Genomic DNA, 44,050 nt, shown 5'->3' with positions numbered 1-44,050 from the left:
AAGGCAGCTCAGATACCCGATAATCGGGTATCTGAGGAGAATAAAGGGAATATTGGAATAGAAAACAGCCGAAATCCGGTGTTTGGGCATCAACTGTTAGGTAAAGAGTTATTTTGCAAAGGTCTCAAGCTTGTTATCTATGAAATTAAAATGGGGAGCGTCCAATTAAATATTAGGTAGAGCGAAATATATCCACAAATTCGCGACGGGAACGCTATTCCAGTAGGAAATGTTGCTTCTAAATTTGGACTTATCGCCGGAAAACCGTTGAAAGATCAAGGTTATCCAAGCGGTATTCCCATTATTTATTGTGAAAAATTTCCCAGGAGCTAAAAAATGAATAAGAGAGATGTTTCAACCGAGCTTAAAAATTAGGGTGGATTTATATCGAAAGATGAAAACAATGACAAATATTTTCTAAAAAATCATGGAAATTTACAGATAATCTTAACTCCAGTTTTAGAAAAAAGAGGGGAAATATTTTATTTTAATTTTGATCTTTCTGTTTCAACCGTGGAATTTTCACAAGTTTGCAGTTACATAATAAGATAAGAAAAAGATTTTTATTATCTTATCTGTAGACATGGATTCCTCGCTCCGTCTATAGAAAAAGGAGAACCTGAAAGTGAATTTGAATTTATTAATATTGATATTTTTAATTCACTATTAAACGAAGCAGTTACATGGGCCAAGTATCAAGATATCGATAAGTCTTTAAAATATTATGCAGAGGCTCAGACAACTTGGCCTGGAATTGCTCCGTTATATCACCTTGCCGCATTAGTGATACAAGGGAATAAAGAACGTCTTGAATATTATCGCCAGAGCTTCCTAAACGGAGATTGTTTGGGTTTCGTTCCCTATATTACTAACGAAGTAATAGGCAGAGCAGTTGAGTTGGTCGGTATGCATAGTAAGCTTAGGCTGGATTGACCAACTGCTGCGGCGATATCCACCGTTATCAACGGCGGAAGCCTGAAAGACAACCTTGAAGCAAGCATTTTATCTGCCCAGGTACAAGCCGGTCACGGCTATGCGACAGGCAAGATCAAACTGATCAACGGAGAGGCATGGTACCGTAATGTCGCACAGAGGTTAATATTGATTTAGGACATACTCAGGGAAGTATGGCACCGGCTGTTTCTCATATAGGTTGGTAGACCGCAGGGAAAAGGGGATCTGGCGGAGCGGAGCGCGGTCATATTTTTGTTCCTAATGTGCCATTTAACCGTTCAAAAGCTAAGTAAAGGGATTAAAATGTTAAATCTTATAGAACAAGAAATAGATAGTGTTATAAAAAACTTAAATCTAAATATTGATAAAATTACAGAATTTAATATAATTTTGCAAAAAATTTCTACAGAGTTTTCTCTTGATTTGAAAGGTAGATATGAAGAAATATGGCTACAGTTATTAAAAAAAAATACACCTATATTTTGTATAGAAGATGAGAATGGCTGGAAGTATTCTGCAGAGAAAATAGCACATTATCCATGTTTTTTAATGATTGATGATTCCAATAATAGAGCCATATACAAAATAAATAGTCCTAAAGATTTAAATTTTATGTTAGAGGAAACAACAGGGTTTGTATATTACTTATATAATGAAAAAATCAAAAGGATATTATTTTTTAATTTTTATAATGTATTAGCTGTGTTTGAATCAACAAGTAATCCATAGATTCTTAGATGTTAATCTCATATTAGGAGCTGTCCTAGATAACTAGGGTTATTTAAAATGTTGTGGGGCTGAAGTAGATTAGCAACCTAGCATGACTGCTAATCTACTTCAGCCCCAAATTGTTTTTCAGACAGGCATTGTGCTGCGCCCATTATTAGGAATTGCTCTGTAACTTGGCCCGGTTTGGGCATTTGAAAAGCGGCATCTGTTTTAGGGCGCAAGGTTTATCCTTCGGATGGTGCGGTTATTTAGAATAGCCCTGTAATTTTGCCTTCATTATCCACATCAATTTTTTCTGCCGCCGGTGAGGAGGGGAGCCCGGGCATTTTCATGATGTTTCCGCATAAGGCAACGATAAAGCCGGCTCCGGCTGATAAGGTAATGCCGCGAACGGTTATCCGAAAGCCGCTGGGGCGGCCTAAGAGCTTGGCATTGTCGCTTAATGAATATTGTGTTTTTGCCATGCAGACCGGCATCTTATCCAAGCCGAGTTTTTCCAATGATTGGATTTCGGCTATGGCTTCCGAGCTGAAATCTACGTCTTCCGCTCCGTAAACTTTTTGAGCGATGGTGCGGATTTTTTCGGGAATGCTTTCCTGTTCATTGTAAGCAAAAGAGAAGCGGTTGGGTTGATGCTCAATGGCAGCCAATACTTTTTCTGCCAAGTCGATGCCGCCTTTCCCGCCTTTTTCCCATACTTCGGTTAAGGATACTTCTGCACCATGCTTAGCGCAGGCCTGCGTGATTAAATCCAGTTCTTGATTGGTGTCCGACACAAATCGGTTTAGTGCAACCACAACAGGCAGGCCGAATACGTTTTTGAGATTGTCGATATGTTTCAACAAATTGGGCAAACCTTTTTGCAGAGCTTCCGGATTTTCCCGGTTTAAATCGGCTTTTTCTACGCCCCCGTTATATTTCAGGGCACGAACGGTGGCTACGATAACGGCGGCATCCGGTTTGAGATTGGCCAAACGGCATTTGATGTCGCAGAATTTTTCTGCACCCAAATCCGCGCCGAAGCCTGCTTCGGTTACGGTGTAGTCGCTCAAATGTTGGGCCAAAAGCGTGGCGGTTACGGAGTTGCAGCCGTGGGCAATGTTGGCAAACGGGCCGCCGTGTACGAATGCAGGTGTGCCTTCTATGGTTTGGACTAAGTTGGGTTTGATGGCGTCTTTCAACAAGGCAGCCATTGCGCCGTGGGCTTTTAAATCACGGGCATAAACTGGTTGTCCATCATGGCTGTATGCAACCAAAATATTGCCTAAGCGTGTTTTGAGGTCGCTTAAATCTTTGGCCAAGCAAAACACGGCCATCACTTCGGATGCAACGGTAATATCAAAGCCGTCCGGCCGCATAACGCCGTCTGTGGGTTTGCCCAGGCCGCTAATAATGTTGCGCAGTTGGCGGTCGTTCATATCGACGGCGCGGCGCCATAACACGCGTTTGGGATTGATATTTAATTGATTGCCTTGATAAATATGGTTGTCCAGCATCGCGGCCAGCAGGTTGTTTGTCGCGCCGATGGCATGAAAATCGCCGGTAAAATGCAGGTTGATGTCTTCCATCGGCAAAACTTGGGCATAGCCGCCGCCTGCTGCGCCGCCTTTTATGCCGAAAACGGGGCCGAGGGAAGGTTCGCGCATGGCTACCGCAGCGTTTTTCCCGATTTGATTCAGCGCATCGGCCAAACCGATGGTTACGGTCGTTTTGCCTTCGCCGGCGGGTGTGGGATTGATGGCAGTAACCAGAATCAGGCGGCCTTGTTTTTTAGGTAGGGCAAACGCATCGGCAGGGTTGATTTTGGCTTTGTATTTGCCATATTGTTCAAGCTGATCGGCAGAGAGGCCGAGTTTGGCGGCAATGGTTTGGATCGGCTGCATCGTGGCTTCGCGGGCGATTTCTGCATCGGATTTTTGGCTCATATCGGCTCCTGTTTGGGTTGGGCTGAAATTCTCCTGTATTATAGCCGAACTGGTTTTCCTTATTAATCGGGATGGAGAAAGCCGCTTATGATAACGGGCTCTTGGTTTTATTGGGCGCTGGCTTCCGCTTTTTTTGCTGCGCTCACGGCGGTGTTTGCCAAAGTGGGTTTGCAGGGTATTGATTCGGACTTTGCTACCTTTATCCGAACGCTTGTGATTCTTGCAGCGTTGGCGTTGTTTCTCACTTATACGGGCAAGTGGCAGGGCGTGGAAGGATTCAGCGGGAAAAACTGGACGTTTCTAATTCTATCGGGATTGGCAACGGGCGCTTCCTGGTTGGCTTATTTCAAGGCTTTGCAATTGGGGGAAGCTTCAAAAGTGGCGCCGGTGGATAAGTTCAGCATTGTGCTGGTTGCAGTGATGGCGGTGCTGTTTTTAAAAGAACGACCTAATGCTCAGGAATGGTTGGGCATCGGTTTGATTACGGCGGGCGTGTTGGTTTTAGCGTTTAGAAGATAGCCGGCATATTGTTTGAATGCCTGTCTGAAAAGCCTGCTTGGTTTTTCAGACAGGCATTGTCGATGCCACGGCCATCGAAATAAACCTTGCGGATTCGTGTACAATCTTTCTTTTTATAGTCTCACAACATCTTATGCCGCGCCCGTTTTCCGCATCGTTTGCCCGCCGTTTGTCCAGCCATTTAAAACACGGCGGCTTGGTTGCTTATCCTACTGAGTCGTGCTACGGCTTGGGCTGCCTGCCGCAGAACGTGCGTGCGCTGCAAAAATTGGTACGCTTGAAAAAGCGGCCGCAGCATAAAGGCATGATTGTGATTGGCGACGGCTTGCCCCGCTTGCTGCCTTTGTTGCAAGGCCTGTCTGAAAAACAGCAGCGAAACATCGCTGCTGTTTGGCCCGCCCCGCTCACTTACCTTTTGCCCGTTTCGCCTAAAGCCCCCGTTACATTGCGCGGTAAAGGCCGCAGCAAGCTGGCCGTGCGGGTGCCGGCGCATCCGGGCGCACGAGCGTTGTGCCGGGTTTTGCGCACGCCGCTGGTTTCCACTTCGTGCAACAAGGCTGGTAAGCGGCCTTGTAAAACCGAGCGTGAAGTGAGGAGGCAGTTCGGGCGTCAGGTTGCCATCATTGGCGGACGTTGCGGCGGTGCCAAAACACCAAGCCGGATTGTGGACTGGGAAAGCGGCAAGTGCTTGCGCTGATGCCTGTCTGAAAACTTTTTCAGACAGGCATCGTGTTTCTTTGCAAAGTCTATACGCAGGAAGCTTAAGCGTTGGTTTGTCGTTTCATACCGGTATTTATCGTTAATCAACACATTTTCGATACAAGGCAGCCAGCCGAAGATAGGTAGTACAGGACTGATTTTGTTGCAGCTTTGGCAGCTTACAAAACCGTTCCTATTGAGCCAAGGCGCAGCAACGCCGTAGCAAAAGTTAAGTTGATTGACCATGGGCATTCCATTCATATTGGCCGGCAATATTTTCAGACAGGCATTGTGGCTTTTATTTCGTAAATGAAACAAAGCATTAAACATACATTAATGTATCTAAACACTCTGCCTGCCTGAAACATTGCTACACGCAGCCAAACCCATTAAAATACAAATATTTGAATCTAAATAAATACCCATTTTCGCAATGACCCAGCCCTTTATCGAAATGAAAGACGTGGCTTTTGCCTATGGCGACCGCCCCATTCTGAACAATGTGAATTTCAGCATTGCCCGGGGTAATTTTGCCGCCATTATGGGTGGTTCGGGCAGCGGTAAAACCACACTGATGCGCCTGATTACCGGGCAAATTCATCCGCAAAAAGGGCAGGTTTTGGTTGAAGGGCGTGATTTGGCTGCGCTTTCTGCCTCTGAATTATATGAACACCGCCGCCGTATGGGCGTTTTGTTTCAACACGGTGCGTTGTTTACTGACTTATCCGTGTTCGACAATATCGCCTTTCCCATGCGCGAATTAACCGAATTGCCGGAAGAGGTGATCCGTGATTTGGTGATTTTAAAATTGAACGCAGTGGGGTTGCGCGGGGTCGAACATTTGATGCCTTCGGAATTGTCGGGCGGTATGGCCCGGCGGGTGGCTTTGGCGCGTACCATTGCGCTCGATCCGGAATTAATGCTTTATGATGAGCCGTTTACCGGCCTTGATCCAATTTCGCTGGGCGTAATTGCTTTGTTAATCAGCCGCATCAATACGGCATTGCGTTCCACCAGCGTGATGGTGTCGCATGATGTGGCGCAATCTTTTGCCATTGTGAACCAAGTGATTTTTCTGGCGCACGGCGAAGTGATGTTTTCCGGCTCACCCGAAGAAATCCACACGTTGGATTCGCCGTGGGTGCAGCAATTTATCGGCGGCAAGCCCAACGGGCCGGTCAGCTTCCGCTATCCGGCGCAAACCACTTTGCAGCAGGATTTACAGGTATAAGCCCCGATACCGCCCGTTTCAGACAGGCATGGATTGACAGATGCCTGTCTGAACTTCAAAAACACAATAAGAAAATCCTATGAGCTTTTTCCAATTTATCGGCGCAAAAGTTTTAAACTTTCTTCAAATACTCGGCAGCAATATTCTGTTTTTTTTCAGAATAGTCGGCGCATCCGGTTCGTCTATCCTCCGGCCGCGCCTCAGTCTGCGCCAGGTTTATTTTGCCGGCGTATTGTCGATGTTGATTGTGGCCGTGTCAGGCCTGTTTGTCGGCATGGTGCTTGGCTTGCAAGGTTACACGCAACTTGCCAAGTTTAAATCGGCAGATGTTTTGGGCTTTATGGTGGCGGCTTCTCTGCTGCGCGAGCTGGGGCCGGTGCTCGCCGCCATTTTGTTTGCCAGCAGCGCAGGCGGTGCCATGACCAGTGAAATCGGTTTGATGAAAACCACCGAGCAGCTTGAAGCCATGAACGTGATGGCGGTTAACCCCGTGTCCCGTGTGGTTGCGCCCCGTTTTTGGGCCGGCGTGATTTCTATGCCGCTGCTGGCATCGATTTTCAATGTGGCGGGGATTTACGGCTCTTATATTATCGGCGTGCAATGGCTGGGCTTGGACAGCGGCATTTTCTGGTCGCAAATGCAAAACAATATTTCGTTCAGCTATGATGTGCTCAACGGTTTAATCAAATCCGTATGTTTCGGCGTGGCCGTTACCTTGATTGCCGTTTATCAAGGCTTTCATTGCAAACCTACGTCAGAAGGCATCTTGCGCGCCAGCACACGCACCGTTGTTTCTTCCGCGCTGACCGTGCTGGCTATTGATTTTATTTTAACCGCCTTTATGTTTACCGGATAACACTATGAAAAGAAGCACTTTAGAACTTTGGGTCGGCTTATTTGCCGTTCTCGGCATTGCTGCCATCGCCTTTTTGTCTTTCCGCGTGGCCGGAGGCGGCACGTGGGGCAGCTCAAACGGGCAAACTTATACCGTGTATGCCAATTTTTCCGACATCGGCGGCTTGAAAGTAAAAGCGCCGGTTAAGGCGTCCGGCGTGTTGGTGGGGCGCGTGGGCGATATCCGGCTTGATCCGAAAACCTATCATGCCCAAGTTACATTGGATTTATACAAACAATACCAGTTCAGCAGCGATGTAAGCGCGCAAATCCTTACATCCGGCCTGTTGGGTGAGCAATATATCGGCTTGATACAGGGCGGTGATGTAGATGAACTGGCCGCAGGTGATACCATCACGCTCACAAGTTCGGCCATGGTTCTGGAAAACCTGATCGGCAAATTTATGACCAGCTTTGCCGAGAAAAGCGCCCAGTCTTCACCTGAAAACAGTCCCGCGGCAAGCGGCACAACAGAATAACACCACACATTTTGATTTTAACTTTGTACAAAACGCATAGAATATTAAGGAATACACATGAAAAAAACTGCCATTTTCTCAGCATTAAGCATCGGTGTGATGAGTATCAGTATGGCTTTTGCCACGCCGCAGCAGGCGGTAAGCCAAGTGCAGACCAGTGCCGATCAAGTGTTGAGTATCCTCAGCAAGGCCAATGGCAGCAATAATGCCAGCGTGCGCAAACAGGCAGAAAACTATGCTATGCCCCATTTCGATTTTCAGCGCATGACTGCGCTGGCTATCGGCAATCCGTGGCGCACCGCAAGCCCTGAGCAGCAGAAAGCCTTAACCGATGAGTTTAAAACACTGCTTATCCGCACCTATTCCGGCACCATGCTGCAGTATAAAAATGCCAAAGTAAATGTCGCGCCAAACCCAACCATAAACAAAGGCGGTAAAGAAGTGGTGGTGCGCGCCCAGATTACCCCTGCCGGCGGCAAAACTGTGAATATGGATTTCACCACTTACCAAAGTGGCGGCAAATACCGCGCGTATAATGTGGCCATTGAAGGTGCCAGCCTGGTAACCGTATACCGCGGGCAATTCGGCGAAACCATCAAAACCAAAGGCATCGACGGCCTGATTGCCGACTTGAAAGCAAAAAACAGCAAATAACATGAACACCGAAATCCGTGAAAACGTATTGCTGCTGAGCGGCGAAGTTACCGTTACCACAGTAACCGCCGCTACCTACCGGCAATTCAGACAGGCATGTGCATCACCGAAAGTGGATATGCTCGATTTATCGGGTGTTACCCGCGCCGATTCCGCATGCCTTTCATTGCTGCTGAGCGCAGTGCGGCGCGAGCCCAAACCCGCCATCCGCAGCATTCCCGAGTCTGTTGCCTCTCTTGCCGAGCTTTACGAAATTCAAGAATGGATACGCGTATGAACAAGCCCCAAACTGCAGCCCTGGTAAGCCTATTACTTGCACTCAGTGCCCCCGCATTGGCCGAGCACAATCCGCATGACCCTTACGAAGGCTACAACCGCTTCATGTTTAAAGTGAACGACACAGCCGACCGCTATGTGATGATGCCTGTGGCAAAAGGTTATCGAGCGGTTACGCCCAAGCCTGTGCGTACAGGTGTGAGTAATTTTTTCAACAACCTGCGTGATGTGGTGAGCTTCGGCAGCAATGTTTTGCGTTTGGATGTCAAACGAGCCAGCGAAGATTTGGTTCGCGTGGGCGTTAACACAACGTTTGGCGTAGGCGGTTTGATTGATATTGCCGGCGCAGGCGGTGTGCCCAACAACAAAAACACTTTGGGCGACACGTTTGCTTCGTGGGGCTGGAAAAACAGCAATTATTTCGTTTACCCGCTTACCGGCCCGAGCACCGTGCGTGATGCGCTTGGCAGCACCATTACCACGGCCGCTTTGCCTGTGGATAACTATATTTTCAAAGATACCGGTGTGCGCATCGGCGAAAAAGCCTTGAATGCGGTAAGCCAGCGTGAACAATACCTTGATCTGACGGCCAGTTTGGATGAAGCTGCCATTGATAAATATGCTGCGGTGCGCGACGTGTATATGAGTATGCGTGCCAAACAGCTCGGCGTAGCTCCGCCGCAGGCAGGCGAAGAAATCGATATTGACGATTTGGTTACTGATGATGTGCCGGGTGTTGAAACAGAAGGCACTGAAGCGGCAAACATTCCTACTGAAGCCGGGCAAACTGATAATGCTCCGTTTTCCGTGATTCAGTTGCAAAACGGGGAAGCCGTAAGCAGCAGAGATTATGTGCCGGCCCAATAAGATTTCCGATGTTGTGCAACAAATGCCTGTCTGAAACGGATTTTCAGACAGGCATTTGGTTTATCGGGGTATAATTCATTTTGTTGTCATTTTATTTACAGAAGCCGTGAAAAAAGCCGCCATTTTCTCCCGAGGGATATTTAAAATTCCTGATCTGCAAAATTTTTTTCCTGAAACAGAACTGATCAAGCCAAATCAATCGGCAGATTGCGTATTCGGTTGGGGGCTGAGGCCGACAACCAAACAAGCCCGGGCCTATGCTGCGAAGCACGCGCTACCTTATATTGCTTTGGAAGACGGCTTTTTGCGTTCTACGGGGTTGGGCGTAAACGGTTTTCCACCTTTTGCTATTGTATGGGATGATGAGGGTATTTATTATGATACCGGTAAACCATCCCGTTTGGAGCGCCTTGCGCTTGATTCGGTTGGGTTTTCGGCCGATACATTGGCTTTGGCTGAGCGGGCTATGGGTTTGGTGGTGCAATACGAGTTATCAAAATACAACCATGCGCCTGCGTTTTCAGACAGGCCTCACCAAAAATGCCTGTCTGAAAACGAAATCGTGTTGGTGCTTGACCAAACTTTCGGCGATATGGCAGTGCGATACGGCGGAGCGGATGAAGATACATTTCGGCGGATGCTGGAGGCGGCCGTCAATGAAAACCCCGATGCACAAGTTTGGGTAAAAACCCACCCCGATGTGTTGAGCGGTAAGAAAAAAGGCTATCTTATCGATTTGGCTAATCTGCCGAAGGTCCGGCTCTTGGGAGAAGATATTAATCCGATTTCTCTGATTAAGAGGGCGGATAAAGTTTATTGCGTGACCTCGCATATGGGGTTTGAAGCGCTGTTGTGCGGAAAACCCGTTATTGTATTCGGCAGGCCTTGGTATGCTGGCTGGGGGCTGACGGATGACCGCCACACCGATATTCCTGTGATGCGTGAAACCGGCCGACGCGCCCGACGCAGCCTGCCCCAATTATTTGCAGCGGCCTATCTGGAATATACCCGTTATATCAACCCAAACACGGGCAAAAGCGGCAGTATTTTGGATGTGATCCATTATTTGGCGCATGCCCGCAGATTGAATGAGACTTTGCGCGGCCACCTTTATTGTGTGGGTATGTCGTTATGGAAACGTGCAGTTATCCGCCCTTTTTTCAATTTGCCTTCTTGCTCGCTGCACTTCGTTTCTTCTGTAAAAAAAATTCCTGCCGTTTTGCCTGAATGTGCGCGTTTGCTGATTTGGGGGCGGGGTAACGAGCAGTTGTTGGCATTTGCAGATAAACGCAATTTACCTGTTTTGCGTATGGAAGACGGTTTTGTACGCTCGGTTGGGCTCGGTTCTAACTTGGTGCCGCCTTTGTCGCTCGTTGCGGATGATTTAGGTATTTATTTCAACGCGCAAACGCCTTCTCGTTTGGAACATATTTTGCAAAACCAAATTTTCTCCGAACAAGATAAAGCAGAAGCGCGGATTTTGCAGAAGCAACTGACAAATGCAGATGTGAGTAAGTATAATGTTGGCATATCTAAGCTTGAACTGCCTGATACGGAAAAGAAAATTATTCTGGTTCCCGGTCAGGTGGAAGATGATGCCTCCATCCGTTATGGTTCGCCCGAAATCAACAAAAATGCTGATTTGCTGGAAAAAGTGCGCGAATTGAATCCTGATGCTTTTATTATTTACAAGCCGCATCCCGATGTGGTGAGTGGTAACCGTATCGGGCAGGTACACCAGGTTGATACCGACAGATTGGCTGACATGGTGGTGTCCGAGGTAGACATTATGGCCTGTCTGAAAGTGGTCGATGAAGTGCATACTATGACTTCGCTAACCGGATTTGAAGCGCTTTTGCGCGGGAAAACCGTTTATTGCTATGGCCTACCTTTTTATGCAGGCTGGGGGCTGACCAGCGATTATATTGAGTTGCCACGAAGAACCCGTAAGCTCGAGCTGGCTGAACTCATCAGCGGAACATTAGTCTATTACCCATTATATGCTGATCACCGGAAACACCGCATGATTGATGCTGCAACCGCTATTCAGCTCGTGATTGACCAAAAAGAAGCATATGCAGGAGCGGTGGGGCTGAAACGCAGTTGGTTTGCTAAACAAAGCGGCAAAGTAAAACAGCTTTATCTGTCTTTAAAAAAATAAGAAGTCTAAATACAATGCACAACCAAATCATTCCGTCTAATCTGGAAAGACTCGCTGAAAATAAGCGCATTCTTTTGCTGCAAGGCCCGATCGGCCCGTTTTTCCGTAACTTGGCACAGTGGTTCGAGCAGCAAGGTGCAACGGTATTCAAATTCAATTTCAATCACGGAGACCAGGTTTTTTATCCCTCATCAGTCGGCAATACCCATAGTTATCAAGGGCGTTATGAAGAATTCCAACCCATGCTGGCGGATTTTTTGCAGGCCAATGATATTCAAGCCGTGGTTTGTTTTGGCGACACACGCCCGTATCACCGAATTGCCAAGCAAATGTGTGAAGAATTCGGCAACATCAGTTTTTGGGCGTTTGAAGAGGGCTATTTCCGCCCGCATTTTGTGACGTTGGAAGAGCATGGCGTGAACGCTTATTCGGAGCTGCCGCGCCAAAAGGAATTCTTTTTGAATGCCTATGCCTGTTTGAAACAGCAAGAATATGCTGCGCCCAAGCCAGTGCCGGACGGTTTCTGGCCACGGGCCAAACTGGCTGTTCATTATTATGTGGCTGCCAGTTTGGGGCAGAATAAATATCCTGATTATAAGCACCATCGTATTGATAAATTGCGACACTATGTAAAATTGTGGACACTTTCCGGCATTAAACGCTTCAACTATATATTGAACGACCACAATTTTGCCAAGCAAGTGGAAAGCGGGAAGTTCGGGCGCTTTTTTGTGTTACCGTTGCAAGTGTTCAACGACAGCCAGATTCATGTACACAGCGATTTTGCCAGCGTGCGGGAGTTTCTTCTGTATGTGTTGGAATCTTTTGCATCACGTGCACCGCTTGATACGGTGTTGATTGTCAAGCACCACCCCATGGATCGCGGATTTATTGATTACCAGAAAGACATTGATGTATTTCTGGACAAATACCCCCAATTGCGTTTGCGCATTCATTATGTGCATGACGTGCCTTTACCTGTATTTTTGCGCCATGGTGTCGGAATGGTTACGCTGAATAGCACAAGCGGCCTTTCTGCCTTGATTCACAATATGCCGGTTAAAGTGATCGGTCGCGCACACTATGATATTCCCGGCCTTACCTCACAACAAAGCTTGTCTGAATTTTGGCAGAATCCTGATAAGCCGGATGCCGATTTGTTTCATGTTTACCGCATGTATCACCTAAATGTCACCCAAATCAACGGTAGCTTTTACAGCCGCGTTAATTTGCCCGAAATTAAATAAAATTAGCATCAATCTGTAAATATCGGCAATGCCTGTCTGAAAATGAGCAACGAGAGTTTCCGCGAAGCTAAAACAACTTTTCAGACAGGCATCATTTATGTTGCCGGCAATTACACAAAGCCCCTTTAAATTTTCTCAAGCAGCCCATATGTTCGGTGCAACTTTCTTATAACCAACCAAAAACAAACCATCATGAACCAAGATTTTTACGAAACATTAGGCGTATCCAGAAGCGCCAGTGATGAAGAAATTAAAAAAGCCTACCGCAAGCTTGCGATGAAATATCATCCCGATCGCAATCCGGGAGACCAAGCTGCTGAGGAAAAATTCAAAGAAGTACAAAAGGCTTACGATATACTTTCCGATGCACAGAAACGCAGTGCATACGACCAATTCGGCCATGCCGGTGTCGATCCCAATATGGGCGGCGGATTCGGCGGGGGCTTTGGCGGATTCGGCGGTGCACAAGGTTTTGATTTTGGTGATATTTTCAGCCAAATGTTCGGAGGGGGAGCCGGCGGCCGGCAGCAAAGTTATCAAGGTGCGGATTTGCAATATGCAGTTGAAATCACTTTGGAAGAAGCCGCGGCAGGCATTAAAAAACGCATCCAGATTCCTACCTATGAAGAATGTGATGTTTGCCACGGCAGCGGCGCCAAGCCCGGCACATCGGCGACAACGTGTTCCACTTGCCATGGCAGTGGCACCATCCATGTGCGCCAGGCCATTTTCCAATTGCAGCAAACCTGCCCGGCCTGCCACGGAACAGGTAAGGAAATCAAAGATCCGTGTATTAAGTGTCGCGGAGAAGGGCGTGTTAAGACCACTAAAACCGTTGAAGTCAATATCCCTGCCGGTATTGACGACGGCCAACGCATCCGCTTGAGCGGCGAAGGCGAACCGGGTAAAAACGGCGCGCCCAGCGGTGATTTATATGTGATTGTGCATGTAAAAGCGCATAAAACTTTTGAGCGCAACGGTTTGGACTTGCATTGCGAATTACCGATCAGCATCACCACCGCCGCGCTTGGCGGGGAAGTGGAAGTGCCCACTTTGGACGGCAAAGTTAAACTGAGCATTCCCAAAGAAACACAAACCGGCCGTCGTATGCGCATCAAAGGCAAAGGCATCAAATCTTTGCGCTCCAGTGCACAAGGCGACTTATATTGCCACGTTGTGGTAGAAACGCCGGTTAACCTTACAGACAGGCAGAAAGAATTGCTGGAAGAGTTTGAAAAAATTTCCACCGGACTCAGCCGCTCGCAAACCCCGCGTCAAAAATCGTTTAAAGATAAATTGCGCGATTTGTTCGAATAACGCGAAGTATGTTTGCAAACCAACCGGAGGTTGGGTATTGAACTGAGAAAATTCAAAAAAGCCAATGCTTGCTGTTGTAAAATACAGCAAGCATTTTTATGGATAAGTAGCGTAAAATAAAACTCGGTCATTATTACTATAATAAACCTTTTCTTGGTCTATAATCGCATATGCATTTTTTAATAAAATGAATAATAAATCTAATTGCCTTGGCTGAACCATAACTATTTGCAAGCAATCTAATTTATAATCTGGTTCAAACTCGGTCTTACCCTTCAGAGATTACATCACATATGACACTCCCGGCATTGTTTATCGGGCACGGAAGCCCTTTAAATGCAATTGAAGATACCGCTTACCGAAACTCTTGGTTGGAGCTTGGCGAAGAATTGCGTGATATTTATGATGATGAAATCGAAAACATCCTGTGCATTTCATCCAATTGGGTAACAGATGGCATAGCTGTTACCGCCATGCAAAAACCGCCTACCATTCGCGACTTCAGTGGGTTCCCGCCCGAGCTCGACAGCATCTCTTATCCTGCGCCGGGTAATCCGGAGTTGGCTGAGGAGATCCGGCAACTGCTTGCCCCTGAACCGGTTACTGCTGATTTGTCATGGGGCTTGGATCATGCCACATGGATGGTGTTGCGCAATCTTTTTCCGGATGCCGATATTCCTGTGGTGCAAATGAGCCTTAACCGTAACCTTAATGCCCGTCAGCATTACGAGCTTGCGCAAAAATTGGCCGTATTGAGAAAGCGCGGTGTATTGATAATAGGAAGTGGTAACATTATCCACAACTTGAGCTTGCTAGACCTCCGCCATGCCAACCAACCCGGCCCCGGTCATACTTGGGCGGAGTTGGCGCATCAAATTATACTTAAGTGGCTGAAAAACAATAATTTAAATTCTCTTCTTGATGACAGCCACTATCCCCAACCGATTCGTATGTCTATGCCCAGCCCGGAGCATTTCTGGCCGCTGCTTTATGTGCTGGGTGTACGCAAGGGTAAGGAATATATGGAAATTTTCAATGACGAAATCGTAGGCAAATCCGTGAGTATGACTTCTTTGGTAATCGGCATGGATTAGCCTCTCGTCGTGGTAATAGGTTATAAAAAATGCCTGTCTGAAAACTTTTCAGACAGGCATTTTTTATTCCATTAAATTTAACGTACAGTAATAATTTCCAACATATTGGTCGAACCCGATTTGTGCATCGAAGAGCCACAAGTCAGAATATATTGATCACCGCTACTTAACACACCGCGTTTGAGTAAAGCATGCTCCACTTCAGCTATTGCGGTATTGTGTTCAATGCTGGTGTTGACTTTAAGTGGGCGTACTCCTCGATACATGGCCATGCGGCGTTGGGCGTGTATGCTGGGTGTGAGGGCATAAATCGGCAGTTGAATGCCGTGACGGCTTACTTGGAAAGCCGTGTGGCCACTTTCGGTTAAGGCCACGATGGCTTTGGCATCCACTTGGCGGGCAACGTGCACGGCACCGCTGGCAATCGCTTCGTCAACACGGTTTGCACGTTCTACCGCTTTTTCGTCAACGCCGATTAAGGAATCCTGCTCGCGCTCGGCTGCTGCGCAGATAATCGCCATTTGTTGCACGGTTTCAAAGGGGTAGGCGCCGATGGCGGTTTCGGCAGAACACATCACCGCATCGGTGCCATCTAACACAGCATTGGCCACATCGCTCACTTCCGCGCGGGTCGGCACGGGGTTGGTAATCATACTTTCCATCATTTGGGTGGCGGTTATGCTAAAGCGCCGCATTTCACGGGCGCGCTTGATCATGCGTTTTTGCAGTGCCGGCACTGCTGCATTGCCCACTTCTACCGCCAAATCACCGCGTGCAACCATGATGCCGTCGGAAGCTTCGATAATCTTATCCAAATGTTTGATGGCCTCGACGCGCTCGATTTTCGCCACCAAACCCGGGCGAACGGCATTGGTGCCGGCCATTTCTCTTTCCACCAGTGCGCGGGCGGTATGCATGTCTTCGCCGGATTTCACAAAGCTGACTGCGATATAGTCGCAACCGATGGCCACGGCGGTTTTCAGGTCGCGGAAATCTTTTTCGGTTAGCGCGCCGGCAGAAAGGCCGCCGCCTTGTTTATTGATGCCTTTGTTGCTTTTGAGCGTGTGGCTGTTTTGCACGGTGGTGAGGATTTCGCTGCCGTTTACACTATCCACAATCAGCGTGAGCAGGCCGTCGTCCAATAAAAGCACATCGTCTGCTTGCACATCGTCAGGCAGATTGCGGTAATCCAGTCCGACACGCTCGCGGTTGCCTTCGCCTTCCAATGCTGCATCCAGCAGCAACTTTTCACCTGCTTCCAAATGAATCGAGCCGCCGGCTAATTTGCCGATGCGGATTTTCGGACCCTGTAAATCGGCCATAATCGCCACTTCGTGCCCTGCACGCTTGGCTGCTTCACGCACGATTTTGGCATTTTCCCGATGGAATTCGGGCGTACCGTGGCTGAAGTTAAAGCGCACCACATTCACGCCGCCGATGCGGATCATGTCTTCCAGCAATTCCACATGATTACTGCCCGGCCCCAAAGTAGCCACGATTTTGGTGTTGTGGCGGATACGGGTTAAATCATGTTTTTGGGTGTTCATCACAGGCTCCTTTTTCAAATGGATTCAAAGGGTTTTGAAATATGGTTATTGTAGCGCGCTGATGCTGCTTTATGTATTAAAGTTACAAATATTATGATTTGGCTCATATTATAGAGGTTATAGAGGAGTTTCTAATATATAACCATCCGCATCATCTAAACTGCTTGAGTTGTCTTTACTATTGATTTTAAATTATCTATTCTTATTTTTTTGGGAAGGGCAAACTTTAAATTACCGGCAAACAAGATAAATAAAAGCCTGTCTGAAATTTTATTTCAGGCAGGCATCTCAATACACTTAATCCTTTTTATAATTCTCAGAAACACGCATATAGTGTTCCGCCGAATAAACCAAACCGGCCAGCTCTTCGTCTGTCAACTTTCTCACTTGCTTCACGGGCGAGCCCACATAAAGATAGCCGCTTTCCAAGCGCTTTCTCGGCGGTACCAGGCTGCCTGCGCCAATCATCACATCGTCTTCGATTACCACATCATCTAAAACAATCGTACCCATGCCCACCAAAACGCGGTTGCCGATGGTGCAGCCATGCAGCATCACTTTATGCCCAATGGTCACATCTTCGCCGATAATCAAGGGCGAACCTTCCGGATTTTTAGCGTTTTTATGTGTAACATGCAGCATGCTCAAATCCTGTATATTGCTGCGCTTGCCGATGCGGATTTTGTTGACGTCGCCCCGGATAACCGCACACGGCCACACCGACACATCTTTCTCCAACACCACATCGCCGATTATCACGCAAGCAGGGTCGATATAGCAGCTCGGGTCAATTAAGGGTTTCGTATCGAGGTAATTTCGAATATTATGCTTATCCATTATGAATGCCTGTCTGAAAAATTGTTTATAATATAGTTAATCAACGCATTTTTAATACAAGGCCGCAAGCCGGAGACAGTACAGGTAGTACGGCACTGATTTTGTTGTTTGTTGCTTTGGCAGTTTACAAAATCGTTCTCTTTGAGCTAAGGTGCAGTAACGCCGTAGTAAAAGTTAAGTTGATTGACTAACACCACATACTATCAAAGCTTGTCACGCATGAATACCATAGAATGGCTCTGCCGCCTGATTGCCTACGACACAACCAGCCATAATTCCAATTTGGCACTGATTGACAGCGTAGCCAATCATTTCCTGTCTCACGGTCTAAACCCGTGGGTAACCAAAAATGAAGATTACAGCAAAGCCAATCTTTTCGTAACCATCCCGGCGGCCGACGGCAGCGAACAGGGCGGCCTGATACTTTCAGGCCACACCGATGTTGTACCCGCCGAACACGAAACATGGCTTTCCCATCCGTTCCGCGCCGAAATCAGAGAAGATAAACTCTACGGGCGCGGTGCCGTCGATATGAAAGGCTTTATCGCCGCCGTGCTCGCCGCCGTGCCGGCTATGAAAAGTGCCCGTTTGAAATACCCGCTGCATATTGCCCTTTCTTATGACGAAGAAGTAGGCTGCCTCGGCGCGCGCGGTATGATTGAAGAAATACAGGCGCGTGGCCTCAAGCCTGAATATTGTATCGTCGGCGAACCCACCGGCATGAAAGCCGTGTTGGCGCATAAAGGCATCCACGTTTTCCGCTGCCGCCTGCACGGCAAACCCGCGCATTCCTCATTGCCCGACCTTGGTGTGAACACCATAGAATATGCCGCACACCTGATCTGCTTTATCCAAAAACTTGCCGAGCGTTTCAAACATCCGCCTTATCACGACCCAAATTTCAATGTGCCCCATTCCACTTTGAGCGTGAACACCATCCGCGGAGGCCATGCAAACAATATCGTGCCCTCGTTTAGCGAATTTCACTTTGATTACCGTAATCTGCCGCAAATGAGCGTGCTCGATGTGATCAAACCCATATCCGACCATATCCGGCACGAGCTGGAGCCGCTGATGCAGAAAACCGATCCGCGCGCCCTAATCGAAATCGACGAAATGGTCAGCGTGCCTGCTATGTCCGCTTCCGGCAGCCCGAAAATTACCGGTCTGCTCAATGTGTTGCAAACCACAGCCGCCAAAGAAAGCGTGTCCTACACCACCGAAGGCGGCCTCTTTCAGCAAGCCGGTATCCACACTATCATCTGCGGCCCCGGCAATATAGAGCAAGCGCACAGGCCAAACGAATTTATCGAATTGGCGCAACTGGCGCAGTGTGATGCGTTTTTGGAAAGGTTGATTAAAGCGTTTTCGAAGTGAGGCAATAAGAGAGTATTGTTAAATGCCTGTCTGAAAAGGTTTCAGACAGGCATTTTCATATATCTATCCTGTTATATTTATATCTGTGTTTGGTCGTTAATATTAATTAAATAAAAAGAGTTCTTTGTAGGAGTGTAGTCAATTAAATTAATTTTTGATACAAGGCAGTAGTTAATAAGATAATAAGTTGGTACGAAAAGAGCAGAAACGTTGTGACAAAAATTAAGCTGATTGGCTATATAAAAATAAGAAAGATTGGGTATGTGTCATAATCATACAAACGCTTATATCTATGTCATAAATTGTAACAGGTTAATACTAGACAAAGATTGTCTGAGTTTTTGGTATTATTATCAACTAAATATACAACTATTTATTTGTAAGTTTGTTTTGTTAGTATTTGGAGGTAAGATTATTTGGCATTGCCAAGTTCCATTCATAGGATTTCGTTCTAAACGAACAACTGTTCCCGTTAATAGGGTACTTACATCACCACCTAAAGTTGCCTCTAGTCCGGAAAATGAATTTCCATTATTGGTAATTGTAGCTAGGCTCACGATATTGGAAGTAGGATTACTGCCATTTAAACCGATATATTCATAAACCGCACCATTAGTATAGGGTTGCCTATTTTGAGTAGGGTCAACGGTAGGAAATCCACCCTGAGAGAGAATAGTATCAATACCTGCTTTGGCAGAAGACAATTCATATACAACTCTTGTGAGTTGGGACTTTGCTACATAATTTTGAAATATAGGTATTGAGATTGCTGATAGTATGCCGATGATGGCTAATACAATCATTAATTCGATTAAACTAAATCCAAGTGAGTTGTATCTATTTTTAATCATATTCCCCCCGTTTTAAGTAAATTTAATTTTAAATTCTTTATATGCCAAAAAAGATATATTAAAAAGTATTTCAATAAATTTTGAAAATGTACTTTATTTAAAGTAAGCGTACTACACCCTACCATGCAGTACGCTTTTGCTTAAAAACTATATCAATAAATAAAAATAGTTAAAAATTATTATCGTTGCGCTGTCAATGTAGCTGTACAACCAGCTGGACGGAAATCTCCTGAAACATTAGTAGAGCAGGTCCAAGTGCCTGTATTATCGCGGGCCCACTGGACACGTTGACCAGTTAAAGTAGCTGCTGCATTGTTACCAAATGTTGCAATAATTGTTGCAGTATTGTTGCCAGTAATTGCTACCTGAGGTACACCTGTACCAGCTGGAATATTTTCACCAGTTTGTGCGGCTCCATTGAGAAGGCTTGAACCAGTAGCGCCGATAACGCAAGCAGTAGCTGCATTAGTATTTGTAAGTCTTGCCACTGTAGTACGACCATTCAGCATACAAGTTTCAACAACAGTTTTCAGGTTGCCGGCTTCACCCATAACACGGGTAACTTGTGAGCGGGCAATATAGTTTTGATACATCGGCAGTGCAATCGCAGCCAAGATACCGATAATGGCGATTACGATCATCAATTCAATCAGGGTGAAACCTTTTTGTACAGCTTTCATTCTTTCAAACTCCATATTTATTCAAGTAGTAAAAATTTATCCCGCAATGTATTTGGTAATTTCTTCAAACCATAATAAAGAAGGGAACTTCATCAGTTACGGCAAACTGTTTCCAGTTTTGCCGCAGATATGAGGTATCTAGCAATGGGCGTGCCAAAGTTTGAAAAATTGTGGAATTTGTTTTTATCTATTTGATTTTTATTTATTTTGTGGTTTGTTTTTATGATCTGTTGTTTGGGTTTGGCGCTGTCGCTTTATGGTCATGTGCCGAAATTTGTCAGCTAATGAAAAATATTTACATATCTTGACTGACATTTTTTGTCAGCCGGTGTGGTCGGGATGGCTTGGTAAAAGGGATTTGCTCATGCTTATAAAAATAGCTTTGCATATAAATAGTTAGTTTAGTTAGTTTAAATTCCAGATAAACGGTTTTATTTTTAAATAGAAGATATTTATGACATAGGATTGTTTGGGTTTGTTTACAATTCTATTTTGTAAGAAATGGATATGCCTGTCTGAAAAGTCGTGGGGGTATTTCTAATAAACTGGTATTAAGACAAGTCAGCACTGTCGGCCGTAGATTAGGAATGTTTCGATAAATGATCGGATAAAAGTATGCTGTGTGCTAAGCCAACCAAACCAGACAGATTAATAATAAAACGACGAACATAATCACGCTGCTGATTGCGATGATTTTCCAATCGTTTTTTATCTCATGGCGTGTTTTGATGCGCTTTTTTGTTTGCACATAAAAAAACGGGCTGAGTAATATGGAAATGGCGGAAATTAAGATAATTACTGCGTAGTAGATTTTTTCCGGCGGCATGGCATATCTTGTTTAGCTTAAATGTGGGTTTTATTATATAGCCAAATTGCTTTCATGCAGCTTCTTCATATTTCCTTGGAAAAAAATGCCTGTCTGAAAAATAGTAGGTCTTGAAAATTTTAAGCAGCTGAATCTATTCCTTATAAGAAAAAGAAAAGATTCAGCTGCGCATTTTGATAGGGAAAGTTTTTCAGACAGGCATTATTGGATGTCTAAATCAGGAAATGATTTCACTAAATCATCTACTGCTTTTACGCGAACCAAGAAGTCTTCCAGCTTGCTTAAAGGTAGCGCGCTTGGGCCGTCGCATTTTGCTTCGTCGGGATTGGCGTGACTTTCTAAAAATAATCCGGCTAATCCGGTAGCCATGCCCGCCAGTGCCAAATCCAAAACTTGGCTGCGTCTGCCGCCTGAAGCTGCAGAGCTGGATTCGCGGGTTTGCAGTGAATGGGTCACATCAAAAATAATCGGTACGTCGGGACAGGTTTTTTTCATCACACCAAAGCCAAGCATGTCCACTACCAGATTGTCATAGCCGAAATTGGAACCGCGTTCGCATAAAATCAGCTGGCTATTGCCCGCTTCTTTGAATTTTTCCACAATGTTTTTCATTTGCGAGGGGCTTAAAAACTGCGGTTTTTTGATATTGATTACTTTGCCGGTCTTGGCCATGGCTACCACCAAATCAGTCTGGCGCGCAAGAAAAGCGGGCAGCTGCAATACATCCACCACTTCAGCCACCGGTTCACACTGCCACGGCTCATGTACATCAGTAATCACCGGCACACCAAATTCTTTTTTTACTGCTTCAAAAATCTTCATTCCTTCATCCAAACCCACGCCACGGAAAGAATGGATTGAGGAGCGGTTTGCCTTGTCGAAAGAAGCTTTGAATACATAAGGAATGTCAAGCTTGCGGGTTACTTCTACATATTGTTCACAAGCTTTCAGTGTGGAATCTAAATCTTCCAATACGTTGATGCCGCCGAACAGGGTAAACGGAAGGTGGTTGGAGAGGTTGGTGTTGGCAATCTTCATGGGAATCCTTGTGTAAATTGAGAAATATTGGAAAATAACGAAATTGATTATAAGAAAAAACAATAAGCATGCATATGCTATTTAATGAGGGATTGGATGTGAATTTTTTACTAAAGCTTTTTCAGACAGGCATTGAGTAAAGATGCCTGTCTGAAAAATGATATGGCACATCATTCATAGCCATTGGGATTATTACATTGCCATCGCCAAGCATCGGTTATCATTTGTTTTAAATCTCTAGTTGCTTGCCAATTAATCTGTTGGTTTGTGTAAGACGGATCTGCAAAACACACAGCCACATCCCCCGAACGACGCGGTTTGAATTGATACGGGATGTTTAAACCTGAAACAGCTTGAAAACATTTTACAACATCTAAAACTGAATATCCTTTACCGGTTCCAAGGTTATAAATATGAACGCCCGAGCAATTTAGCTTAGCTTGCATGGCTTTCAAATGTCCTTCAGCTAAATCCATTACATGAATATAGTCGCGTACTCCTGTTCCATCATGAGTCGGATAATCTTTACCAAAGATAGAAAGACAAGGTAGCTTGCCCGCCGCTACCCGGCAGACATAGGGGAGTAAATTATTAGGAATGCCATTCGGATATTCCCCAATCAAGCCGCTTTCATGAGCACCGATCGGATTAAAATAACGAAGCAATGTTATGCTCCAGCGAGGATCTGCTATTTGGACATCTCCCAAAACACGTTCAGCCATATATTTTGAAGTGCCGTAAGGATTGGTTGTATTGCCAACAGGCATAGTTTCAGTAATCGGTGTTTGAGCTGGATTGCCATAAATTGTTGCAGAAGAGCTAAATACTATATTAAATATTCCGGCAGCTGCCATTTCTTCTACTAAGATTAATGTACCGACAACATTATTATCATAATATTTAATCGGATTGTTGACGCTTTCTCCTACTGATTTCAATCCTGCAAAATGCATAACAGTTTCTATTTTGTGTTTGTAAAATATCTGCCGAAGCAATGCACGATCGCGAATGTCTCCTTGATAAAAAGATGTTTCTTTTTTTGTTATCGTATAAATACGTGAAAGAATATTGGGCGAGGAGTTGCTTAAGTTGTCAAGAATAACAACATCGTGGTTTTGTTGGAGTAAGGTAACCACTGTGTGTGAACCGATAAAGCCGGTTCCGCCCGTAACGAGAATAGTCATTTTTATGGTAATTAATTATAGAAGCCAAACTACTTACAAAGTTTATTTGCAGCTATTCAATGCAAGATTGAATAGCTGCCATTTGGATGCTGATAAATTTATAAAGTTTATGAAGAAAATTGATTATGATACTTAGTTTATTGACTTATTCTTTTTAATAAATAATCTGCAAAAAACAATTTAGGATTACGGACTAATTTATTCAGTTTTCTTTTTAAAGTAGTACTCTTGTGAGACATAAGCTTTAATTGGTCTTGGCGAACCATTCTGTCTAAATTCGCATTATTAATTTTCTTCGGAGGAGGAGGTGTTTGCATCTGAGGTTTTGCAACCGGTTTGGGAGGTGTTGGTTTTTCAATTTTTTTATTTGCATTATTTCTTTCTATATAATCGTCTAAACGATACCTATCAAAAAGAAAACTGTTTCTCAAGTTGATAGGTGCAGTATTGTTGATTACTTTCTCACCTTTATTTGGTACGCGAACTACCTCGTATCTAATATTTTCAGATATCGATAGTTTAGCTAGTTTGGTATGGTTTCTTTCTCTTCTATCCCATTTGGCAAAAGAATAAAAATCATTTATTAAATAAGAAATAAATTTAAGGGATTTCTCTTTATCAAAAGCAAATGGTTGTTGTGTTAATTTTTGAGAAAGATCCACTGCATCAATAGCGAGTTGGTTTAAACCGCTACATTCATAAAATGTCTGGCCGAAAAAATAAACGGGTTTTTGGTAAGCAGCAGCCAATACGCCTACACCACTATTAATTAGTGCAACTGCATCGCAAGCATCTAAAATGTCACCGATGTGGTAATCATCAACATTTATGGCATTATCTATTTTGACTTTCTCTACAGTTAGTGGATGATTTTTGTATATAACCCGCCATTCGGTTTCTTCTAAAAGGAATGGCAGCTTTTTAATTTCATTAATGAAGTTGTCATAGCTTTTAATATTTCCGCAGAAAAAATTTGTAGTTGTATCACTTGGAGATTGTAAAGCTACAAAAAGTATTTTGATATTATTTGAGTCTCCAAATAATTTACGCTTAAGATTATCTTTTCCAATAAGAGATGATTGAGGCTCCAAGCTAGAACCACTGCTTCTTAAATGGGAAATATATTCAATAGTTTTTTGTCTATTTTCTTCTGTTAATGTAGTAGGCCAATTGTTTTCAGAATATGAATTACTTTCAGCACAAAAACCATTTGGATCAATATAGATTGACCACGGTAAAGCCCCACGCTCTATAACATAGCATGGAATGCCTTGTGTTTTTAAGGCTTGGTATAACGCTTGCCGTTTAGGATTGCCGTAAGGGTTATTAAATATAACCGATTCAATATTATAGGTTTTAATCAGTTTGTTTAAAAATAATATACTAATATTGTTTTCTTCTATTAAAAGCGGGTTGTTAAAGAATTTAAAAACCTCATGAGTATAAGAATGAGGGTTTTTAGTTAGAAAAAGATGCGTCTTTTTATTTGGGTTCCAAAGTGGAGGCAATTCATATTTTTCATTTGAATAGCGAGCAGTATTTGATAAGAAAATTTGATGGTTCTTTTCTCTTACTGCGGGTGAACGATGCTCTGCAATGGGATGCCATTTATGAAAACTGTAAATACCTTTTTGGCCAATAATATCTGCAAAAATTCGAAATAGAGAACGCCATCCCCTCCACTGTACTTGATTGGAATATGGACGGGTGTCTAATTTATAAAATTCACGCGGCTTTTCTATATTGGATTTTTTCAGAAGGCGTAACCAAAAATCCGAGTCTTCAAATCCCCATCCTTCAAATGAATCGTCATATCCCCCAACAAACAATGCGTGTTCACGAGAGCAAACTAAATAGGATGAAGCAGGGGCATGGAACTCAATCATATCTGAATCGGTTGCATTAAATATTTCAGATACAAGTTCATCGTATGCTTCTGTGGTTAAAGGAGCAGTTAAATTTTGTGATCCTTCTTCTGTTAGGTATGAAACTGGAATTACAAAAAAAGGCCAGTTTCTTTGAATAAGGAATGATTTAATTTGGGTATTAATCCAAGAGTAAAAATCTTTGTGTGAAATTAAATCAATATCTTCAAATACAACATAATCTGCTTCAGATTCTAATAGTGCAATATTGCGAGCTTTAGATGCATTCCACATTTCACAAGAAGTGTCGGCAAAAATGTATTTAAAATTATTTTGCTCGCATATAGATTTTATTAGATCACTATCTTCTTGAGGAGAGCCGTAATCAACTATTACAAAATTAACATTTGATGGAATTGAATATAAGGAACGATGTTGTAAGCGTGGTATTAAATCATATTCCTTGCGAGTTCTCACGGGAATAATGACATCTACACTAAAGGAAATGGATTTATTTTCATTTTGATTATGAACTAACATTAAATAACCCCGTTAATAGCCAAGTTAATACATAAAGCTTAATTTGCATAAATAATAAATTTGCTAAAATTTTGTTTTTTATTGGTTGTGAGATTTCAGCTTTGATGTGTCATATGCACACCTTGCAGTCTATATGGAAAACTCTAGAATCGGTTGCTTTTAAGATATTTTCATCTAAAAACTATTTAGATTGTTAAATTTTCAAAATTAATTATGGCATTGTAATATAGCGAAGATAGTTGCGCAAGTTTTATTTTTATTGTGGTTATTTTATTTTTTGGTATAAATAAACTTGTTAATATTTTCTTAGTTTTTGTTTTATGTTGTTTTACTGTGAAATATATATTTCATACAAGACGACAAGTTGGAGAGTGGAGAAACAACAAGGTAGGTCATGTAACACATCAGAATTCAGTTTTGTAATCATAGGTTTCATTATTTATTTGCTATAGTTTATTGGTGTTATAAAGTTAACATAAAAATATGCCTGTCTGAATTTTTCAAACAGGCACGTTCGTACAATGATGGCATTGCAATTAATTGGGCCAAAAAGAGTTGGATTTTAGATAAATTGTGCTGAGCATTACATTGTTTGTTATTGCTTTGTATGATTCAATAAATACGTATAAGAAGCCTGACGTTCTCTTAAATCATGCAATTTACGCCAATTTTCTTCTGATTGTATGTCTGGAAATAAGGCAATCATATGCTGATAACAGTATTCTGTTATGGTGTAGTCTTTTAGCAACATGGATAGTTCTGCAATTAGTACCCAATATTGATAATGGTGCTGGCTGGTTGGTCTGGGCGCAGTATTATAAGCTTCTTCCAATAAGCCTAATCTGTATCTAGCCAATATGGCAGGATAAATTATTTCTATTGAATCTGTTTCATGAACAGATTGTGTTGCGTGCAGAATTTTTAACCAGTTTTTCTCTTTTTCCCATAGTTTAATGTTGGTTCTTAAAACAGAAAAATGGTTGGGTATGCGTTGACAAGCAATGCTTAATACTTGTTTTAGCTCTTCGTGATTGTCCGTTTTTTCTAGAGATTCCAATAAAATTGGCAGTGTTGTGGCTGGAATGTATTCATATTGTTTTTTAAATCCCTGCTTCAATTGTTTTATTGTGGCTGTGTAGTTTTTTTTCACAAAAGACAGATGTGCAATTATTAAGCGGCATTCCCAGTCATCAGAAGTGTGTCTCTCATAAGCCAACAGGGTTTGATGTGCCTCAGATAAACAATCTGCACGTAGCTGAGCATATGCCAGCAGTAATTGGGGCTTATATTCGATCAAGTCTTTTGTATTAAAACAGGGTAACATTCTTGTAAGAAAATCACACAACTCTTGCCATTTTTTCTCGGAATAAAGAATCCATACATTAGACATAATTAAACATTGTTCACTAACGTTTTGATCATACTCCTCAATTAATTGTTTTATTGCTGTCGTGTTATGAAGCCGTGCATGGCACTCAATTAGCAATAAGATTGTGAAATTGTTTCTTATTGACATTGAACTGAGTGTTTTTATCGCATTTTCCCATTCGGATTGAACGGTATATAATTTGGCTTGCCAATATGAGATGGTTGTTTTTAATGCATGTTTGCTGAATTTCAGTAATTCTTTAAGCTCAATAAAATTTCCAGTTTTGAATAAAGCAAGGAACTGGGTTTCTTCTAGAAAAGCTGGATTTTCATAATTATCTGATGCTAGTGAGTTACATAAATCTAAAACACTATTCCAAGCTTGATGCTGAATAGAAGAATTAATGTATTGTTCAACAATTTCTGTTTTGGTATGTTGTTTAGGAATATCCAATGCTTTTATCGCGTTATAAACACGTTTGCAATTATTTTGATCTCTAAATGCAAATGTTTTTTCAATACGGCTTAGGTAAGGTTCATAAGGCCGGCCTTCGTTTTCTAAAACTTCAAGTATATCGTTACAAAGTTGGTCTTCTGTTTCTGAAACAGGGCCGAAACCATGTTGGTCATATTTAAAATAGCCGCTTTGAGTAATGTGGCCCCCAGAAAAAACTTCTTCTTTATCAAACTGGTAATATAAAACAGTTTTTCCTAAGAAAGCCATCTCAAAAGCTACCGATGAGTAATCGGTAATCATGAAGGTAGAGGTTTGAAATAAGCTTTGAATATTTCCAGTGGCTGCTTTCCATATTTGAATATAGTTTGGAATATTCATTAAAGTAAGGTAAGGCTCAATATTTGCATGGGGAGCAAATACCAGTTGGTAATTGTATTTTTCTACAATTTCTTTAAGTGCGCGGCTATTTAAAAATTGACACCAATGTTTTGCATAGGTCGTGTTCATGAAATTTTTATTGAGTTTACGGACATTTCCTTGCCCTGTGGCTTCCCCGACAATGCTGCTTCTCCAAGTCGGCATAATCAGAATGGTTCTAGTATTGGTTTGGTTTCCTGCCAATAGTTTGTCATGACGTGGAAATCCTGTAAGCGCCACTTCTTTATTACTTAGTTTATATGGCGATAAGTCATCTGCAATGGAATGGTATTCTGGAATTGTAGCCGTAACCATACACTTAATATTTTTTTTGCGGTTTAGCCAACAGGAAATATTATTTTGAGTCACTCCATGCTGAAGGAATATATACTTTTTACTATATTGATAATGATCTTTGAAATAGTTGTCAAAGTATTCGTCGGCATGGCTACTTATTAATTTTGATGCAATTTTTAATTTTGCTTCAAATCCAGCACTGCCAAATTCCAGCAGATTAAAACCGTCTTTGCTGAGTCTATTCCAATCATGGGAATCTTTGTTTAAGGCAAAGAAAATTTGTTGTTCGGGATGGTATTGTTGGACATAACGATAAAAGTGTTCTCCATTATCATCTGCTTGTATGTCTCTATCCATAATTATCCAGATATCAGAGCGGCCGGTTTGATATTCTGCTGAAGGAGAAAACGAGGAGATAATAGTATCGGCGCTTACACCATTGTTATGGCGGCTGCCTAAAATTGAAATTTTAACTGGTTTGTTTCCTAATAATAAATGGAATTTTTGATTATTTGTTGCCTCTTTATATGAAATCCATAAGCGACGTTCGTATGCTACAGGTTTACCTGTTATGGTGTAGGTTACAGTTTTTGCTGAAACAGGAGCTATACTTTGAGTGTCTAATAATATTTGTTCATATGGTTTTTTATATGAATAGAAAGATAATAGAAATGATTGCTGATCTTTATCTATGTTTTCAATATAAGCAAATTGATAGGGCATTTCTTGTTGCTTGAAATATTCAAGAAAAATAACTCTATATAGAAACCAAGTGCCTGCTAGATTGAAATCTAAAATGGTTTTGGTATCGATGTAGGTAAAAATATCTTTCCATAAAAGATGGAAAACTTCTTTTTGCTCTTCCGTCAGAAAGGAAGTCCGACCATCTTGGTTAAGTAAGTAATCTATGTACCAAGCTGCGTCATATAATACGGTTCTTTGGATATATGTAGGTATATGCCCTTGTTTGCTTTTAAAATCTTCTAGCATAGGGATATAGCCATATTTTAGAACATCAAAAAATTTTTCAGCGGACTGCCATGCTTTATTAAGCGTGGAGCTTTGGTCACCTCGCTTGCGGTAAAAATAATGAGCATCTTTTAGGAACAATGCAAAACCATAGGTTTGGTTTAATAGATAGTCTGCAATGAATTTCCCATCTTCAAAATTAGGTTTAACTTTATGGTCAAATAATAAATTGAATTGTTTAATATATTGTGTTCTGAAAAAGCTTGAAGCTACGGATAAGTTTATATTATTTTCTAAATTTGTAATTTCTACTTTATTAACTTTTTTATTAAATCGATACCTAAGTGAATGAGTATCTTTATAACTATTATTAGTCTCTATAAAGAAAATAAGGTTGCTTACAACCATTTGGGTATTGGGGTTATTTGCTATTTCAGTATCGACTATTTTAAAATAATCGGTGTTGATAAAATCATCAGGGTCAATAAAAGTAACCCATTCTGTTGTGGTATATTCAAGTCCTAGATTTCTTGCTGATGATTGTCCACCATTTTCTTTATATATATATTGTATATTATTAGGGAATTTTCGTTGCCAATTGTTAATTATTTTGGCGGAGTTGTCAGTGGATCCATCATCTACACAAATAATTTGTATATGTTTTTTAAAGAATAAGCTTTGTTTTGTTATGCTGTCAAAAAAATCATCTAAATATTTTTCAACATTATAGATGGCAGTAACTATAGTGTAATCATAGTTGCCTGTATACTTTATTGGTAAAAATTTTTTTGCCCGAGTACTGTGCTTAAAATACATATCTTTAAAGAATAATTGAGGGTCTCGTAAAAGCTTTCTGAATTTTCGATTGATTTGACTCATCGGAATAGTTCCTAAAATTTAAGAAAAATTAAAATATTGTTTTAGTGCGCTTATTAATTTTTCTTGATAATTGTCGATTTGATTCTGGCTATTAAAGTCGTTGGCACAAAATGAGTGGGGGGCGGAGTCGGATTGTTTTAATTGTAAAAGAGCTCTGTATTGGCTTTCTGCATGTGGGGATCTTATATTGAAATAATAGCAAATTTCGTGAGCCATGAAAGATTGACCATCTAAATACATTAACCAAGGTATCAAAAATGTGGCTAGATTTAAATCTTGATTGGTACGAAATTTATTATGTAAAAAGGCTTTAATTTCTGTGTTAAAAATATCCCATGCTTTTTCATAAGCACTTTTTCTTAATGGTACATAAGTGTGGACTAAAGGCGCATCAATTTGAGCTGAATAATATTTGCTCAACAATTTAATGGAATTAAGAGAAGCCGAAAGAGTTGGTGTCATGACTCCCTTGTTTCTCATAGCATTTAAGCTTTTTTTTGCAACGAAAATAGATGCTATTCCATTGCTGCGAAAGAAATGTTGAGTTAATAAGTTTCTGGCTGCAAAAACATCATCATTAAAGTAAATAAAATGTTCACTTAGACCACTAATGTTATGGAGATGTGCTTCAATTACATGTGAATTAAATGTGGGTAGGAAACTATTATCTATAATTTCTTTGTGATCAATGATTTTTATTTTTGAGTCTGTGGGGCTTAGCCAATCTGGAGTTTGATTGTCAGTAACGACATAAATGTGGCGAACCCATGGCATGAAATATTTCACACTTTGAACTGAATAAAACAATTCATTGTGATTACTGAAACGTGCTTGATCATTTGCATATAATCCAGAAGAAGTTGTATTTTTGTTTACATGCTTCATAAAATTATTTTGCCAATTAATATCTTGATTATCAACCCAAGTAAAAACTACATCTATATCTACAGAAGAATGAGGGTAAATTAAAGCATCTTGTTTTAATAATTCGGTTTCATTTTTGATAACAATGGATTCTTCAGATTGAATAATATACTGCTCGTTATTGATAATTGGATGCTTTTTATTTAAATAATCCCTAAAAAAAATTCCTGGGTGGTTAATAAACTTTTTTATTTTCTTCATTACGGTATTGGAGAATTGAGAAATTTTGAAAGAGGGGTGTGTTGCAAATCTTAGAATTTTTTCAGACTATCTAGTCAATAGTTAAGATTGCATGCGTATTCTGTGAAGATTTGTAATCTTTGTAGATCCCTAAGTTTAATTATTAATATTTGTAAGTATTTGCTTTGTTTTGTTTTCGTTTACAATCTTCGAGGTTCAAATGAATATTTTAATAACAATATTTAGTATAATGCAATATGCTTTGGAATTTATTTATGGTTTTTTATTCTGAACCGAGCATGTACAATTGTACTATCTGTATTGATTTGAAATTATATTAACTATCGATTCTTATGAAAAAAAATAAAGTTTTCGTAGGTTGGGCTATCAGTCTGGTTGCTGTGGGTGTTCTTACTGGATGCGCAGGCTTACCGAGCTCGGGGCCTAGTACCAGAAAAGTGGCGGCTTTGGGCAATGAACAAGTTTCGGCAAATGTTCCACAAGTCAGCGTAGTGGATGTGAATGAACCTATAGTGCGTAAACTTTATCAGGAGCGTTTGGCACAGTCGTTTGCTGAGTTAGGTGGTGGAAAGCTTCTGCAAGGCCTTGTGGGTGTCGGTGATGTTTTGGATATTACTATATGGGAAGCTCCCCCCGCTTTGTTGTTTGGCAGTGTGTTGTCGACTTCGGGAGCAGGCAGTGGTCAGGTAACTAAGCTTCCTGAGCAGATGGTTAGTGCGCAAGGACTGATTTCCGTACCTTTTGTCGGCAATGTTAAGGCTGCAGGTAAAACTCCGGAGCAAATTCAGAATGTGATTAAAGGTAAATTGAAACGGATGGCGAACCAGCCTCAGGTTGTGGTACGTTTGGCGCAAAATAACTCGGCGAATGTTTCTGTGGTGCGTGCGGGAAATAGTGTGCGTATGCCTTTGACTGCCGGTGGCGAGCGAGTGTTGGATGCAGTCGCGGCTGTTGGTGGTGCCAATGGGGCTGTACAGGATATTTCTGTGAGGCTTTCTCGGGGAGAACAAGTGAAAACAGTGGCATTTGAAACTTTGGTTTCTGATCCGAGACAGAATATTTTGCTCAAATCGGGTGATGTAGTCACGCTTTTGAATAATCCTTTGAGTTTTACTGCATTGGGTGCGGTGGGCCGCAGTCAGCAGATAGATTTTTCAGCTAAGGGATTATCTTTGGCTGAAGCAGTGGGTCGTATGGGGGGATTGCAAGACAGGCGTTCGGATGCGCGTGGAGTGTTTGTGTTCCGCTATCAGACTTTGGCAGATTTGCCGGAAGAGGAAAAAGGTGTATGGCTAACCAAAGGTTACTCTTATGATGCAGAAATTCCTGTTGTTTATCGTTTGAATCTTACTGATGCAAATTCTTTATTTTGGATGCAGCGCTTTCCTGTTCAAAATAAAGATGTGGTTTATGTGTCTAATGCACCGTTAGCGGAAGTTCAGAAATTCTTGCAGTTTGTATTCTCTCCTGTGGTTAGCGGGGTAAGCAGTATTGATAATATTGCAAATTGATAGGTTGTAACCGGATATGTCAGAACAAAAAACAGTGGTTGAGGAGCAGGTTCAGGAGCCTGTTCAAAACGCAAAAAAGCAAAAACCGAAGAAAAAAAACTTGGTGGAAAAAATTTCGCCGTTACTTTGGGCAACAGTGGTAATTCCTACATTGGCCTCTGTCGTTTACTTTGGAGTAATTGCATCGGATCAATATACTTCGGAATCTACTTTTGTAGTGCGTTCTTCAAAAAGTCAAAGTTCTTTTAGTGGCTTGGGAGCGCTGTTGCAAAATGTGGGCTTTTCCCGTGCCCAAGATGATACTTATACGGTGCGTGATTATATGTATTCGCGTACGGCGCTGGCTGAGTTGGGTAAAGCTTTGCCGGTTCGGACTTTTTATGAGGATAAAGGCGATATATTCAGCCGTTTCAATACCTTTGGCTTGTTTGGGTCGAACGAGGCTTTTTATCAATACTACAAAAATAAAATTCAGATTAATTTTGATGCGGTGTCCGGTATTTCTTTGCTGGAGGTTACATCATTTGATGCGAAAGAATCCAAACAAATCAATGCAGCTTTGTTAAAGCAGGGTGAGCATTTGATTAACAAGCTTAATGAGCGGGCGAGACAGGATACCATTCGTTATGCTGAAGATGCGGTAAAAGTAGCGGAGCAGCGGGTAAAGGAAACCGCGGCTAATATGACCAACTACCGCACCAACAATAAAGTTTTCGATTTAAAAGCTCAATCAGAAGTGCAGATGGGTTTGGTTTCCAAACTGCAAGACGAGTTGATTGTGATTCAAACCCAATTGGATCAAGTGAAGGCAATTACGCCGGATAACCCGCAGCTGCAAGGTCTCAAAGCGCGTGAGCAAAGTTTGCGGAAAGAAATTGCCCAGCAAACGAAAATGATTTCCGGCGGTGGGTCGAAATCGCTAACCGGTCAGGCTGAAGAGTATCAGCGTTTGTTTCTGGAAAATGATTTGGCAACCAAACAATTAGCTGCTGCTATAACCTCTTTGGAAAGCGCTAAAGCAGAAGCAAACCGCCAGCAGCTTTATTTGGAAGTGGTGTCACAGCCGAGTGAGCCGGATTTGGCGACCAAACCTCACCGTTTTTATAATATTGTTGCCACTTTTATCATCGGTTTGATGATGTATGGGATTTTGAGCTTGTTGATAGCCAGCGTGCGCGAGCATAAAAACTGATGAAAGAATTGCATAAAACTTCGTTTTGGGAGTCGCTGTTAATCCAGAAGCGGGTTATCGGCGCGCTTCTGATGCGCGAAATCATTACTCGTTATGGACGCAACAATATCGGTTTTTTATGGCTGTTTGTAGAACCTTTGCTTTTAACCGTGTTGATTGTGTCGATGTGGCAGTTTATGCGCGCGGATAAATATTCAACATTAAATATTGTGGCCTTTGTGTTGACAGGTTATCCAATGGCTATGATGTGGCGTAATGTATCGAACCGGGCAATCGGAGCTATTTCAGCCAATGCCAGTTTGCTGTATCACCGGAATGTGCGGGTATTGGATACAATCTTTGCCCGCATGTTGTTGGAGATCGCAGGGGCGACAATTGCCCAAGTTGTAATCGTTGCTGCGCTTGTGGCAATAGGCTGGGTAGACCCGCCGGCAGATGTGTTTTATATGCTGGCAGCTTGGTTGATGATGGCGTTTTTTGCAGTTGGTTTAGGTTTGGTAATTTGCTCGATTGCTTTTAATTTTGAGGCATTTGGAAAATTATGGGGTACGTTCAGCTTTATCATGTTACCTTTATCAGGTGCTTTTTTCTTTGTTTACACGCTGCCTCACCAAGTGCAGGAATATGCTTTGATGATTCCTATGGTGCACGGTACGGAGATGTTTCGTCATGGGTATTTCGGTGATTCTATCGTAACTTACGAGAATATCTGGTTTATGCTGATTTGCAATCTGGTGTTGTTGCTGCTTGGTCTGGCGATGGTGAATAATTTCAGTAAAGGCGTGGAACCGCAATGATTTCGGTTGAACATGTATCGAAGCGTTATCGCACGCGTAGTGGCTGGCGCACGGTGTTGCACGATATTAACTTCCAGCTTGAGAAAGGCGAAAAAATCGGCATTCTTGGCCGAAATGGTGCAGGTAAGTCAACTTTAATCCGTTTGATCAGCGGAGTGGAACCGCCTACTTCGGGAGAAATCAAGCGAACTATGAGCATTTCTTGGCCTTTGGCGTTTAGCGGTGCGTTTCAAGGCAGCCTTACGGGCATGGATAATTTGCGTTTTATCTGCCGTATTTATGATGTAGACATTGATTACGTGCAGCGCTTTACTGAAGAGTTCTCTGAATTGGGGCAGTATTTATATGAACCGGTAAAGCGTTATTCTTCAGGCATGAAAGCACGGCTGGCGTTTGCTTTGTCGCTGGCAGTTGAGTTTGACTGCTATTTGATTGATGAAGTTATTGCTGTGGGTGATTCGCGTTTTTCGGCCAAGTGTAAATACGAGCTGTTTGAAAGGCGTAAAGACCGCTCGATTATCTTGGTTTCCCATAGCCACAGTGCAATGAAACAGTATTGTGACAATGCTATGGTGTTGGAAGCGGGGCATTTGTATCAGTTTGAAAATATGGATAAAGCTTATGAATATTACAATGCGAATTTGTAATTGGGGGCCGACAAACAATGCCTGTCTGAAAAAGTTTCAGACAGGCATTTTTGAATGGTATGTTTATTTGCTATATATAAATGCAGCTTTAGTGGCTGGTGTGTGAGGCCTCTACCCCCGTTTTAATTTCGCCGTAAGCTTGGGTATTGCCGGAATTCCCGGTTTGGGTACAGGCGGCGAGCAGGAGGCCGGTGATGAGGGCCAAGCTGATGGTTTTCATTGAATCTCCTTTCATTATGACAAATAAGCAGGCATTATTTTCCAATACAGAATCTTGAGAAAATCACGCCCAGTAAATCGTCGGCGGTAAATTCGCCGGTAATTTCGCTGCATGCCACTTGGGCAAGCCGCAGGTGTTCGGCAAACAGCTCTATTTGGTGGTTGCCGCAAAGGGCTGCATTTTCCAATTCAGCTTCGGCAGTGTGCAGTGCGTTGATGTGGCGGCTGCGGGCAAGAAACAGGCTTTCGCTCTCACCTTGCCAGCCGATTTCTTCCAACAGGGCTTGTTTGAGCAACTCTAGGCCTTCGCCGGTTTTGGCTGAAAGCTTGATTAAGGTGTCGGCGCCGCTTAAAGCCGAATGCCTTTCTGAAAATACACCTACTGAATCTCCGGTAAGGTCGGTTTTATTGTGGATTTCGATTTTTTTCAGGTTTTCAGGCAGGCTTTCTAAAATTGCCTTGGTTTTGGCGTTGATGCCTTCGCGCGGATCAATCAGGATCAGGGCGACATCGGCTTCCTGTACGGCTTTTTGGCTGCGCTCTATGCCGATTTGCTCGACGATGTCGTCGGTGTCACGCAGGCCGGCAGTGTCAATAATATGTACGGGCACGCCGTCCAGGGTGATTTGCTCCCGAACGGTATCGCGTGTGGTGCCGGCGATGTCTGTGACAATGGCAATGTCATCTCCGGCAAGGGCGTTGAGCAGGCTGGATTTGCCGACATTGGGTGCGCCCACTAAAACCACGTTCATACCTTCGCGCAAAATCGCACCTTGTTGGGCGCTGGCGAGCACGGTTTGTAATTGTTTCTGCAAGGCGTGCAGCCGGCCTTTGGCGTCGGCTGCTTCGAGAAAGTCGATGTCTTCTTCGGGAAAATCGAGCGTGGCTTCCACCAGCATCCGCAGTGTAATCAAATCTTCAACCAAATCATGGATGTGGCGGGAAAAGGCGCCTTTGAGCGAACGCACGGCCATGCGGGCGGCGGATTGGCTGGATGCGTCGATTAAGTCGGCCACGCTTTCGGCTTGTGCCAGATCGAGTTTGTTATTGAGAAAGGCGCGTTTGGTAAATTCGCCGGGTTCGGCCAGTTGGGCGCCTAGTGCCAGGCAGCGGGCAAGCAACATCTGCATCACAACCGGCCCGCCGTGGCCTTGCAGTTCGATAACGTCTTCGCCGGTAAAGCTCGCAGGCGCAGCAAAGTAAAGCAGCAGGCCGTTATCGATAACTTGGCCGTCGGCATCTAAAAAGTCGGTATACAGGGTTGTGCGCGGTTTGGGCGTTTTGCCGCCGCTGACAGATTGTGCAAAGGGCAGCAGGTCTTTTCCTGAAATACGAATCACGCCGATGCCGCCGCGGCCGGGAGCGGTGGCGATGGCTGCTATGGTTGGATTGGAGGTTGGGGCAGTCATATGGTGATGTATTTTGTATGAACGGTTAGCCGGATTATATAGCAAATAAACTTAACTTTTGCTACGGCGTTGCTGCACCTTGTCGTACTATTTGTACTGTCTGCGGCTTGTTGCCTAGTATCAAAAATAAGTTTATTTGCTATAGCAAGTAGGGCGGATGCCTGTCTGAAAATACAAAAACAGCCGGAACCTTAATGGGTGGTTCCGGCTGGCTGTTTTGGTTAACCTAATACTTCTTGAACTTTCAAAATATCGTCTAATTCAATATCGGATTTGATGCCTTCGAATTTGATGGAGTTGTGATAGGTGTAGCCGTCTTGTGTGCCGGTAAAGTGCAGTATCTGGTTGTATTGATCCCAGTTGAGTGCATGTTTTTCCGGATCCAGCAATTCGGTGAACACGAGTTTGTCTTGCTCGAAATTGAAGTTGATGATGGTGTCTTGGCCGCTGTCGCTGTTGGTTACGAACACATAGCTGTCTTTGCCTTGTCCACCGTGAAGCTTGTCGTCGCCTGCGCCGCCGATCAGGATGTCGTTGCCGGCTTCGCCGCGCAGAAAATCATTGCCGCCGTTGTTGCTGCTGTCAATGAGCTTCTCCCAGTTTTCTTCGATGAAGTAGCGGACTGCGCCGTCGCTGCTGCTGCCCAATTCTTTTCCGACATAGGATTTTAAAGCTTGGAACGCGTTTCCGCCGTCTTCTGCTTTAAATCCTAATCCGTCGGTGCTGATGTTGTCGCCAAACAGAATATCGTTGCCGTTGTTACCTGACAAATTATCGTCGGTAGCTTGGACCGTGTAGATAATTTTCTCGTCATTTATCTCGATTTCAGCTGAATTTTGATTGTCGCCGATTAACACGTCTTTACCCATATTGCCGTGTAAATCTGCGCTTTCGCCGCGGCTGTTGTCGCCGGCTTTCAGTTGGTAGGCGTAAGGGTTGTCTTCGGTGTCGTTCACGCGGATGGATAAGATCGATCTGTCGAAATCGGGGCCGGAGGCCAGCGGGGAGTGGGCGCGGATTTTGTTGGTTGAGTTATAAACAATATCAGGCACTAAGCCGGTAAAGCCTTCTTGAGGTACGAAAGTATAGCTGCCGTTGGTGTTGATGGTAAGGGTGCCGACGCCTTCGATTTCATGGGCTCTGTCTAAGGGAACGTGTTGATCGTTGATTCTGACCGAGTTGAGGTAGGGCGGTTGGTCGAATGATTCGTGAAACATTTCTTGAAACAGTTTACCGGAAATTTCTTTGCCTTTGGCCGTCCAAACATTTTCATCTTCGTCAATCAATATCACCCCACCCGGTCGGCGGCCAACGCTGAAATCGTAAATCGTGGTGGCAGTATTTTGGTCTGCATCCATAGATTCCAGCCAAACGGAGTGGTTTCCGGCTTTGATGCCGTCTAATTTGTAGGTGAAATTGCCGTTTTCATCAATCAGGTCTCGCAAGGGAATCCGTTCCTTATAGTCGATTTTTAAATAGGCTGCGCTGCTGCCCGGCTCCACTTTGCCTCGAATTTCGATATCTTTCGAATAAGAGTGCCAAACGCCTTTGTCATTCGGCTGCATCGCTTCCCCGTCGGATAAAATTTCTAAAGATTGATTGTTGCTGTTAATCTGGCCTGACATTTTAGTGATAATGATGTTGCCTGATGAATCGGTGGCATCCAGTTGTACTCGGATTTCACCATTGTTGGCGCCGAATGCTTGAATAGAGGCTGAAAATGAGCCGTCTTCTTTAATGTCTGAATTTCTAAGGGGCAAAGAATAGCTTTCTTCAACCACTTCATTGTTGGCTTTGGTTACGGAATAATAGGCCGTAATTTTGACATCTTTGGAATCGGGGGCAATTTGGCCGTTAATTTCCAATAACTGCTTATCGGTTTTGAAATAATTGTTTTCAGGGTTACGGCTTTCGGCGCCGTTGATGCTGATCCATTGATGCTCACTCATCATTCAATCCTTTCTTTTACTGTTACTTTAGGAATAATTATTTTTACAATAATTTAAATAAATTATTGTATTTATAAGGCTAATATGTGTTTAAATAATATTTCATTATGCTGTTTGCGTAAACAGCAAAAAATGCCTGTCTGAAATTTTTCAGACAGGCATTTTGTGTCGATGTTGATTGATGAATCAATGTATGCCGAACACGTTGAGTACGGAATGAATAATAAAGCCGGTAAACGGCATCAGAATTGTGCCCAGCAAGCCGGTTGCCAATAAAAATATCAGAATCCACATGCCGTAAGGCTCAAGTTTTCGAAACTGCATGGAAGCGCGCGGCGGAAGGAGGCTGTCGACCACGCGACCGCCATCCAAAGGCAGGAGCGGCAACATGTTCAACACAAACAAAATAGCATTAATGCTGATACCGTAATTTGCCATACCGGCCATAGGTCTTTGGAAATCCATCGGCGCAAACGGCGTCAGCGCCATAACCGCGCCCCAGCAGAAAGCCATAACCAAGTTGGATAAAGGACCGGCAAACGCTACGCTAAAAAGACCCATACGCATATTCCTAAAATGGCGGGGAATAATCGGCACGGGCTTGGCCCAACCAAACAGGAAGGGTGTAAATAAAAACATAAACAGAGGAACTATTACTGTTCCGATTAAATCGATATGGGCTAAGGGGTTTAAGGTGAGCCGACCTAATTTTTCAGCTGTGTTGTCGCCCCAATAACGGGCGGCGTAGCCGTGTGCGGCTTCGTGCACGGTAATCGCCAGCAAAACGGGTAATACAGCCAATAAAAAATTGGCCAGGTTGAACTCTTGAAACATTATTTTCCTTTAGGTTTGTAAAGTTGAAGGGTGTGTCGGCTGAAAATAGGGCTTCCGCAGCGGCTTTAGTTTAAAAAATAAAATATTTTAATTGTGTTTTCGAATTAAGGGGTGTTGAGATGAAAATAATTTAATTTATACACGAAAATCAGAGGTTTTATGAAATACCGATCAGAGATTGATGGTTTAAGAGCGATTGCCGTTGTATCGGTTATCATGTTTCATGCAGGTTTGCCCTTTTTATCGGGCGGATATGTCGGTGTCGATATTTTCTTTGTGATCAGCGGTTATTTGATTTCTACCATTATTTTTGATGAGGTTGAGCAGAAAAAATTCAGCTTCATCACTTTTTATGAGCGCAGGGCGCGCCGGATTGTACCTGCTTTGTCGCTGATTATGCTGTGTTCTATTGTTCCGGCGTATCTGCTGCTTCAGCCTTCCGATTTAATCAGCTTTGGTAACAGCCTGATTGCGATTCCGATTTTTCTTTCAAACGTATTATTCTGGAGCGAACGCGGCTATTTTGGTGCGGCGGCTGAGCTCAAGCCGCTGATTCACACTTGGAGCCTGGCGGTTGAGGAACAATTTTATCTGTTTTATCCGATATTTGTTATCGCTGTTTTCAAATGGTTTAGAAAATATCTGGCCGCTATTCTGATGGCAGGCTTGATTCTTTCGCTTGTTGCTTCTTATTATGTAACCCGCCTGCATTTTGAAACCGGATTCTTCCTGCCGTTTACCCGCGCGTGGGAAATGCTGTTTGGCGGCATGGCGGCTTTGCTGATCCGCAACCGGATAATAGAAAAATATCCGTTCAACGGAACGGTGGCATCATTGATCGGCTTGGCGCTGATGTGTTATTCCATTTTTGCTTTCGACGATAAAACTTTGTTTCCGGGCATTGCGGCCACCATTCCCGTTATCGGTACGTTTTTGGTGCTCATCTCGCCTCAGCAGAATAACTTGGTTCACAAATTCCTTGCGAATAAAGTGTTTGTTTTTCTCGGCTTGACCAGTTATTCGCTTTATTTATGGCACCAACCGATTTTTGCCTACATCAGCTATATGCAATTGGGGCACGGTTGGCTTTATGCAAGCATAATTCCGGTGGTGATTTTATCGGCAATCAGCTATAAATGGGTGGAAACACCTTTCCGTAATAAACAGTTGATGACGAGAAAAACCGTTTTCTCTTTTGCGCTGATTACCTCCGTTTTCTTTGTTGTGGCCGGCGGCATTATCGTGTTGAACAAAGGCTTTGTAAACCGCTATAACGAAGCCGATCAAAAGATTCTGACCAGCGTTACCGGGGCGAGCGAATATAATTCGGAGCGTTTTGATGCCGCTGAGCTGGTTGAGTTTGAGGCTAGTGGTAAACGTAAGGTTTTCTTGGTGGGCGACAGTTTTGCCAAAGACTTTATGAACTTGGTGTATGAATCCGGCAATGACAAACGCTTCAGTTTCTCTACCAAACAGATTAACTCTGAATGTGGCAATATTTATGTGCCGTTTGATAAAGATGCCAATATTCCGCCCGCCCGCCGTATGCGCTGCGATTCTATCGGCTGGTTTGAATCGGATAAAGTGAAGCAGCGTATGCAGGAGGCTGATGAAATTTGGCTGGTCGGTAAATGGCAGGCTTGGGTTGTGCCCCATATCCGCCCGAGTGTCGAACAGATGGAAAAAGATTTTCAGAAGCCGGTTAAGGTGTTTGGGATTAAAGATTTTGGTAAGTCTTCTCCGATTGTGGCGATGAAAATCCCTGCGGATAAGCGTTTGTCTTACACTGAGCCTGCGGCTAGGGATGCCGTGGATGTGGAGCAAAAAATGCAGGAAAGCGTGCCTGCTAAAAACTTCCGCAGCCTATTATCACTCTATTGCGGCAAAGATTTCGGCACCTGCCCGATGTTTACCGGTGACGGCAGCCTGATTTCGCAAGATGGCGGCCATTTGACGGAATCCGGTGCGGTATATCTCGCTGAAAAATTGACGCCGCTGCTGGAGGATAATCCGGGTAAATAAAGAGTGTGTTGTGAAGAATGCCTGTCTGAAAAAAGTTTTCAGACAGGCATTCTTTATGTCGGCAATTTGATGTTTAGAAGCCAAACAATGATTTGTCGCCTTTGCCTTCGCGAATCAGCTCTACGCCGTCGGTCATGTCAACCACAGTGGTCGGTTCGGTGCCGCACCAGCCGCCGTCAATTACCAAATCAACCGAATGCTCCAAGCGGTCGCGGATTTCATAGGGGTCGGTAAGCGGTTCGTCGTCTTCCGGCAGCATCAGGGTGCAGCTGAGCAGCGGTTCGCCCAGCTCTTGTAGCAAGGCCAGTGCGATTTTGTTGTCGGGTACGCGCAGGCCTATGGTTTTGCGTTTGGGGTGCAAAGTGCGGTTGGGCACTTCTTTGGTGGCTTGCAGGATGAAAGTGTAGCTGCCGGGGGTGGCGGCTTTCAGCTGGCGGAACTGGCTGTTGTCCACTTTGGCGTAGGTGCCCAGCTCGCTTAAGTCACAACACATTAAGGTAAGATGGTGTTTCTGGTCGATTTGGCGGATGCGTAGGATGCGCTCCATTGCTTCTTTGTCGCCTAAGTGGCAGCCGAGTGCGTAACAGGAATCGGTGGGGTAAACCACGATGCCGCCTTTGTTGATAATTTCCGCCGCTTGTTTGATCAAGCGTTCTTGCGGGTTGTCGGGATGGATGGCGAAAAATTGTGCCATGGTGTGTATTCCTTGTTGGTTTTACGTTTGTGTTTTCAGACAGGCATGGTTAATAGAGTCTGCATCCTATAACAAATAAACTTAACTTTTGCTACGGCGTTGCTGCGCCTTAGCTCAAAGATAGGGATTTTGTAAGCCGCCGAAGCAGCAACAAAATCAGCCATGTACTACTTGCACTATCTGTAGCTTGCTGCCTCGTATCAAAAATAAGTTTATTTGCTATATCAAGGCGCTGCCCGTTTTTTATAAGCTGTTATCTTTATTTGGCGGGGCGGTCGGTTTCGCCGCCTTCTTCCGGATCGTCGGCAAACCAAATTTGCGATTGCTGGTGCGGGCTGGCCGATAAGTCTTCAAGCAGGCGGATGTATTCGGGCGACGCTGCCAGCAGCTCACGCGCGGCATGTTTGAGTTTGTTGATGTCGTCGCGCGGCAGGTAAAAGCTGGTTGGAATATTTAACACACTGTTGCGCAGCTCGGATTCCGGCAGATCGCGGAGGTTGAGGCTGATAAAATACATGCCTTTGTGCCGGCCGCTTTCGTCGTCGCGTGCGGTAGCATTCCATTGGTCGGTAAACGCGCGCACCCGACGCAGCGATTCTTGCGAATATTGGTCGATGGGAATGTTGATGATGGCATTCAACACGTCGGATACGCCGGGAATAGCCGGGCTTTGGTCTATTTGGGTTGCGATTTGGTTTTGCGCGTTGACATTGATGAGGATGACTTTTCTCGCGCCTTTTTCTTCGATAACCCGTTGGTACAGGCTTTTGTCAGAATAGGCTTCGGCAATATCCAGCAGCCCTCGCAGGCCGAGATTGTCGGTTAGGCCGCCATCGATTAAATGGATGTAGGGCCGGGCATTGCTGTCGTTGTAGCGTTCGAAAACGTTGCTGATTTCTTTTCTGTTTTGGGTTTGTAGCGAATCTTTATCGGCACTTTCCAGCGCTTGTTGCAAAGGCTTTGGCAGTGTGTAGCCGCAGTTGCCGCCGTTGTTGTTGAGGGTTACCGGCGCGAATACCAAGGGCACCGAGCTGGACGCGGCCACGGCACGCGCAATGCGTAACTCAGAAAGGTTCAAACACATGGAATCGAAATATTCCTGAGTAAAATCGAAACGCTGGCCGGTTGACATATCGGTTGCGGAAATCACCGCAAACGGGCCTTTGCGGCGTTTTTCCAAGTCGCCGAACGTGGTGTTGCGGAACAGGGTGTTTTCAAACTGCTCTTGCAACAAGTCGCCGCGGCCATATTCCGGAGAAGTCAGGCGGGGCAGGTTGGCAAAGGAAAAAGCCTGCTTGGTAACTTGTCTTTGAAAATTCTGCTTAAGGAAGCGGCGTTCAAATGTCGGAATCACGTCTTTGCCGTGCAAGGAAAAATAAGCGGCCAGCACGGAACCGCCGGATACCCCGTATACTAAATCTACGCTTTCAAGTAATGTGAGCTCTTTGCCTTCAAACCAGACTTTCTGTTTGC

General features: G+C 43.6%; 36 protein-coding genes and 2 pseudogenes (1 of these 38 running past the window's edge). 21 read left to right on the top strand and 17 right to left on the bottom strand.

Annotated features, from left to right (window positions below; translation table 11 throughout):
* The 3 genes and pseudogenes from AKG09_RS12235 to AKG09_RS08615 all read left to right on the top strand — a co-directional run.
* Window positions 1–180 (top strand): annotated as a pseudogene (locus tag AKG09_RS12235) (hypothetical protein); the annotation flags it as partial.
* A gap of 989 nt (window positions 181–1,169) precedes the next feature.
* Window positions 1,170–1,247 (top strand): annotated as a pseudogene (locus tag AKG09_RS12400) (hypothetical protein); the annotation flags it as partial.
* A gap of 10 nt (window positions 1,248–1,257) precedes the next feature.
* Complete coding sequence (locus AKG09_RS08615) at window positions 1,258–1,683, top strand: hypothetical protein (protein WP_054619034.1); 426 nt, start codon at window positions 1,258–1,260, stop codon at window positions 1,681–1,683.
* A gap of 248 nt (window positions 1,684–1,931) precedes the next feature.
* On the opposite strand, the gene AKG09_RS08610 is transcribed toward AKG09_RS08615, so the two are convergent.
* Window positions 1,932–3,608, bottom strand: coding sequence for a formate--tetrahydrofolate ligase (locus tag AKG09_RS08610; protein WP_054619033.1), 1,677 nt, complete (start codon window positions 3,606–3,608; stop codon window positions 1,932–1,934).
* Window positions 3,609–3,695: 87 nt separating this feature from the next.
* Between AKG09_RS08610 and AKG09_RS08605 the strand changes: the two genes are divergently transcribed.
* From AKG09_RS08605 to ygiD, 12 genes are all read left to right on the top strand, one after another.
* Window positions 3,696–4,127, top strand: coding sequence for an EamA family transporter (locus tag AKG09_RS08605; protein ID WP_054619032.1), 432 nt, complete (start codon window positions 3,696–3,698; stop codon window positions 4,125–4,127).
* A 133-nt stretch (window positions 4,128–4,260) separates the two neighbouring features.
* Entirely contained in the window at window positions 4,261–4,824 is a 564-nt protein-coding gene (locus tag AKG09_RS08600; RefSeq protein ID WP_054619031.1) for an L-threonylcarbamoyladenylate synthase, read from the top strand.
* A gap of 435 nt (window positions 4,825–5,259) precedes the next feature.
* A complete protein-coding gene (locus AKG09_RS08595; RefSeq protein ID WP_156320829.1) occupies window positions 5,260–6,057 on the top strand; it encodes an ABC transporter ATP-binding protein in 798 nt (265 codons plus the stop codon).
* A gap of 79 nt (window positions 6,058–6,136) precedes the next feature.
* Window positions 6,137–6,913: a lipid asymmetry maintenance ABC transporter permease subunit MlaE gene (gene mlaE, locus AKG09_RS08590; RefSeq protein WP_054619030.1), complete on the top strand. Its 777-nt coding sequence runs from the start codon at window positions 6,137–6,139 to the stop codon at window positions 6,911–6,913.
* A 4-nt stretch (window positions 6,914–6,917) separates the two neighbouring features.
* Window positions 6,918–7,430: an outer membrane lipid asymmetry maintenance protein MlaD gene (gene mlaD, locus AKG09_RS08585; RefSeq protein ID WP_054619029.1), complete on the top strand. Its 513-nt coding sequence runs from the start codon at window positions 6,918–6,920 to the stop codon at window positions 7,428–7,430.
* A gap of 57 nt (window positions 7,431–7,487) precedes the next feature.
* Entirely contained in the window at window positions 7,488–8,084 is a 597-nt protein-coding gene (locus tag AKG09_RS08580) for a phospholipid-binding protein MlaC (RefSeq protein WP_054619028.1), read from the top strand.
* A gap of 1 nt (window position 8,085) precedes the next feature.
* Window positions 8,086–8,361, top strand: a complete 276-nt coding sequence (locus tag AKG09_RS08575; RefSeq protein WP_054619027.1) for a lipid asymmetry maintenance protein MlaB — start codon at window positions 8,086–8,088, stop codon at window positions 8,359–8,361.
* Entirely contained in the window at window positions 8,358–9,227 is an 870-nt protein-coding gene (locus AKG09_RS08570) for a VacJ family lipoprotein (protein ID WP_054619026.1), read from the top strand. Before AKG09_RS08575 ends, AKG09_RS08570 begins: the two co-directional genes overlap by 4 nt.
* A gap of 106 nt (window positions 9,228–9,333) precedes the next feature.
* Window positions 9,334–11,388, top strand: coding sequence for a capsular polysaccharide biosynthesis protein (locus AKG09_RS08565; RefSeq protein WP_231623921.1), 2,055 nt, complete (start codon window positions 9,334–9,336; stop codon window positions 11,386–11,388).
* A 14-nt stretch (window positions 11,389–11,402) separates the two neighbouring features.
* Complete coding sequence (locus AKG09_RS08560) at window positions 11,403–12,635, top strand: capsule biosynthesis protein (RefSeq protein ID WP_054619025.1); 1,233 nt, start codon at window positions 11,403–11,405, stop codon at window positions 12,633–12,635.
* Window positions 12,636–12,824: 189 nt separating this feature from the next.
* Window positions 12,825–13,952: a molecular chaperone DnaJ gene (gene dnaJ / locus AKG09_RS08555; protein WP_054619024.1), complete on the top strand. Its 1,128-nt coding sequence runs from the start codon at window positions 12,825–12,827 to the stop codon at window positions 13,950–13,952.
* Window positions 13,953–14,245: 293 nt separating this feature from the next.
* Entirely contained in the window at window positions 14,246–15,046 is an 801-nt protein-coding gene (gene ygiD, locus AKG09_RS08550; protein ID WP_009115281.1) for a 4,5-DOPA dioxygenase extradiol, read from the top strand.
* A gap of 77 nt (window positions 15,047–15,123) precedes the next feature.
* Here ygiD and pyk read toward each other — a convergent pair whose 3' ends face one another.
* Entirely contained in the window at window positions 15,124–16,593 is a 1,470-nt protein-coding gene (pyk, locus tag AKG09_RS08545) for a pyruvate kinase (protein ID WP_054619023.1), read from the bottom strand.
* Between the two features lie 297 nt (window positions 16,594–16,890).
* A complete protein-coding gene (locus AKG09_RS08540) occupies window positions 16,891–17,430 on the bottom strand; it encodes a gamma carbonic anhydrase family protein (protein WP_054619022.1) in 540 nt (179 codons plus the stop codon).
* Between the two features lie 219 nt (window positions 17,431–17,649).
* Between AKG09_RS08540 and argE the strand changes: the two genes are divergently transcribed.
* Window positions 17,650–18,807 (top strand): acetylornithine deacetylase, encoded by a 1,158-nt coding sequence (gene argE, locus AKG09_RS08535; RefSeq protein WP_054619021.1) that lies wholly within the window; start codon window positions 17,650–17,652, stop codon window positions 18,805–18,807.
* 353 nt (window positions 18,808–19,160) lie between these two features.
* Here argE and AKG09_RS08530 read toward each other — a convergent pair whose 3' ends face one another.
* From AKG09_RS08530 to AKG09_RS08495, 8 genes are all read right to left on the bottom strand, one after another.
* Window positions 19,161–19,658, bottom strand: coding sequence for a pilin (locus AKG09_RS08530; RefSeq protein WP_054619020.1), 498 nt, complete (start codon window positions 19,656–19,658; stop codon window positions 19,161–19,163).
* A 179-nt stretch (window positions 19,659–19,837) separates the two neighbouring features.
* A complete protein-coding gene (locus AKG09_RS08525; RefSeq protein WP_054619019.1) occupies window positions 19,838–20,338 on the bottom strand; it encodes a pilin in 501 nt (166 codons plus the stop codon).
* A 625-nt stretch (window positions 20,339–20,963) separates the two neighbouring features.
* A complete protein-coding gene (locus AKG09_RS08520; protein ID WP_054619018.1) occupies window positions 20,964–21,164 on the bottom strand; it encodes a hypothetical protein in 201 nt (66 codons plus the stop codon).
* Between the two features lie 201 nt (window positions 21,165–21,365).
* A complete protein-coding gene (gene kdsA / locus AKG09_RS08515) occupies window positions 21,366–22,202 on the bottom strand; it encodes a 3-deoxy-8-phosphooctulonate synthase (RefSeq protein ID WP_197272137.1) in 837 nt (278 codons plus the stop codon).
* A 170-nt stretch (window positions 22,203–22,372) separates the two neighbouring features.
* Complete coding sequence (galE, locus tag AKG09_RS08510; protein ID WP_054619017.1) at window positions 22,373–23,386, bottom strand: UDP-glucose 4-epimerase GalE; 1,014 nt, start codon at window positions 23,384–23,386, stop codon at window positions 22,373–22,375.
* A gap of 137 nt (window positions 23,387–23,523) precedes the next feature.
* On the bottom strand, window positions 23,524–25,791 hold the full coding sequence (locus tag AKG09_RS08505; protein ID WP_054619016.1) for a galactosyltransferase-related protein: 2,268 nt from the start codon (window positions 25,789–25,791) through the stop codon (window positions 23,524–23,526).
* Between the two features lie 595 nt (window positions 25,792–26,386).
* Window positions 26,387–30,178, bottom strand: coding sequence for a CDP-glycerol glycerophosphotransferase family protein (locus tag AKG09_RS08500; protein WP_054619015.1), 3,792 nt, complete (start codon window positions 30,176–30,178; stop codon window positions 26,387–26,389).
* Between the two features lie 18 nt (window positions 30,179–30,196).
* Window positions 30,197–31,303, bottom strand: coding sequence for a stealth conserved region 3 domain-containing protein (locus tag AKG09_RS08495; RefSeq protein WP_054619014.1), 1,107 nt, complete (start codon window positions 31,301–31,303; stop codon window positions 30,197–30,199).
* Window positions 31,304–31,635: 332 nt separating this feature from the next.
* On the opposite strand from AKG09_RS08495, the gene AKG09_RS08490 reads away from it, so the two are divergent.
* From AKG09_RS08490 to AKG09_RS08475, 4 genes are read left to right on the top strand one after another with little or no spacing between them, the layout of a single operon-like run.
* Window positions 31,636–32,814 (top strand): polysaccharide biosynthesis/export family protein, encoded by a 1,179-nt coding sequence (locus tag AKG09_RS08490; protein ID WP_054619013.1) that lies wholly within the window; start codon window positions 31,636–31,638, stop codon window positions 32,812–32,814.
* A 16-nt stretch (window positions 32,815–32,830) separates the two neighbouring features.
* A complete protein-coding gene (locus tag AKG09_RS08485; protein ID WP_054619012.1) occupies window positions 32,831–34,006 on the top strand; it encodes a capsule biosynthesis protein in 1,176 nt (391 codons plus the stop codon).
* Entirely contained in the window at window positions 34,006–34,803 is a 798-nt protein-coding gene (locus AKG09_RS08480) for an ABC transporter permease (RefSeq protein WP_054619011.1), read from the top strand. The genes AKG09_RS08485 and AKG09_RS08480 overlap by 1 nt, the downstream gene beginning before the upstream one ends.
* Window positions 34,800–35,450, top strand: a complete 651-nt coding sequence (locus AKG09_RS08475; RefSeq protein WP_009115266.1) for an ABC transporter ATP-binding protein — start codon at window positions 34,800–34,802, stop codon at window positions 35,448–35,450. Before AKG09_RS08480 ends, AKG09_RS08475 begins: the two co-directional genes overlap by 4 nt.
* Window positions 35,451–35,538: 88 nt before the next feature.
* On the opposite strand, the gene AKG09_RS12340 is transcribed toward AKG09_RS08475, so the two are convergent.
* The 4 genes from AKG09_RS12340 to AKG09_RS08460 form a co-directional block, all read right to left on the bottom strand.
* Window positions 35,539–35,670 (bottom strand): hypothetical protein, encoded by a 132-nt coding sequence (locus AKG09_RS12340; protein ID WP_255351137.1) that lies wholly within the window; start codon window positions 35,668–35,670, stop codon window positions 35,539–35,541.
* A 34-nt stretch (window positions 35,671–35,704) separates the two neighbouring features.
* Window positions 35,705–37,078, bottom strand: coding sequence for a tRNA uridine-5-carboxymethylaminomethyl(34) synthesis GTPase MnmE (gene mnmE / locus AKG09_RS08470; protein ID WP_054619010.1), 1,374 nt, complete (start codon window positions 37,076–37,078; stop codon window positions 35,705–35,707).
* 221 nt (window positions 37,079–37,299) lie between these two features.
* Complete coding sequence (locus AKG09_RS08465) at window positions 37,300–39,030, bottom strand: hypothetical protein (RefSeq protein ID WP_197272136.1); 1,731 nt, start codon at window positions 39,028–39,030, stop codon at window positions 37,300–37,302.
* A gap of 183 nt (window positions 39,031–39,213) precedes the next feature.
* Complete coding sequence (locus AKG09_RS08460) at window positions 39,214–39,861, bottom strand: site-2 protease family protein (RefSeq protein ID WP_054619008.1); 648 nt, start codon at window positions 39,859–39,861, stop codon at window positions 39,214–39,216.
* A 159-nt stretch (window positions 39,862–40,020) separates the two neighbouring features.
* Here AKG09_RS08460 and AKG09_RS08455 point away from each other — a divergent pair, with 159 nt between their 5' ends.
* Complete coding sequence (locus AKG09_RS08455; RefSeq protein ID WP_054619007.1) at window positions 40,021–41,883, top strand: acyltransferase; 1,863 nt, start codon at window positions 40,021–40,023, stop codon at window positions 41,881–41,883.
* A 73-nt stretch (window positions 41,884–41,956) separates the two neighbouring features.
* Here the strand turns inward: AKG09_RS08455 and AKG09_RS08450 are convergent, their stop codons facing one another.
* The gene (locus AKG09_RS08450; protein ID WP_054619006.1) at window positions 41,957–42,577 is read right to left on the bottom strand and encodes an L-threonylcarbamoyladenylate synthase; all 621 of its coding nucleotides are present in this window, start codon (window positions 42,575–42,577) and stop codon (window positions 41,957–41,959) included.
* Window positions 42,578–42,836: 259 nt separating this feature from the next.
* On the bottom strand, window positions 42,837–44,050 hold the 3' portion of the coding sequence (locus tag AKG09_RS08445; protein WP_054619005.1) for a patatin-like phospholipase family protein. 250 nt of this gene lie beyond the right edge of the window; 1,214 of the gene's 1,464 nt are visible here — the last part of the coding sequence; its start codon lies off the right edge, out of view; the stop codon is at window positions 42,837–42,839.

Origin of the sequence: Neisseria sp. 83E34 (assembly GCF_001308015.1) — a bacterium.
GTDB lineage: Bacteria > Pseudomonadota > Gammaproteobacteria > Burkholderiales > Neisseriaceae > Neisseria.
This window is presented reverse-complemented; position numbering and strand designations above follow the sequence as displayed.

What these genes read in the sequence shown, in the direction of transcription:
- AKG09_RS08580 (WP_054619028.1), top strand. Translation starts at nt 7,488, where the DNA reads ATGAAAAAAACTGCCATTTTCTCAGCATTAAGCATCGGTGTGATGAGT.
- AKG09_RS08610 (WP_054619033.1), bottom strand. Translation starts at nt 3,608, where the DNA reads ATGAGCCAAAAATCCGATGCAGAAATCGCCCGCGAAGCCACGATGCAG.
- galE (WP_054619017.1), bottom strand. Translation starts at nt 23,386, where the DNA reads ATGACTATTCTCGTTACGGGCGGAACCGGCTTTATCGGTTCACACACA.
- AKG09_RS08475 (WP_009115266.1), top strand. Translation starts at nt 34,800, where the DNA reads ATGATTTCGGTTGAACATGTATCGAAGCGTTATCGCACGCGTAGTGGC.
- AKG09_RS08490 (WP_054619013.1), top strand. Translation starts at nt 31,636, where the DNA reads ATGAAAAAAAATAAAGTTTTCGTAGGTTGGGCTATCAGTCTGGTTGCT.
- AKG09_RS08605 (WP_054619032.1), top strand. Translation starts at nt 3,696, where the DNA reads ATGATAACGGGCTCTTGGTTTTATTGGGCGCTGGCTTCCGCTTTTTTT.
- AKG09_RS08615 (WP_054619034.1), top strand. Translation starts at nt 1,258, where the DNA reads ATGTTAAATCTTATAGAACAAGAAATAGATAGTGTTATAAAAAACTTA.
- mnmE (WP_054619010.1), bottom strand. Translation starts at nt 37,078, where the DNA reads ATGACTGCCCCAACCTCCAATCCAACCATAGCAGCCATCGCCACCGCT.
- AKG09_RS08465 (WP_197272136.1), bottom strand. Translation starts at nt 39,030, where the DNA reads ATGATGAGTGAGCATCAATGGATCAGCATCAACGGCGCCGAAAGCCGT.
- mlaD (WP_054619029.1), top strand. Translation starts at nt 6,918, where the DNA reads ATGAAAAGAAGCACTTTAGAACTTTGGGTCGGCTTATTTGCCGTTCTC.
- kdsA (WP_197272137.1), bottom strand. Translation starts at nt 22,202, where the DNA reads ATGAAGATTGCCAACACCAACCTCTCCAACCACCTTCCGTTTACCCTG.
- AKG09_RS12340 (WP_255351137.1), bottom strand. Translation starts at nt 35,670, where the DNA reads ATGAAAACCATCAGCTTGGCCCTCATCACCGGCCTCCTGCTCGCCGCC.
- AKG09_RS08505 (WP_054619016.1), bottom strand. Translation starts at nt 25,791, where the DNA reads ATGTTAGTTCATAATCAAAATGAAAATAAATCCATTTCCTTTAGTGTA.
- mlaE (WP_054619030.1), top strand. Translation starts at nt 6,137, where the DNA reads ATGAGCTTTTTCCAATTTATCGGCGCAAAAGTTTTAAACTTTCTTCAA.
- AKG09_RS08480 (WP_054619011.1), top strand. Translation starts at nt 34,006, where the DNA reads ATGAAAGAATTGCATAAAACTTCGTTTTGGGAGTCGCTGTTAATCCAG.
- AKG09_RS08460 (WP_054619008.1), bottom strand. Translation starts at nt 39,861, where the DNA reads ATGTTTCAAGAGTTCAACCTGGCCAATTTTTTATTGGCTGTATTACCC.
- pyk (WP_054619023.1), bottom strand. Translation starts at nt 16,593, where the DNA reads ATGAACACCCAAAAACATGATTTAACCCGTATCCGCCACAACACCAAA.
- AKG09_RS08595 (WP_156320829.1), top strand. Translation starts at nt 5,260, where the DNA reads ATGACCCAGCCCTTTATCGAAATGAAAGACGTGGCTTTTGCCTATGGC.
- AKG09_RS08525 (WP_054619019.1), bottom strand. Translation starts at nt 20,338, where the DNA reads ATGAAAGCTGTACAAAAAGGTTTCACCCTGATTGAATTGATGATCGTA.
- AKG09_RS08495 (WP_054619014.1), bottom strand. Translation starts at nt 31,303, where the DNA reads ATGAAGAAAATAAAAAAGTTTATTAACCACCCAGGAATTTTTTTTAGG.
- AKG09_RS08560 (WP_054619025.1), top strand. Translation starts at nt 11,403, where the DNA reads ATGCACAACCAAATCATTCCGTCTAATCTGGAAAGACTCGCTGAAAAT.
- AKG09_RS08575 (WP_054619027.1), top strand. Translation starts at nt 8,086, where the DNA reads ATGAACACCGAAATCCGTGAAAACGTATTGCTGCTGAGCGGCGAAGTT.
- AKG09_RS08520 (WP_054619018.1), bottom strand. Translation starts at nt 21,164, where the DNA reads ATGCCGCCGGAAAAAATCTACTACGCAGTAATTATCTTAATTTCCGCC.
- AKG09_RS08450 (WP_054619006.1), bottom strand. Translation starts at nt 42,577, where the DNA reads ATGGCACAATTTTTCGCCATCCATCCCGACAACCCGCAAGAACGCTTG.
- AKG09_RS08540 (WP_054619022.1), bottom strand. Translation starts at nt 17,430, where the DNA reads ATGGATAAGCATAATATTCGAAATTACCTCGATACGAAACCCTTAATT.
- AKG09_RS08570 (WP_054619026.1), top strand. Translation starts at nt 8,358, where the DNA reads ATGAACAAGCCCCAAACTGCAGCCCTGGTAAGCCTATTACTTGCACTC.
- AKG09_RS08530 (WP_054619020.1), bottom strand. Translation starts at nt 19,658, where the DNA reads ATGATTAAAAATAGATACAACTCACTTGGATTTAGTTTAATCGAATTA.
- AKG09_RS08455 (WP_054619007.1), top strand. Translation starts at nt 40,021, where the DNA reads ATGAAATACCGATCAGAGATTGATGGTTTAAGAGCGATTGCCGTTGTA.
- AKG09_RS08500 (WP_054619015.1), bottom strand. Translation starts at nt 30,178, where the DNA reads ATGAGTCAAATCAATCGAAAATTCAGAAAGCTTTTACGAGACCCTCAA.
- argE (WP_054619021.1), top strand. Translation starts at nt 17,650, where the DNA reads ATGAATACCATAGAATGGCTCTGCCGCCTGATTGCCTACGACACAACC.
- AKG09_RS08600 (WP_054619031.1), top strand. Translation starts at nt 4,261, where the DNA reads ATGCCGCGCCCGTTTTCCGCATCGTTTGCCCGCCGTTTGTCCAGCCAT.
- ygiD (WP_009115281.1), top strand. Translation starts at nt 14,246, where the DNA reads ATGACACTCCCGGCATTGTTTATCGGGCACGGAAGCCCTTTAAATGCA.
- AKG09_RS08485 (WP_054619012.1), top strand. Translation starts at nt 32,831, where the DNA reads ATGTCAGAACAAAAAACAGTGGTTGAGGAGCAGGTTCAGGAGCCTGTT.